Source organism: Desulfofundulus thermobenzoicus (genome assembly GCF_009428905.1).
Lineage (GTDB): Bacteria > Bacillota > Desulfotomaculia > Desulfotomaculales > Desulfovirgulaceae > Desulfofundulus_A > Desulfofundulus_A thermobenzoicus.
Genome location: NZ_WHYR01000013.1, coordinates 1 through 56155, shown reverse-complemented (window position 1 = coordinate 56155; position 56155 = coordinate 1). Strand labels below are relative to the sequence as shown.

General features: G+C 53.4%; 60 protein-coding genes, 3 pseudogenes and 1 riboswitch (1 of these 64 cut by a window edge). Of the genes and pseudogenes, 33 read left to right on the top strand and 30 right to left on the bottom strand.

Going from position 1 to position 56155, the window contains the following annotated elements:
• Nucleotides 1-462, top strand: partial view of an ABC transporter permease gene (locus tag GFC01_RS06590; RefSeq protein WP_341473794.1) — the 3' portion only. The gene continues 279 nt to the left of window position 1, outside the view; the window shows 462 of its 741 coding nt (coding positions 280-741); the start codon falls outside the window, past its left edge; it ends in the stop codon at nucleotides 460-462.
• Between the two features lie 754 nt (nucleotides 463-1216).
• Here GFC01_RS06590 and GFC01_RS06585 read toward each other — a convergent pair.
• The 3 genes from GFC01_RS06585 to GFC01_RS06575 are packed head-to-tail and all read right to left on the bottom strand — an operon-like array spanning nucleotide 1217 to nucleotide 3252.
• Nucleotides 1217-2050, bottom strand: a complete 834-nt coding sequence (locus GFC01_RS06585; protein ID WP_341473793.1) for an ABC transporter permease — start codon at nucleotides 2048-2050, stop codon at nucleotides 1217-1219.
• Nucleotides 2007-2807 (bottom strand): ATP-binding cassette domain-containing protein, encoded by an 801-nt coding sequence (locus GFC01_RS06580; RefSeq protein WP_341473792.1) that lies wholly within the window; start codon nucleotides 2805-2807, stop codon nucleotides 2007-2009. The genes GFC01_RS06585 and GFC01_RS06580 overlap by 44 nt, the downstream gene beginning before the upstream one ends.
• 13 nt (nucleotides 2808-2820) lie before the next feature.
• A complete protein-coding gene (locus GFC01_RS06575) occupies nucleotides 2821-3252 on the bottom strand; it encodes a MarR family winged helix-turn-helix transcriptional regulator (RefSeq protein WP_194174845.1) in 432 nt (143 codons plus the stop codon).
• Between the two features lie 114 nt (nucleotides 3253-3366).
• Between GFC01_RS06575 and GFC01_RS06570 the strand changes: the two genes are divergently transcribed.
• The 3 genes from GFC01_RS06570 (at nucleotide 3367) to GFC01_RS06560 (ending at nucleotide 5544) form a co-directional block, all read left to right on the top strand.
• Nucleotides 3367-3600: a hypothetical protein gene (locus GFC01_RS06570; RefSeq protein WP_152945841.1), complete on the top strand. Its 234-nt coding sequence runs from the start codon at nucleotides 3367-3369 to the stop codon at nucleotides 3598-3600.
• 84 nt (nucleotides 3601-3684) lie between these two features.
• Entirely contained in the window at nucleotides 3685-4263 is a 579-nt protein-coding gene (locus GFC01_RS06565) for an FmdE family protein (RefSeq protein ID WP_152945840.1), read from the top strand.
• 669 nt (nucleotides 4264-4932) lie between these two features.
• Nucleotides 4933-5544, top strand: a complete 612-nt coding sequence (locus GFC01_RS06560; protein ID WP_243137314.1) for an FmdE family protein — start codon at nucleotides 4933-4935, stop codon at nucleotides 5542-5544.
• Between the two features lie 136 nt (nucleotides 5545-5680).
• Here GFC01_RS06560 and GFC01_RS06555 read toward each other — a convergent pair whose 3' ends face one another.
• Nucleotides 5681-6232, bottom strand: coding sequence for a Uma2 family endonuclease (locus GFC01_RS06555; protein ID WP_152945838.1), 552 nt, complete (start codon nucleotides 6230-6232; stop codon nucleotides 5681-5683).
• A gap of 99 nt (nucleotides 6233-6331) precedes the next feature.
• Here GFC01_RS06555 and GFC01_RS06550 point away from each other — a divergent pair, with 99 nt between their 5' ends.
• From GFC01_RS06550 to GFC01_RS06535, 4 genes and pseudogenes are all read left to right on the top strand, one after another.
• Nucleotides 6332-7078: a DUF4198 domain-containing protein gene (locus GFC01_RS06550; RefSeq protein ID WP_152945837.1), complete on the top strand. Its 747-nt coding sequence runs from the start codon at nucleotides 6332-6334 to the stop codon at nucleotides 7076-7078.
• Nucleotides 7079-7178: 100 nt separating this feature from the next.
• A complete protein-coding gene (locus tag GFC01_RS06545) occupies nucleotides 7179-7520 on the top strand; it encodes a CGGC domain-containing protein (RefSeq protein ID WP_027356727.1) in 342 nt (113 codons plus the stop codon).
• Between the two features lie 131 nt (nucleotides 7521-7651).
• A riboswitch (cobalamin riboswitch) is annotated at nucleotides 7652-7932 on the top strand.
• 173 nt (nucleotides 7933-8105) lie between these two features.
• Nucleotides 8106-9782 (top strand): carbon-nitrogen hydrolase family protein, encoded by a 1677-nt coding sequence (locus GFC01_RS06540; protein WP_152945836.1) that lies wholly within the window; start codon nucleotides 8106-8108, stop codon nucleotides 9780-9782.
• A pseudogene (locus GFC01_RS06535) lies at nucleotides 9766-10184 on the top strand (cobaltochelatase subunit CobN). Before GFC01_RS06540 ends, GFC01_RS06535 begins: the two are co-directional and overlap by 17 nt.
• A 62-nt stretch (nucleotides 10185-10246) precedes the next feature.
• Here GFC01_RS06535 and GFC01_RS06525 read toward each other — a convergent pair.
• A complete protein-coding gene (locus GFC01_RS06525; protein ID WP_152945834.1) occupies nucleotides 10247-10798 on the bottom strand; it encodes a Uma2 family endonuclease in 552 nt (183 codons plus the stop codon).
• 109 nt (nucleotides 10799-10907) lie between these two features.
• Between GFC01_RS06525 and GFC01_RS06520 the strand changes: the two genes are divergently transcribed.
• Entirely contained in the window at nucleotides 10908-11036 is a 129-nt protein-coding gene (locus GFC01_RS06520; RefSeq protein ID WP_341473799.1) for a CGGC domain-containing protein, read from the top strand.
• Between the two features lie 70 nt (nucleotides 11037-11106).
• Here GFC01_RS06520 and GFC01_RS06515 read toward each other — a convergent pair whose 3' ends face one another.
• Together GFC01_RS06515 and GFC01_RS06510 are read right to left on the bottom strand one after the other, a co-directional pair.
• Nucleotides 11107-11616 (bottom strand): ribonuclease toxin HepT-like protein, encoded by a 510-nt coding sequence (locus GFC01_RS06515; RefSeq protein WP_152945833.1) that lies wholly within the window; start codon nucleotides 11614-11616, stop codon nucleotides 11107-11109.
• Entirely contained in the window at nucleotides 11597-11986 is a 390-nt protein-coding gene (locus GFC01_RS06510; RefSeq protein ID WP_152945832.1) for a nucleotidyltransferase family protein, read from the bottom strand. Before GFC01_RS06510 ends, GFC01_RS06515 begins: the two co-directional genes overlap by 20 nt.
• 221 nt (nucleotides 11987-12207) lie before the next feature.
• On the opposite strand from GFC01_RS06510, the gene GFC01_RS06505 reads away from it, so the two are divergent.
• The 11 genes and pseudogenes from GFC01_RS06505 to GFC01_RS06460 all read left to right on the top strand — a co-directional run bounded on the left by GFC01_RS06505 (nucleotide 12208) and on the right by GFC01_RS06460 (nucleotide 21318).
• Nucleotides 12208-12453, top strand: a complete 246-nt coding sequence (locus GFC01_RS06505; protein WP_152945831.1) for a FeoA family protein — start codon at nucleotides 12208-12210, stop codon at nucleotides 12451-12453.
• 32 nt (nucleotides 12454-12485) lie between these two features.
• On the top strand, nucleotides 12486-12716 hold the full coding sequence (locus GFC01_RS06500; protein WP_072870356.1) for a FeoA family protein: 231 nt from the start codon (nucleotides 12486-12488) through the stop codon (nucleotides 12714-12716).
• 15 nt (nucleotides 12717-12731) lie between these two features.
• Nucleotides 12732-13318, top strand: a pseudogene (locus GFC01_RS06495) (FeoB small GTPase domain-containing protein); the annotation flags it as partial.
• On the top strand, nucleotides 13296-13529 hold the full coding sequence (locus GFC01_RS19330; RefSeq protein WP_243137318.1) for a hypothetical protein: 234 nt from the start codon (nucleotides 13296-13298) through the stop codon (nucleotides 13527-13529). The pseudogene GFC01_RS06495 and the gene GFC01_RS19330, both read left to right, overlap by 23 nt.
• Nucleotides 13530-13672: 143 nt before the next feature.
• Nucleotides 13673-14089: pseudogene (tnpA, locus tag GFC01_RS06490) on the top strand (IS200/IS605 family transposase); the annotation flags it as partial.
• A gap of 43 nt (nucleotides 14090-14132) precedes the next feature.
• Nucleotides 14133-15383, top strand: coding sequence for an RNA-guided endonuclease InsQ/TnpB family protein (locus GFC01_RS06485; RefSeq protein WP_341473791.1), 1251 nt, complete (start codon nucleotides 14133-14135; stop codon nucleotides 15381-15383).
• A gap of 567 nt (nucleotides 15384-15950) precedes the next feature.
• Nucleotides 15951-16559: a class I SAM-dependent methyltransferase gene (locus GFC01_RS06480; protein WP_152945830.1), complete on the top strand. Its 609-nt coding sequence runs from the start codon at nucleotides 15951-15953 to the stop codon at nucleotides 16557-16559.
• A gap of 202 nt (nucleotides 16560-16761) precedes the next feature.
• Entirely contained in the window at nucleotides 16762-17607 is an 846-nt protein-coding gene (locus tag GFC01_RS06475; RefSeq protein ID WP_152945829.1) for a metal ABC transporter substrate-binding protein, read from the top strand.
• A gap of 1 nt (nucleotide 17608) precedes the next feature.
• Nucleotides 17609-18418, top strand: a complete 810-nt coding sequence (locus tag GFC01_RS06470; RefSeq protein ID WP_341473798.1) for a metal ABC transporter ATP-binding protein — start codon at nucleotides 17609-17611, stop codon at nucleotides 18416-18418.
• A gap of 71 nt (nucleotides 18419-18489) precedes the next feature.
• Entirely contained in the window at nucleotides 18490-19350 is an 861-nt protein-coding gene (locus GFC01_RS06465) for a metal ABC transporter permease (protein WP_207707584.1), read from the top strand.
• 513 nt (nucleotides 19351-19863) lie between these two features.
• Nucleotides 19864-21318 carry a GGDEF domain-containing protein gene (locus GFC01_RS06460; protein ID WP_243137312.1) on the top strand — a complete coding sequence of 485 codons (1455 nt, stop codon included), beginning with the start codon at nucleotides 19864-19866 and terminating at the stop codon, nucleotides 21316-21318.
• A 127-nt stretch (nucleotides 21319-21445) separates the two neighbouring features.
• Here GFC01_RS06460 and GFC01_RS06455 read toward each other — a convergent pair whose 3' ends face one another.
• On the bottom strand, nucleotides 21446-21643 hold the full coding sequence (locus GFC01_RS06455) for a hypothetical protein (protein ID WP_152945826.1): 198 nt from the start codon (nucleotides 21641-21643) through the stop codon (nucleotides 21446-21448).
• Between the two features lie 276 nt (nucleotides 21644-21919).
• On the opposite strand from GFC01_RS06455, the gene GFC01_RS06450 reads away from it, so the two are divergent.
• The 5 genes from GFC01_RS06450 (at nucleotide 21920) to GFC01_RS06430 (ending at nucleotide 26042) form a co-directional block, all read left to right on the top strand.
• On the top strand, nucleotides 21920-22336 hold the full coding sequence (locus GFC01_RS06450; RefSeq protein WP_152945825.1) for a hypothetical protein: 417 nt from the start codon (nucleotides 21920-21922) through the stop codon (nucleotides 22334-22336).
• 339 nt (nucleotides 22337-22675) lie between these two features.
• A complete protein-coding gene (locus GFC01_RS06445) occupies nucleotides 22676-23449 on the top strand; it encodes an ATP-binding protein (protein ID WP_152945824.1) in 774 nt (257 codons plus the stop codon).
• Nucleotides 23450-23598: 149 nt separating this feature from the next.
• Nucleotides 23599-23940, top strand: a complete 342-nt coding sequence (locus tag GFC01_RS06440) for a carboxymuconolactone decarboxylase family protein (protein ID WP_152945823.1) — start codon at nucleotides 23599-23601, stop codon at nucleotides 23938-23940.
• Between the two features lie 78 nt (nucleotides 23941-24018).
• Nucleotides 24019-24633: a flavin reductase family protein gene (locus GFC01_RS06435; protein WP_152945822.1), complete on the top strand. Its 615-nt coding sequence runs from the start codon at nucleotides 24019-24021 to the stop codon at nucleotides 24631-24633.
• A 92-nt stretch (nucleotides 24634-24725) separates the two neighbouring features.
• A complete protein-coding gene (locus tag GFC01_RS06430; RefSeq protein WP_152945821.1) occupies nucleotides 24726-26042 on the top strand; it encodes an FmdE family protein in 1317 nt (438 codons plus the stop codon).
• 282 nt (nucleotides 26043-26324) lie between these two features.
• Here GFC01_RS06430 and hepT read toward each other — a convergent pair whose 3' ends face one another.
• Both hepT and mntA read right to left on the bottom strand, forming a co-directional pair.
• Nucleotides 26325-26753, bottom strand: coding sequence for a type VII toxin-antitoxin system HepT family RNase toxin (gene hepT, locus GFC01_RS06425; protein ID WP_152945820.1), 429 nt, complete (start codon nucleotides 26751-26753; stop codon nucleotides 26325-26327).
• 2 nt (nucleotides 26754-26755) lie between these two features.
• Nucleotides 26756-27184, bottom strand: coding sequence for a type VII toxin-antitoxin system MntA family adenylyltransferase antitoxin (gene mntA / locus GFC01_RS06420; RefSeq protein WP_152945819.1), 429 nt, complete (start codon nucleotides 27182-27184; stop codon nucleotides 26756-26758).
• Between the two features lie 740 nt (nucleotides 27185-27924).
• On the opposite strand from mntA, the gene GFC01_RS06415 reads away from it, so the two are divergent.
• Nucleotides 27925-29049: an iron ABC transporter substrate-binding protein gene (locus tag GFC01_RS06415; protein WP_152945818.1), complete on the top strand. Its 1125-nt coding sequence runs from the start codon at nucleotides 27925-27927 to the stop codon at nucleotides 29047-29049.
• A gap of 142 nt (nucleotides 29050-29191) precedes the next feature.
• On the opposite strand, the gene GFC01_RS06410 is transcribed toward GFC01_RS06415, so the two are convergent.
• From GFC01_RS06410 to yedE, 3 genes are all read right to left on the bottom strand, one after another.
• On the bottom strand, nucleotides 29192-29839 hold the full coding sequence (locus GFC01_RS06410) for a DVU0298 family protein (protein ID WP_152945817.1): 648 nt from the start codon (nucleotides 29837-29839) through the stop codon (nucleotides 29192-29194).
• A 238-nt stretch (nucleotides 29840-30077) separates the two neighbouring features.
• Entirely contained in the window at nucleotides 30078-30290 is a 213-nt protein-coding gene (locus tag GFC01_RS06405; RefSeq protein WP_152945816.1) for a sulfurtransferase TusA family protein, read from the bottom strand.
• Entirely contained in the window at nucleotides 30274-31353 is a 1080-nt protein-coding gene (gene yedE / locus GFC01_RS06400) for a YedE family putative selenium transporter (protein ID WP_152945815.1), read from the bottom strand. Before yedE ends, GFC01_RS06405 begins: the two co-directional genes overlap by 17 nt.
• A gap of 404 nt (nucleotides 31354-31757) precedes the next feature.
• Between yedE and GFC01_RS06395 the strand changes: the two genes are divergently transcribed.
• Entirely contained in the window at nucleotides 31758-31916 is a 159-nt protein-coding gene (locus tag GFC01_RS06395) for a hypothetical protein (RefSeq protein WP_152945814.1), read from the top strand.
• Nucleotides 31917-32065: 149 nt separating this feature from the next.
• Here the strand turns inward: GFC01_RS06395 and GFC01_RS06390 are convergent, their stop codons facing one another.
• Nucleotides 32066-33121 (bottom strand): zinc ribbon domain-containing protein, encoded by a 1056-nt coding sequence (locus GFC01_RS06390; protein ID WP_152945813.1) that lies wholly within the window; start codon nucleotides 33119-33121, stop codon nucleotides 32066-32068.
• 209 nt (nucleotides 33122-33330) lie between these two features.
• On the bottom strand, nucleotides 33331-35277 hold the full coding sequence (locus GFC01_RS06385) for a DEAD/DEAH box helicase (protein ID WP_152945812.1): 1947 nt from the start codon (nucleotides 35275-35277) through the stop codon (nucleotides 33331-33333).
• Nucleotides 35278-35936: 659 nt separating this feature from the next.
• Here GFC01_RS06385 and tsaA point away from each other — a divergent pair.
• The 6 genes from tsaA (at nucleotide 35937) to GFC01_RS06355 (ending at nucleotide 40012) form a co-directional block, all read left to right on the top strand.
• Nucleotides 35937-36362 carry a tRNA (N6-threonylcarbamoyladenosine(37)-N6)-methyltransferase TrmO gene (gene tsaA, locus GFC01_RS06380; protein WP_152945811.1) on the top strand — a complete coding sequence of 142 codons (426 nt, stop codon included), beginning with the start codon at nucleotides 35937-35939 and terminating at the stop codon, nucleotides 36360-36362.
• 147 nt (nucleotides 36363-36509) lie between these two features.
• On the top strand, nucleotides 36510-37583 hold the full coding sequence (locus tag GFC01_RS06375; protein WP_152945810.1) for a FecCD family ABC transporter permease: 1074 nt from the start codon (nucleotides 36510-36512) through the stop codon (nucleotides 37581-37583).
• Nucleotides 37580-38332 carry an ABC transporter ATP-binding protein gene (locus GFC01_RS06370; RefSeq protein ID WP_152945809.1) on the top strand — a complete coding sequence of 251 codons (753 nt, stop codon included), beginning with the start codon at nucleotides 37580-37582 and terminating at the stop codon, nucleotides 38330-38332. Before GFC01_RS06375 ends, GFC01_RS06370 begins: the two co-directional genes overlap by 4 nt.
• Before the next feature lie 202 nt (nucleotides 38333-38534).
• Nucleotides 38535-38795 (top strand): DUF4160 domain-containing protein, encoded by a 261-nt coding sequence (locus tag GFC01_RS06365; protein ID WP_013821292.1) that lies wholly within the window; start codon nucleotides 38535-38537, stop codon nucleotides 38793-38795.
• A gap of 13 nt (nucleotides 38796-38808) precedes the next feature.
• A complete protein-coding gene (locus tag GFC01_RS06360; RefSeq protein ID WP_152945808.1) occupies nucleotides 38809-39108 on the top strand; it encodes a DUF2442 domain-containing protein in 300 nt (99 codons plus the stop codon).
• A gap of 304 nt (nucleotides 39109-39412) precedes the next feature.
• Nucleotides 39413-40012, top strand: a complete 600-nt coding sequence (locus tag GFC01_RS06355) for a DUF1638 domain-containing protein (protein ID WP_152945807.1) — start codon at nucleotides 39413-39415, stop codon at nucleotides 40010-40012.
• Between the two features lie 190 nt (nucleotides 40013-40202).
• Here the strand turns inward: GFC01_RS06355 and GFC01_RS06350 are convergent, their stop codons facing one another.
• The 15 genes from GFC01_RS06350 to GFC01_RS18740 form a co-directional block, all read right to left on the bottom strand.
• Nucleotides 40203-40535 (bottom strand): pyridoxamine 5'-phosphate oxidase family protein, encoded by a 333-nt coding sequence (locus GFC01_RS06350; protein WP_152945806.1) that lies wholly within the window; start codon nucleotides 40533-40535, stop codon nucleotides 40203-40205.
• Between the two features lie 113 nt (nucleotides 40536-40648).
• Nucleotides 40649-41317, bottom strand: coding sequence for a Crp/Fnr family transcriptional regulator (locus tag GFC01_RS06345; RefSeq protein WP_152945805.1), 669 nt, complete (start codon nucleotides 41315-41317; stop codon nucleotides 40649-40651).
• 325 nt (nucleotides 41318-41642) lie between these two features.
• A complete protein-coding gene (locus tag GFC01_RS06340; protein ID WP_152945804.1) occupies nucleotides 41643-42869 on the bottom strand; it encodes an ABC transporter permease in 1227 nt (408 codons plus the stop codon).
• Nucleotides 42870-42872: 3 nt separating this feature from the next.
• Nucleotides 42873-43616, bottom strand: coding sequence for an ABC transporter ATP-binding protein (locus GFC01_RS06335; RefSeq protein WP_152945803.1), 744 nt, complete (start codon nucleotides 43614-43616; stop codon nucleotides 42873-42875).
• Between the two features lie 2 nt (nucleotides 43617-43618).
• A complete protein-coding gene (locus tag GFC01_RS06330; protein WP_152945802.1) occupies nucleotides 43619-45130 on the bottom strand; it encodes an HlyD family secretion protein in 1512 nt (503 codons plus the stop codon).
• A 141-nt stretch (nucleotides 45131-45271) separates the two neighbouring features.
• Nucleotides 45272-47044: an ATP-binding protein gene (locus tag GFC01_RS06325; RefSeq protein ID WP_152945801.1), complete on the bottom strand. Its 1773-nt coding sequence runs from the start codon at nucleotides 47042-47044 to the stop codon at nucleotides 45272-45274.
• A complete protein-coding gene (locus tag GFC01_RS06320) occupies nucleotides 47045-47749 on the bottom strand; it encodes a response regulator transcription factor (protein ID WP_279233435.1) in 705 nt (234 codons plus the stop codon).
• A 264-nt stretch (nucleotides 47750-48013) separates the two neighbouring features.
• Nucleotides 48014-48412 carry a coenzyme B12-dependent isobutyryl CoA mutase small subunit gene (gene icmB / locus GFC01_RS06315; RefSeq protein ID WP_152945800.1) on the bottom strand — a complete coding sequence of 133 codons (399 nt, stop codon included), beginning with the start codon at nucleotides 48410-48412 and terminating at the stop codon, nucleotides 48014-48016.
• A gap of 168 nt (nucleotides 48413-48580) precedes the next feature.
• Nucleotides 48581-50242 (bottom strand): acyl-CoA mutase large subunit family protein, encoded by a 1662-nt coding sequence (locus GFC01_RS06310; protein WP_152945799.1) that lies wholly within the window; start codon nucleotides 50240-50242, stop codon nucleotides 48581-48583.
• Between the two features lie 43 nt (nucleotides 50243-50285).
• Nucleotides 50286-50825, bottom strand: a complete 540-nt coding sequence (gene cobO, locus GFC01_RS06305) for a cob(I)yrinic acid a,c-diamide adenosyltransferase (protein ID WP_152945798.1) — start codon at nucleotides 50823-50825, stop codon at nucleotides 50286-50288.
• Between the two features lie 159 nt (nucleotides 50826-50984).
• A complete protein-coding gene (locus GFC01_RS06300) occupies nucleotides 50985-52127 on the bottom strand; it encodes an acyl-CoA dehydrogenase (protein ID WP_341473789.1) in 1143 nt (380 codons plus the stop codon).
• 72 nt (nucleotides 52128-52199) lie between these two features.
• Nucleotides 52200-53378, bottom strand: coding sequence for an acetyl-CoA C-acetyltransferase (locus GFC01_RS06295; RefSeq protein ID WP_152945796.1), 1179 nt, complete (start codon nucleotides 53376-53378; stop codon nucleotides 52200-52202).
• 451 nt (nucleotides 53379-53829) lie between these two features.
• Complete coding sequence (locus tag GFC01_RS06290) at nucleotides 53830-54054, bottom strand: hypothetical protein (RefSeq protein ID WP_152945795.1); 225 nt, start codon at nucleotides 54052-54054, stop codon at nucleotides 53830-53832.
• A gap of 202 nt (nucleotides 54055-54256) precedes the next feature.
• Nucleotides 54257-55210, bottom strand: a complete 954-nt coding sequence (locus GFC01_RS06285) for an acyl-CoA dehydratase activase (RefSeq protein WP_152945794.1) — start codon at nucleotides 55208-55210, stop codon at nucleotides 54257-54259.
• Between the two features lie 55 nt (nucleotides 55211-55265).
• Nucleotides 55266-56155: CoA protein activase (locus GFC01_RS18740; protein WP_194174843.1), on the bottom strand; the 890-nt coding region annotated here is incomplete at its 5' end.

Here is a 56155-nt window from a genome sequence, read left to right as displayed (position 1 = left end):
ATTGCTCCCATCGGCGCCGGTGCTTTTGTGCTGGGCAAAGTGCTGGCGGGCACCGTGCGCGGGCTGATTGCTTCTTTGATCATTCTGGCACTGGCTTTTGTGTTTGGAGCCCACCCTGCTATAAATGGGTGGTTTTTCCTGGTGGTCATCCTCACCTGTTTTCTCTTTGCCGCCCTGGGAGTGGTGGCGGCCATGACCATCAACTCCCACGAGGATATGGCCAACTTTTCTACTTTTGTTATTTTGCCCATGTCCTTTCTCTGCGGTACCTTCTTTTCCCCCGACCGCCTGCCCGGGGCCGTAGCATATATAATAGAGGTGCTGCCCTTAACTCACTCCAGCCATGCCTTACGTGCCCTGGCCCGCGGGGACGGGCTTCTGCCCGTATCCCTGGCAGTGCTGGTGGGGTATGCGGCGGTGTTGTTTGTTGCTGGCGTAATGGTGGTGAAAAGGGTCAGGTAAAAAAGAGGGAGCTGTATAGACCCCCTCGTTTAATGCAGGTGGAGCGATTTAATTTCCTGCAGCAATTTTTCGCCGTCGCTTATATGTGCCTGCAGGTGACTGATGCGGCCCGGATCGGCATTTGTGCGTTGCAGATCTTTTAAAATTTTAATTGACTTTATACAGGGAGAAGCAGTATAATAATTGTACAGAGGATGGATGCTGTTTCACGTATCCCGGCGGATAGTGTTAAAAAACACTGGTTGCACCACGGCGAAAGTGTAAATGAATAAAAATAAAAGTGGTGGCAGAAGCCACCGTTTAATGATTGTTTTGACACAAAGCAGGAAAAAGCGTAAAGGCAACCATGAAGGTGCTGTTTCCCTCCAGAGGAAGGAGGCAGGCTTTCATGGTTTTCTTGTTTTCTCCGGTGCAAGGCCGGACGTAAGGTCAAGCTGCGTTCTTCCAACTTTCGGGGGTCTAAGCTAAACCTTGGCTTTAGCTTTTAACCCTATACCTGTTTGCCGGACGGGATCCCCGGTAAACGGGCCAACTCCTTCTCACAACGGGTATGCAGGGCCTGGTCAACCCTGCATGCTGTACCTCCTTTCGTCCTGGCATGTGGGGTCTGGTCACCCCCACATGCCCCGTTCTTTTTTAGCCCCGTTTTCACGTTACGCGAAGGGCTTGAAATCTGACGCCGGGTGGGATTTAATTTTATCGGGCACGTGCTGGGTGCAGGCTGGCTCAGGCTGAAAATATTAGACGGCTAAGATCAAGCGATTACCCTGGGATAAAGGTATGTGCCCACTGCTGTAGCCAGAATGCAGGCTACCAGCAAAACTCCTACGTCCGCCTGCCAGTTGGTCAATTGGCCGGCAACAAGGGCGCCACGCAGGAAGTCCACCATATAGCTTAGCGGGTTGACCGATGCCACCACGCGCAGCCAGTCGGGCATGATGGAGATGGGATACAGTGCGTTGGAAGCAAAAAACAAGGGCATGGTGATTAACTGGCCGATACCCATGAAACGTTCACGGGTTTTAACAATGGCGGCAATAATCATGGACAGGGTGGCAAAAAATACGGCTCCCAGTATGACCACACCGGCTGCTGCTAACAGGAGGGCCGGGTGCCAGTGCAGGGGTATGCCGGTTATGGCCGCAAGCAGGAAAATGATGATTACCTGGCTTAAGGCACGTACTCCGGCCGCCAGAGCCTTGCCCAGCACCAGCGCCAACCGGGGTATGGGCATGGCCAGAAACTTTTGCAGTATACCCATATCTCTTTCCCAGATAGTCGAAAGACCAAAGAAGATAGCTGTAAACATCACCGACTGCGAGAGGATGCCGGGGGTCATATAAGTCTGGTAAGTTACCCCGCCTGTGTCAAATGCGCGTACCTTGCTGAAAGCCTGGCCGAAAATCAGCAGCCAGAGCACAGGCTGCACGGCCCGGGTGAACAGCTCCGTCGGTTCGTGGCGCAGCTTGCGCAGTTCCATTTCAATAATGACCACCATGTCTGTTAGTGCCTGCAGCACTGTGCCGCCTGATTTTGCCGCCGGTTCAACCGAGGCGGCGGCTGATGTGGCGAACCTGTCTGATTCCACGAAAATCTCCCCCCGCATCCAAAAAATTACCGGTAAAATAAGTAAATACATCATCCATGGAAGCACCGGGGTTACCCACCAGTGCCTTTAATTCCTCCGGCGTGCCGGTAACCACCATTTCGCCACGATTAAGTATGCCAATTCGATTACAGACTGTATCGGCCTCTTCCATATAGTGAGTGGTGAGCAGGATGGCCATACGGGAAGCCCGGCGTAGCTTCGCGAGTATTTCCCAGACTCCCCTGCGGGCCACCGGGTCCAGCCCCACCGTGGGCTCATCCAGGAAAAGCACGCGCGGGTAATGGAGTACGGCCTGGCCGATTTCCAGCCGCCGCACCATACCGCCGGAATAGGTGCGCACCAGCCGGCCGGCGGCATCTTCCAGTTGCATGAAATGCAGCAGGTCGGCAATACGCCTTTCTCTTTCTCTTCCTTTTAAACCGAGCAGTTTGGCAAAAATCATCATGTTTTCATAGCCGGTGAGTGCCCCATCCACCGACAGGGCCTGGGGTACATAACCGATACATTGCCGTACCCGGGCCGCCTGCCGGCGCACATCGTAACCGCAGACCGTTGCCCGGCCGCTATCAGGCAGTAAGAGGGTGGTCAACATGCGTACGATGGTTGTCTTACCCGCTCCGTTTGGCCCCAGCAGGCCAAAAACCTCCCCGGCTGCAATGTTAAAAGAAACACCTTTTACCGCGGTGTGTTTGCCGAAGGATTTTTTCAGTTGTTCAACCTCGACAATTACCTCCACCGGACACCGCTCCTTATTTCATCTGCCCCAGCACTTTCTCCAGCAGGCTGTAAAGCTGGCGTTTTTCCTCCCCGTCGAGCGGTTCAAAAAGGGCTGATAAAACCCGGTGCCTTTCCTGCCGCCAGGCGTGAAATACTGCCTGCCCGTGCTCGGTGAGATACACAGTTACCACCCGCTCGTCTTCCGTTCCTCGTTTTCTGCATACCAGGCCATCCCGTTCGAGTCTCTTGACAGTGATGGTCACCGCGCTTGAGCCGGTACCCATGCGAACGGCAATGTCTTTAATCCGCTGTGGCCCAAACCGGTGCAGGATGTGCAAAACCCAGTACTGCTCAGGTGTAATCTTACCCTGTTTTACCGGGTGTGACGTCAAACGCCAGTAACGCCAGATTTGCCAGAGCGCATCGGCAATTTTTTCAGTGATCAACTGCTCGTTATTGTTCATCACATCACCTGTCTTTCCAAGTAAATATACCATCAAAAAATTTGATGGTCAATATATTTCACATTTAGAACTATTCATTTGGCTGCTCGGTCCGGCCGGTTTTAGAGTTCTCGAATGAAACAGATTATGAGCCTGCGCGGTATCGAACACAAGGAGTTGAGAAAATTTAAACAAGGAGGAGGAATTTGGGGAAGCAAAGCGAATCATTTTGATAGTGTCCATTTTAAGGCCATGAAGGACCTTAGTGCCTCGTCGAAGCGAGGGGTGGGTTTTCATGGCTTGTGTTTTATTACTTTGGGGTTGGATATCCCTGCATCCAGTGCTCTGGTTCATGGTGCTGCTATGTAACTGCGCGTGTTACTTGCATATGTCTAGTTGATGGACTGTGCGGCCCTTATCAATCCGTGTTTTAAAGAGAGGAGGGGCTTTCGGATGACCGATTGGGAAAAAGTAATAGCCTTTCACGGGCATCCATGTTGTTTGCTGGCCATCGGGTACCGGGCAACAAAAGTTGCTTTGGAAAAACTGGGTGCTGGTGTTCCCGGGCACGACCTGGTGGCCGTGGTGGAAAACCGTACCTGTGCCGCCGACGCGGTGCAGGTGGTCTCGGGTTGCACATTTGGCAAGAGGAACTTCGTCTACAGGGACAACGGCAAATACGTCTTTACCTTTGCCCGCATGGGAGAGCGGCAAGCTTTGCGGGTAAGCTTGAAGGCAGGGGTGCTGAGCAGGGAAGGTGATGAATTTGTAACCCTCATGGAAAAGGTGGCCAACGGCGTAGCTACAGAAGGGGAGCGGGAGGAGTTTTACCGCCACCAGGAACCCCTGATGAAGTACATCCTGGAAGGCCCGGCGGAAGAAATTTTTGAAATGCAATTTGTAGATTCAGAAATACGTCTTCCCGAGCTCTGCCTGGAGATGATAACCTGCAGCCGTTGCGGCGAAGAAATGATGAAAGATCATGCCTTTTTTCAAGATGGACGCCCGGTCTGTAAGGATTGCTCAGTATAGATTATTCACCTTTTTGTTGACACTTTCTAACGGTTAGTTTAAACTGGAGTTGAGTAAAGAAAGAAGAATTTGTCGCGTACAGAAGCCGTGTTCGTTTAACGACCCTTTTTAACCGGGACAGGTGCAACACGGATAGGTTTTAAGAATAAATTTAAGCGGGCGAAAATAAACGGCCACGAAGGCCCACAACTTCCTTTTCACGAAGGAAAGGGTCACCGTGGCTTTTTCTTTTTGCATCAGGTGCAAATTTTCAAGTGAAAGGAGTGAGTTGCCCTGGATATCAGGAAAATTTTATCAAAGATCCAGCAGGATCAGATTACCATCATCCAGGAAGAGGTATCGGTCCAGTTCGATAACCACCAGCAGACGCCCCTGGGGTTTCAATGGCGTAACAAACACTACGAGGTGCTGGAGCCTATCTTGGTAACCAGGTCCACAGGAGGTCACCTGCACTACCTTTTGCTCACCGATGGAGGCGTCTTTAACTTGACTCTGGTACGCGAAAAAGAGGATTATCCTTTTTGTAAAAGCATGTGGGTTTTGAGGTACCGGGTGAAGGACGATGTTCCTGCTAAAAAAGAAAGTCATGGTTTTAGCAACGTGATTCCTTTGTATCCAGTAAACCGCAGTAACAATTCTTCTCCTTTGCCGCAGGGGACAAGCAAGTTGATGGCGGTTCCCGTGCCCCTTTTAAACATCGTTTATTACCACGGGCATCTTTGCCCGGAACTGGCCGTGGGCTACCGGGTCGGACTGGTTGCTCAAAAAGAACTGGGCCTTACGCGCGAAACGGCAAAGGATTTCTTTGTTTTGGCAGAAAACATGACCTCTGCCATAGATGCCTTACAGTTCATGACGGGCTGTACCATAGGAAATCAGAACTTTTTTGCCTACGATCTGGGTAAACACGTTTATTACTTTGGTAGTTTCCCTGCTGGTTCTGAACCCCGGCAGGAGGCCCTGCGGGTGGCTTTAATTAACCCAATTGTTGACCTCAGCTGCCAGGGTGAAATTGAAAAGAGGATCGTTGCCGGCCGGGCCAGTGCAGCCGATTTAGAAGAATACCAGCAGGCCATTGACGATGCCGTGCGGGAGATATTGAGCATTCCCGATGAGAGCTTGTTCGTGAAGTCCAGGGTCTCGCTGCGGCCGCCGCAAACGGCCTGCCGCCGCGACTACATTAAATGTTCCTGCTGTGGCGAGGTGGTGGCAGTGCAGAAAACCGTGGTGGGAGAAGATGAGCTTTTATGTCAGGTCTGCGCGGCCAGAAAAATAGTTTGAAGTAAAAACAGTTTCTTTACAGAAATGCAGCAAGAACCTTTCTGCCAGCATATCCATTGCCGGAAATTTTTACTGAGTGGACTGTCCGGCTATCGGTGAGGTTGCTCACGCCAAAAATATTCCTTGATGGTTGTCCTTATGCAAATATTTCCTTCCCCTTGATGGTGAGACCGGGCAAAAGATGAGGTTGCCAGCTATCCTCTTCGCCGTAAACTCCGGTTTTTATGTAATCATTGTCCTTCCACAGGTATACCGTCACTTTCCGGGCGTCGGGGTCCACAATCCAGTATTCTTTGACGGCATGGCGGGCGTACAGCTTTTTCTTCAGGTCAAGGTCTCTTTCGGCAGTAGAAGGCGATAAAATCTCGATGATCAGGTCGGGTGCCCCTTGAATGTTGTTTTCCCCCACAATCGAAAGGTTCTCGCGGCTCACGAAGAGCACATCCGGCTGCACCACATCGTGGCGGCTGAAAAGCACATCAAATGGCGCCTCGTAAACTTCTCCCAGGCCGTGGGCTTTGGCAAATGACCATAAAATGGTAGCCAGGTTTAAACTTATCTTCTGATGCGCCCGCTTGGGGGAAGGAGTCATGAAAAGATCGCCTCCGATAATTTCATACCGCCTGTCTTCAGGCAAAAGCAGGTAATCTTCGTAGGTGAACTTGAGGTGCTCAGGAATGGAAGACATTAAATCACCTCCAGGGCGAGCGTTTTTAAAATTAAGGAATGTTAGCGAATTGGTCCTCTCATTAAAAGTATACCACTTAAACCAGGGGAGGAGTTCTTCATGTTGAAGGTAGTGCAGGGTCACGAAATTTGGGTTCTGCCCGAGGGAAGTCATGGTCACGAAGGACATGAAACCCGGTGCCGGATTTTTTACGGGCACGCCATGCGTCCCGATGGCTTGGCGGACCCGGCGCGGCTGGCGGCCTGGGTGCTAATCCCCGGTGAAGCAAAGCTTTCCTTAAAGGTAGAAGCGGGAGATGACCGGTTTCACCTGGTGGCGTTTACGCCCGACCGGGATGGGTTCTGGCCCGTGACGGTGGAGAACGACGTCGGGCCGGTGGCGGTTACCGCGGACGGTTTTTACCGCCGGGGGACGCGTAAAGACTACCCGGATGCCCGGGAAGTGGGCTACTACTACCAGTATGCCAAGACATACGTGCAGGTGGGGCATTTCTGTGCCACCTGCGGCCCGGTGGTGCAGCCACCGGAAATCATCAACCTGGCCCACGACCTCGAACTGATTCTTACCCCCGGTGCTTACCGGGTGGGGGACGAAGTAATTCTGGAAGTTCTTTACCGCGGCCGGCCTTTACCGGGGACAGAAGTGAAGGCGACCTGGAGCCTGCGGGAAGAAGATGACTGGGGGCTAAGCGCAAAAACTGATGATGCAGGACGGGTGAAGTTTATCTTGAGCAATCCCGGGCACTGGCTTTTTTACACCCGGGTTGCCGACGAAACCCTGGGCCGGGAAGACGAGTACGACAAAAAGGTGTACAGCGCCACGCTGAGCCTTTTTGGTGTACGGTGAACCCGTTTGGAAGGATTTATTGACAAGTGATGAAGCAATTAATTGACATATGATAAGTGGTATGTTATAACAAAACCAAAAAAAAGGAGTGATTTGGAAGGTGAATGTACTTATTGTAAGTTGTGGTTCCTACGTATCCCAGGGTTATGGCTGTCCCGGCGAGTGGAAATGTTTTAAAGCCGCCCGGGACCGGGAAGGAAACTTTAAGGATTATGATTCTGTGAATGTGGTAGGTTTCCTGACTTGTGAATGTCCAGGGAGATCTTTGATTCCAAACATCGGTTGTGTTAAGAAGAATGTAGATTTTGATGTTATCCACCTTTCCACCTGTATGGTTAACGCCTGGCCGGCCTGCCCCTACAGGGATGTGGACGAGCTTGCTAAAAAGATTACGGAAAAGTTTGGGGTAAAGGTAGTCAAGGGAACTCATGATTACGCATAGCTGACGATAGCGGTTCCTGGAAAAAGGTAACAGCTCAAAGAAATGGATTTTCATCGTAGAAACTTGATTTCGGTGGACCCGTTGTTAATGCACCGGGCTGGGTTTCCGGGTCTTTATATCCTTTTTAGAACTGAAATAATGCGTAACGGGGTGTCCTGCTTCCCTGATGGGGGCAGGCTGAAAAGGGAAGCCGGTGCAAATCCGGCGCGGTCCCGCCACTGTGAGGGGGAAGGGACCCACATAATGTCACTGTCCAGCACTCAGTAAGATTGTTTTCTGCTTTGAGAGAAATTGGTTACTGCTACGATAAGGTTACGGCGAAGGGATCCATAACATGGCTGAGTGCTGGATGGGAAGACGTGGAGTTCCGATGAACCCGAGCCAGGAGACCTGCCCCGTTCATTAAGCCATGCTGCCTACGCGGATAGGGAGGTGGTAGGTCTGGTTTTCCATGCCCCCGCTTTATGCGTAGCGGGGGTTTTTGATTGCCCGTTTTTAATTGCCAGAAGGAACCCAGGCATTATATCTGGCCGGACGGGCGGAAATTTCCGGGTGGGAAAAAAGTTTCTTGATGAGGTGTTAAATATGCCGGAAGAAGTCAGGGTGGCTTTAATTCATGCGGCCATCAAGTGGAAAGATAAGGAACATAACCTGCGGCGGTTGCTGGCCTTAAATGAAGAGGCTGCTGCCGGTGGTGCCCGGATCATTGTAAATCCCGAGCTGGCCACCACGGGTTATGCCTTTGAAAGCAGAAGGGACATTTCCCCCTTTGTGGAGACCGTTCCCGGCCCGACCACGGAATTGTTCGGTGCCCTGGCCCGTCGGTATGGGGTCTATATCTGCCTGGGGCTGCCGGAAGTGGATTTAAAATCGGGTATTTATTATAACACTGCTGTGCTCATAGGTCCCGACGGCCGGGTAATGGGTGAGCATCGCAAGCTGGCCCCAGCCTTCAAGGAAAATCTCTGGGCGGCCCGGGGTAACCTGCCGGTGCTGGTGGCAGAAACCTGCTTTGGAAGAGTTGGTGTGCTCATCTGTGCTGACACTTACTGGTACAAGGCGGCCCGCATTGCTGCATTGAAAGGCGCCCGGGTGCTGCTGATCCCGGCCAACTGGCCGCCCCATCACTACCCGCCGGAAGTTTTCTGGCGTGCCCGTGCTCTGGAAAACGGGGTTTATGTACTGGCCTGTAACCGTACGGGTCAGGATAAGACGATGAACTGTAATGCCTCACAATCGTTTATCATTGGCCCCGACGGTAGCGTTTTAAAGGAGGTACAGTCTGCGCATGACACCATCCTTTATGGCACGTTGCCTTTAAAAAACGGAAGATTTTTTACCCCCGGGGCCGATATCCTGCTGGGTGACAGGCGGCCGGAATTCTATGCCGGTATAACGCTGGATACCTTTTCCCAGTTTGAACCGGAGGTGCTGCTGGGGTTGTCCGCAGGTAAGGAGTTTGCCGTAGCCACAGTTCAGTTTGCTCCATGGGCTGGAGAACCGGTGAGGAATAGCAGGCGCATTTTATCATTCCTGGACCAGGCTGCAGACCTGGCTGCCCGCAGGGGGATGAAGCTCGACCTGGTTGTTTTTCCGGAACTTGCTGTAACAGGGGCCATATCTCAACCATCACAGGCAGAAGAACTGGCCGAACCGGTTCCCGGCCCTGTTACCGGGGCCGTTATCCGCAGGGCAGAAAAGCTGGACCTGTATGTGGTGATGGGGGTGTTGGAAAGGGAAGACGGTCAACTGTTTAACACTGCCGTGTTGATCGGTCCGGCGGGATTGCTGGGAAAATACAGAAAGATACACCTGAGTCCGTCCGATAGGGAATGGGCTCGCCCCGGGCAGGAAGATTTTTGCTTTTTTGACCTCCCCTTTGGCAGGGTGGGCCTTTTACTGGGGCATGACCTGTTTTTTCCGGAAAGCCTGGAGAGTCTGGCCAAACAGGGGGTGGATGTGCTCTGTGTTCCCGCCCTCTGGAATGATGAAAAAAGCCAGTTTATCTGGGAAGCCAGGATAGCCGAACAAATGCACCTGGTGGTGGCCAACCAGTGGGGGTCCAACGGTTCTTTTTGTGCCCTGGGCGGCAGCTTAATTTACAGTTATTCCCGGTACTCTGAAAGGCGCGTGCGGCTGGTGTCTCCTGTTAATGAGGACAGGATCAACATTATGCTTTTAAACCCGCAGGAAACCAGGCAGAAGAAGTTCCTGGAAGAAGTGGATTATGACCTCCTCCTGACACATTACAAACTTTTTTAGACAAATAGAAAACCAGGGTGGTGTAGCCCTGCCGGTATTCCTGTATGCGACCGGAAACGATGAGCTGGGTAGCCGGGGGATAGCCTGGGTGGTGGAAAATTACTTCAGTCGCCAGGGCCAGCCGCTGGTGGATGTGGTGGTAAACACTCTCATGTTTGCCCAAACCATGGCCACGCCAACCTTCAGCCGGGTTGAAGAAAAGGATCTCTACCTGCGCCTGGGCGTGCCATTAATCAAAGCCATCCTTTCCGTAGCGAATGGGAAAACAGCCAGCAGGGTCTCGGCCCGCTGGACGTGGTTATGAGCGTGGTCCTGCCGGAGTTTGGCGGCGATCTGATTACTGTGCCGGTGTGCCTTCACTCCCGCACTCAACACCCATCGCAACACTTGACTTCTAAGTGAGAACTTAATTTGGGTGTTGAGTGCTGGGGGGACGAAGCCCCCGGGCTTGTCCCGGGGGAGGTTCACGCAAATACCTCCTTGCCCTTGATGGTGAGACCGGGCAAAAGATGAGGTTGCCAGCTATCCTCTTCGCCGTAAACTCCGGTTTTTATGTAATCATTGTCCTTCCACAGGTATACCGTCACTTTCCGGGCGTCGGGGTCCACAATCCAGTATTCTTTGACGGCATGGCGGGCGTACAGCTTTTTCTTCAGGTCAAGGTCTCTTTCGGCAGTAGAAGGCGATAAAATCTCGATGATCAGGTCGGGTGCCCCTTGAATGTTGTATTCCCCCACAATCGAAAGGTTCTCGCGGCTCACGAAGAGCACATCCGGCTGCACTACATCGTGGCGGCTGAAAAGCACATCAAATGGCGCCTCGTAAACTTCTCCCAGGCCGTGGGCTTTGGCGAATAACCATAAAATGGTAGCCAGGTTTAAACTTATCTTCTGATGCGCCCGCTTGGGGGAAGGAGTCATGAAAAGATCGCCTCCGATAATTTCATACCGCCTGTCTTCAGGCAAAAGCAGGTAATCTTCGTAGGTAAACTTGAGGTGCTCAGGGATGGAAGACATTAAATCACCTCCAGGGCGAAGTGTTTTTAAAATTAAGGAATGTTAGCGAATTGGTCCTCTCAAAAAGTATACCACTTAAACCAGGGGAAGAGTTGTAGATTTTGATGTTATCCACCTTTCCACCTGTATGGTTAACGCCTGGCCGGCCTGCCCCTACAGGGATGTGGACGAGCTTGCTAAAAAGATTACGGAAAAGTTTGGGGTAAAGGTAGTCAAGGGAACTCATGATTACGCATAGCTGACGTTCCTGTTTTTCCATGCCCCCGCTTTTATATCCTGGCGGGGGTTTTTGGTTGTCCTCTTTAGTTTTATTTTTCCAAATCGTTAATTATTTTTTGCAAGAATTGAATAACTGCCATGATACTTTTTTTAAATGCCATCCAAACATCCTGTATATTAAGGGCCAGGTGGTCCATCTTTTTCCACCGCAGTTCTTTGGCATAGGCGTGACGGTAAAGGTGTCTGAACGCCTTGTAGTCAGTCAAAATCTCGTGCATTTCAGCCGAGATTATGGCCGGCCTTACACCGGGTGTTTTCCGCGAACTGATATAGAGCAATTCCGAATGCCAGTCCCCGGACCGGGGCATGTACCCGTCCACTGTTTTGATTATCCGCGCTAAAATGTCTTCTATTCCGGTGTAAAAGTGGTGCAGGTAGCCAGCCAGGGCCATTAGCTTTTCTTCGGGAATCTTGCCGGAAATACGGTTTATTTCCTGACCCAGGGAATGAATTTTGCCTGCGATATTCTCTATGGAGGGCATTTTATCTTCCAGATCACCTATTAAACCCAGGTAGGCATTAATCTTTTCCTCGCTCATAAATAATCACACCCTGGTGGTATATTTTTTTCTTCAGGGATAACGGGGCTTCTTCCAGCAGGATCACGTCCACCTGGAAAGGACGGGCGATATTTTCTGCAGCCGTTAACGCCTTTAAATGATCTTTTTCCTCCAGGCCTTCCAGGGCAATGTCTATATCCGAGAGGGTGGTAAAGTGTTCACCGGTCAGGGAACCGAACAGATAGATCCGGCGTAGCGGGAAAAGAAGCGGCAGTTCTTCTGCCAGCTGCTTAGCTTTTTCCCAGGCCTCTCTTTTACGGGCGGCCAGGGATTTTTCTTCCAGCCTGGCTCGCCTTTTGTGGCCTGCCAGATATTCTTCATACTGGGACGCCTCATTATACCCGCACATCCTGGACACCTGCCCTTTTACATTTCGTATCGTTTCTATCTTCAAGTTTACACCAGGCGGCGGTAGCTGGCAAGGATTTGCAGATGCAAGGATTGGCTCTGCTCTGAAAAGGGGTTGACAGGAGGGAGGAATTATCGTATGATTAACATTGAGAATGAAATTCATTGTCTTAATCTAATGAGAATGAGACTCATTCACAACATTTCAGGGGGTGGGGGCTCATGAATGAATCAAGCAGTATTAAATTGCTTGGTGAATTGGCCCAGGGAACAAGGGGCCGGGTCGTACGGATTAATGCTCAAGGTAGTTTGCGCCGGAGCATTCTGACTATGGGGCTGGTGCCCGGGGTGGAGATCACTGTTCAAGGCAGGGCGCCGCTGGGTGATCCAATGGAGATCGTTTTTCGAGGTTTCCGGTTGACTTTGCGAAAAGAAGAGGCAAACGGTGTGGCGGTGGAAGTCTTTTAAAGTCTATCCTTAAGACCAGGAGGTGATTACGGATGAAGCCACTGGGGTTTATGGCCCAGGGGGAAAGTGGGGTGGTCCGGGATGTTGCAGGAGGGGTTGCTTTGCGTGAGAAATTAACCGCTCTCGGTCTTGTACGGGGAAAAGTTATCCGTATGGTTCAAAACAACGGCATTGGCCCGGTAATTGTAGCCCTGGGGGAAGGACGCCTGGCTTTAGGCCGGGGCATGGTACAAAGGATTTTTGTTGATGAGATCACCGGTTAAGGAAGCTTGTTTATCATGGAAGTTGCGCCTAACTTACAACCCGGGGGAATTGTCATTGCCCTGGCAGGTAACCCAAACTCCGGGAAAACCAGTATTTTTAACAACCTGACCGGTGCCCGTCAGCATGTCGGTAACTGGCCGGGGGTAACGGTAGAGAAAAAAGAGGGACGGCTTATTTACGACGGAATTTCACATCAGGTAGTAGACCTGCCGGGCACATACAGCATGGGTGCTTTTTCGGAGGATGAAATAATTGCCCGGAATTATATTTTAAAAGAAAAACCGGATGTCATTATTAACGTGGTAGATGCCTCGAATATAGAACGCAATCTTTATTTAATTTAACTGTCCAGTTACTGGAGATGGGTGCCAATGTAGTGGTTGCCCTGAATATGATGGATGAGGCCCAAAATCGCCACATATCTATTGATGTTGCCAGGCTGTCCGAAATTCTGGGTATTCCGGTAATACCTACGGTGGCGACCAGAAAACAGGGAATGAAGGAACTGATAATCGGGGCCCTAAATGCTGCCAGGAACCCAGGGCAACAGCCGCTGAAAATTACATACCAGCGGGAAGTTGAAGAAGAAGTGGCCGCCCTGTGCGCTGTGCGATGCAGTGGATGCGATGACCTCGGAACGTCCTTACCGCCCGCCACTGAGCTGGCAGCAGTGCCGGCAGGAAATTGTAGCCGGTAAAGCCGGGCAGTTTGACGCCGTGCTGGTGGAAGCGGCAGAAAAGTTGTGGCCTGTATGGGAGAGAACATATTCTGCGGCGCGCGGTGTGGGGACGGGCTTTTCAGCCAGACCATAAAGAAGAATTTTTATAGAAACCGCCCCTGAAAACCCACCCCCTTGTGGGGTGGGATGAAAGGGGGCATCGCCCGTTAGGGCGACAAGTGTATTCCCAAACACCCGTTCTAGTACTATAATCATAGTGATGAAAAAACGAACCACTGCGTCTACAACATCAATTACCATATCGTGTTTTGCCCAAAATACCGGCATAAGGTAATTACCGGCAGGGTAGAAGACGTCGTAAAACTGACAATCCAAGAAATCTGCAACGCTTACGCATACACACTCATCCAGATGGAAACCATGCCGGGTCAACTGCACATTTTCCTATTGGCTCCGCCCACGGTGGCCCCTACCGATATTGTCCGGAAACTCAAAAGCATCACCGCCAACAAAATATTCTCTGCTTTCCCGGGCCTTAAGAAAAAATACTTCTGGGGCAGCGGAATGTGGAGCAGAGGCTACTATATCGGTACAGCCGGTAATGTAAGCGCCGAAACTATCCACAAATACATCGAAGCTCAAAAATCATTCCGGAAGACCTTCTATGTCAATAGGCTTATCAAAAAATTTTAGGTAGTACAAATGTTCGTGGTCTTTGAAAAGGAGGTGAAACCAGGTGAGCCGGTGCAAAAACAATGCGGTCAAGAAACTGAAAGTTCATTTCCCGGAGCAAGCCGTAGACATCCTGGTGGAAAAGTTTCCCCTGCACATTAACTCGGAGCAAGCTGTTTTAGCTCGCAACCTGCAAATGGAAGCGGCCAAAGTCTGGAACGCCACCTGCAACATCCACCGCACCATATACGGCAGGTATGGTTACTGGCTGAACGAAGGTGCAATTAAAGCGCTGCTCAAAGGCAAATACGGCCTTCACTCCCAATCGGTGCAGGCCGTGGTGGAAACCTACTTCGAGTGCTGCGAGCATACCAGGGAATTGCACCTGCAGGGGTACAGGGAATGGAAGTACCCTTACCGCCGGAAAAGGTTTTTCACTGTTACCTGGAAGGAAGCCGCCATTACCCATAAAGGGCGTATATTGAAACTTTCCAACGGTTGGGGCAGAGAACCGCTGATGGTAAAGCTCCCGAAAAGGCTTACCAACGCCGCAATCCTGCAAGCGCAACTGGTCTGGCACCATAATCAATACTGGCTGCACGTAACGGTGGAGAAACCGGCCCTGTTAAAAGTTCAGGGCGACGTTTGTGCGGCCATCGACCCGGGCGAAGTGCATGCCCTGACCATTACCGACGGCGATGATGCTTTAGTGATCAGCGGCAGGCTGCTCCGCTCGCTCAACCGCTTGAGAAACAAGGTGCTGCGGCAGTTGCAACGGGCCATCTCCAAAACGAAGGAAGGCTCCAGGAAGCGCAGGAAACTCCTGGCTAAAAAGTACCGTTTCCTCAACTGGGTCGAACGGCGGATAGAACATATCCTGCACGCCATATCCGCCAACGCCGTCCGCTGGTGCCTGGGAAGGAGCGTTAGAACGGTTTACATCGGCAACCCGGAAGGTGTGCGCAAAAAAGACTGCGGCAAAAAACACAACCAGCGCATGGGCCAATGGGCCTTCGGCAAGTTACGCGATTTGCTGGCATACAAGCTCAAGCGTCACGGCATAGAGCTGATTCCGGTGGATGAGCGTGGCACCTCCGGCACCTGCCCGGTATGCGGGGAGTACACCAGACAAACCGGGCGCGTATACCGGTGCGGCAATGCTTCCTGCGGGTTTACCGGGATTCACCGGGACGTGGTGGGAGCCAGCGGCATCCTTGACAAAGCTTTGCACGGGAGTTTCTCCAGGGGCCGCAGGCTGCCCGGAAAAGTGGAATACCTGCGGCCGCAAGTGCTGGCGCCACAGAAAGCAGCCTGACGTATCTACGATGAGTAGTAGATGCCTATGGACCGGGCCTGGTTGTGGTGACGCGACCATGTAGCTCACGAGGAAAGCGTAAGACCTGCGCTTTAGCAGGCAGCATTCCGATGACATGAGAAACCTTCGGGACGAAGCCCCCGGGCTTGTCCCAGGGGAGGTTCACTGACATTTTCTCTTAATTGCCTTACAATGGTTGGTTTAAACAATAGTTGACATTTTCTCTTAATTGCCTTACAATGGATTAAACAATAGTTTAGCAATAGTTTAGCAATAGTTAAACAAACTACTGTTAGTTTATAACCATAAAAACTGAGGAATATCGATTTTGCTGAAACTTTAGCCCCGTAACGAAGACGGGATCAGAGCGGACAAGCTGGACCACAACCGAAAAGGTAATGATACAAAAGGCCACGGAGGCCTCCGGTTTCCTTCCCAGAAAGGGTAAGGAGGGTGCCCGTGGCTTTTGTTTTTTGGGGCTGGTACCCGGGATAAAAAGTGGATCCCCTTCATCAGCAGGTTATTAAAGCCAATTATCGCGGCCGTTAATATGGGAGGTGGAAGTTGATGGCTGATGCACACCGGGATTATTTTAACCAAAAGGCACCCATTTGGGACAATTTATTGACTGGTGAGACATTGGAGCGGTTGAAAAAAATCATCGATGAGCTTGCCATCAGACCCGGGAGCTTTATTCTGGACGCAGGTACCGGTACGGGGGTTCTTTTACCTTTTCTTGTTGAAGCGGCCGGTCCGGAAGGCAAAGTGGTGGCGCTGGACATTGCTGAAGAGATGCTGGCCAGAGCCAGGGCGAAAAATCCGGGGAATGTGGAATTTGTACTGGCGGACATAAGCTGTACGCCATTTCAGGAAGATACTTTCGATGAGATCATCTGCAACTCCTGTTTTCCTCATGTTACCGATAAACCCCGTGCGCTGGCCGAAATGGCCCGCATTTTAAAGCCTGGCGGGAGGCTGGTCATCTGCCATTCCATGAGCAGGGAGTCAGTAAACGATTTGCACCGGTCATTAGGGGGGGTGGTCGCCAACGATCTGATTCCCGACGATGATAAAATGCAGGAATTGTGCAGGCAGTGCGGGTTAGTGGAGATTGAAATTATCAACACAAGGGAGAAATATGTTTTGAAAGCACGTAAACCCGTTTTAAAAAGTTAACCGGGAATAAATATGGAATGCTGTCAGCGCGGAAGCCAGGGAGTGAGCGTGGACCCAGCACTCACTGGATATACCAGGTCTTCGTAAAACCAGAGGTACCAATTGAACCTGAAATATCAGGAGCAGAGCCATATTGTGGTGAGTGCTGGGCGGCACCCGGGCTGGTTCACTGAACATTTACAATGGAGGAGGGTCCATCGCGTTGAAAAGGGTTTATTCGCGCATTACGGCAATTATTCTGGTAATTTTTTTGTTAGCTATCTCTGGATGTGCGGCGAAAGAAAGTCCGAAGCTAAAAGTTGCTACGGGTACGTCATTGATTGCTGATATTGTCAAAAATGTCGGCGGTGATAAAGTAGAGGTCGTGAATATTGTCCCTCCCGCTGCCTGCCCGGGGCATTTTGACCTGAAGCCGGGCGATGTGCAGAAGCTGGCGGAGGCCAGGCTGTTTTTGCGCCACGACTGGCAGGGGAGTATGTTTACCAAAGAACTGATAGAATCGGTGCATAATAAGGACCTGCAGGTGGTTGAAGTTGCCGTGGCCGGCAACTGGATGGCACCCCCGGTGCAAAAGGAGGCGGTTACAAAAATTGCCGGAATATTGATGGAAAAAGATCCATCTAACAGGGCTTATTATGAGCAAAATGCCGACCGCCTGGTTTCACAGATTGAGGCAAAAGGCCAAGAAACCCTGTCCAGGCTTCAGGCTGCCGGCGCAGGCGGCGTGAAGGTACTCTGTTCCGAGATGCAGCAGGGGTTTTTAAAATGGGCCGGTTTTGACGTGATGGCTACTTATGGGCGGCCGGAGGAGCTTAACCCGCAAAAAATGCAGGAGCTTATCAACAAAGGAAAACAGGCTGGTGTAAAGCTGGTGGTGGATAACCTGCAGAGCGGCCCGGATGCAGGTAAAGGTATAGCGAAAGAATTGGGGGCGGCACAGGTGACCATCTCCAATTTCCCGGGAGGGTTACCGCAAACGGATACCTGGAGCGCCGCCCTGGACAAAAATGTGGAGTTGCTTTTGGATGCGCTTAAGGAGGTAAAGTGAGATTACTTGCGTACGGTGGAACAGTATTCCGGAAAATGGGCTGTTCAACGGAGTTGCTCTAATAAAGATAGAAGATGCCGTCGTTTCCTACCGTGAAGATGTAGCTTTACGGGGCGTTTCGCTGTCAGTTGGAAAGGGCGAGCTGGTCGGCATCATCGGGCCGAACGGGGCCGGTAAAACTACCCTCCTCACCCTGGTGAACGGGCTGGGTAAACTCCTCCAGGGGCGGGTGGAAGTGCTGGGCTACTCGATTCAAAAGGGCTGCCCGGCCTTTTTGCGCCGGCGGATTGGCTACGTGCCGCAAATTCAGAACATTGATCCCCGGATGCCGGTGAGTGTGCGGGAAGTGGTCATGATGGGGCGCTACGGCCGCCTGGGCCTGCTGCGCCGGCCCGGACCGGCCGACAGGCGGGTGGTGGACAGCATGTTGCAGCTGGTAGGAATGAGCCACCTTGCCACTCGCCCCATCGGCCATCTTTCAGGAGGCGAGCAGCAGCGGGTGGCCATTGCCCGTGCCCTGGCCCAGGAGCCGGAGATCCTTCTTCTGGACGAGCCGACCGCGGCCCTGGACCGCCGGGCGCGGGTGGAGATCATGACCCTGGTCAGTGAAATCCACCGCTCCCGCCACCTGACCACCCTGATGGTGACCCACGAGCTGAAAACGGCGGCAGCAGTTTGCGACCGGCTGATTTTAATGAAGGAGGGTCGCATCTGGGCCCAGGGCACGCCCGCGGAAGTGCTGCGGGAAGAGTTTCTGGACCTCCTGTTCGGCGGCGAAAATATGATGGAAAATGCGGTCGCTCTTCAGTGACGCATTGGACTCCAGGATAATCATTGCCAAAAAGAGGTATCTGGGTGGTTGTAACCAGGGGGCTTTATTTTTTGGATCTTTCTATTCTGAGTTACCAGTTCATGCAAAATGCCATTCTGGCCGGTCTGCTTGGGGGCGTGGCCTGTTCTCTGATTGGGGTTTTCGTTGTCACGATGAACCTTTCTTTTATCGGGGTGGCCATCTCCCACGCCGCTTTTGCCGGGGCGCTCTGCGGGACCTGGCTGGGTTTTAATCCCCTGGCCGGGGCTTTTCTATTCAGTCTGGTGGCAGCAGCGGTAATCGGGCCGCTGGCCGACCGGGGAGAGTTTAACCCCGATACGCCCATTGGTATTATTTTTTCCGTTACGATGGGGATGGCTTTCCTGTTTATGGGCCTTTTGCCCGGCCCGAAAACCCAGGCCCTGGAGCTTTTGTGGGGAAGTATCCTTACAGTGAACGACCGCGACCTGCTTTTGCTGGCTGTTGTAGCGGCGGTCGTGGTGAGCTTGGTGGTGCTCTTTTTTAAAGAAATACAGGCTGTGATTTTTCACCGGGAAGTTGCCCTGGCCGTAGGCATTCCGGCCAGCCTGATTTTTTACGGCCTGCTTTTTTTAACCGGTGTGGTAATTACTGTTTCTTTACGCAGCATCGGCGGCCTGCTTATTTTTAACCTGATTTTGAACCCTGCGGCTGCTGCCTATCAGCTGACTTATAACCTGCGGTTGATGTTTATTTTATCTTCGTTGTTTGGTGTTCTTTCCACCTGGACGGGCCTTTTTCTTTCCGCCATGTTTGATTTACCCAGCGGGGCCACCATTGTCATTGTCTCTGGGGTTATCTTTGTCATCGCGGCTTCCTTTTCTCCCAAGCGCAAAGTAAAAAAGTGGGAGGATGAAGTATCGACAGGTCCTGGAAAAGCTCTTTTCAAATAGCCCGCAAAAGAGTACCGGACAGCAAAGGAATTTTGTAGATAACGTCGAATTAAAAAATAAAAAACTTATGGAACTTTTGACGGCAGAAAGCCGGAGCTTTCCTGATTGAGCCCGGGTTTAAAGCTGCGGATTATTAATTAGGCCACGAAGGCTGGTTCTCTAGCTTTTTGGAGAGGAGCCTTTGTGGCCTTAATTTTTGGGGGAGGGAATATTTGTGAATGTTCTCCCGGCCGGTGACCACCCTTTGTTGTCAACGGTTTATCCTTTTTTAGAACGCTTTTTTCCCGAACTTGCTGTTTTCCCGGAATTACTGATGCACAGTGTGCGCACGGCAAAATATGCCTTTCGATTGAGTTGCTTCCTCGGGCTCGGCAGGCCCCGGCTCCTTCGTTCTCCCCTGAGTTCGGGGGAAGCTCTTAAAGTGATGGCAGAAATAGGGGGTAAAAGACTGGATCCCCACCTGTTTCAAAAAGCGCGGGCTTTCCTGGCCCGTTTTAAGGAGGAAGCGGTTTGATGTCAGGGAGTGGGAGAAGGCGCAGTATAATTCAGGTATTTACCGTCTGGTTCTTTGCCCTCGCCCTGGTTCCCACCTTGCTGGCTGTTTATGCTACGGCCAAGTACATCACCTTACAAACCGTTGCCTGGGCAAATAGATACCTGACCCAGATGGCTTTATATGAAAGCCAGATTATTTCCCTTTCCCTGAAACACACTCTGGAAGAAGATGGATTTTTCTTCTCTTTCCAGGGAGAGAGGATTGCAGCCAGTAAAGGCGGGCTGGTAAAAAGAATAGACCCGGCCCAACTCGGGCCTTTGTTTCCGGTGGAACCGGAGCCGGCCCAAATTTTTGCCCCCAGATTTCTTTTTGGATTTGGTTACCAGCCCAAACTGCGGCTCAGGGAAATGCCGGTCATTTACCTGGAAGATAGTAATGGTGCAGTTCTTTATCTGACCGGGATAAGAGAAAAATCCTCCTCCGGGGACAGGTTGTTACTTAAGGCCTTCGGATTAAAAGAAAACCTGGAGGTCAGCGCGCCGGTGCCGGGAACCAATCTCAGGGTAAGGGTTTGGGCTTCAGTGGGAGGGCTTGTGGAGGAACCTTTGCGGCAATTGTGTGTTCCTCTCGGCGGTACACTTATCCTGGTGATATTACTGTCAACCCTCCTTTATCCCCTGGCTGCGGCACAAATAGTATATCCCTTGAAAAATCTGGCTGAACGCTTGTCCCGTTTCGATCCGGCAAAAAAAGAGGATATCTTTGCAGGCAGCAAATTTCAGACCGGTGAGTTGGCCGGGATTGCTTCTTCCTTTAACAATATGGCCTTACGTGTACGGGACACTCTGTCCGAACTGGAGCAGAAAGTAAAAGAACTGGAGGAAAAAAACGAACTCCTCCACCAGGCCCGGCGGCGGCTGGAATGGCTGGCCAGCTATGATCCCCTTACAGGCGTTCTAAACCGCAGGTCTTTTATGGAGCGATGTTTGTATTTAATCAGGGAAGCGGGGGGCGAATTTCCCCACGTGGCCGTCTTGATGATGGACGTGGATAATTTTAAAACCATAAATGATTGTTACGGGCATCCGGTGGGCGATATGGTCCTGAAAAAAGTAGGGGAATTTTTGAGACATCAGGTCAGGAAGGATGATCTGGTGGGGCGGTACGGGGGTGATGAATTCGTCCTGTTCTTTCTCGTTAACCAACCGGGAGAATTTGATGTCCTTGCCCGGCGCATTTTTTCCTCTCTTTGCTCTGCGCTGGCTTCCGTGTCGGAACCGGATCTGAATGTCTCCATCAGCATGGGTGGAGCAATTGCCGGACGTGTTTTAATTGATGACGACCGCGACCTGGAACGGCTCATCAGCTTCGCTGACCAGCTTCTTTTAGAGGGCAAGCGCCGGGGTAAGAAGGCGGTCCTGATCCGGTGTGCGGAAAATTTGTCTTTTGTAAGAGAGAGTAATTCCTTATGAACTGCTGGTAGATTTTATTTAAAAAACCAGTTTAATTCGATAAAATTCCCAGCAGTAGGGAATTCCGGGGTTGACGGTATTCATTTAAAAGGGGGGCCGTTTTTTATGCCGGCCCCCCTTTTAAAAATTAATGCTCATGCTCGTGAACATGGTGTTCGTGGTTGTGCATCTCTTCTTCTCCCGGCAGATGCTCGTGTTCGTGGGTATGCGTTACCGCCGGATGGGTGTGTTCGTGAGCGTGAGTTGTCTCCCCGTGCGCATGTGCATGCGTGTGGGTTACCGCCGGGTGAGTGTGTTCGTGGGCATGCTTGATTACCTCGGTCATCAATCATCCCTCCTCCAGGAAGATTTTTCTGCCGTCCGTCGGCAGATATTCCTCATCAAAATTTTAACCTACAGATAGATGGTAAATCAAGTTGTTTCGCAAAATTTTTCTAAGGTTTACCTTTTAATTCCAGGGTGCGTGTCCAAAAAGGATTGGACTCAAGATAATTACTTGTAAAATGCAACGCGGCATAGCTCCCAACCCTGCCTGCTGGTATGCGGGAGTTTCTTACCGGGGATACACCGCTTAAAGTTCAAAACCGGAGGTGTTTAAACAGTGGGAAGGCAAAAAACAAAGCCTCAAACGAGCGGCAAGTGTTTTTTATGTGGGGGCATCTACGGTAAATCAGGGATGACCAAACACCTGTCCGTGTGCAAAAAGAAATATTTATTATCTTTTCCGGAAACGGTGGTGCCGGAAGAATATTTTCATATTGTTGTTGAAGGCCGCTATAATCTCGAATACTGGCTGCATCTCCTGGTGCAAAGCGAGGTAACTCTCAATCAACTGGACCAGTTTCTGAGGGATATCTGGCTGGAGACCTTCTCAGGGGCAGACGGCCATGGGCGGAGGGAAAACCGGTGCTCCGGCAGGGGCCTGCGTTTGTCCTCAATGCGGTGCCCAGGTACCTCACCAGCCGGGGGTTCCCTGTGCCAGCTTAACCTGCCCGAGCTGCGAGTCATCAATGATTAGAGGATAATTCAGTCCGCGGGACTACGGAAAGTCAAGAAAAGAATTGTAAGTTACTCCCCCTGGCTGTTCTCCGCTGTACTGCACTTCTGACCTGGAAATCAAGAATTGCTTTTTTCGGACAAAAGTACGTGTGCGAAAAATTAAGCTGTAAAAAATTTTTATGTTGCAGGATTTTCTTTTCGTATGTAAAATATTATTGACATGAAATAAAATATTATTGACATGAAACAAGAAATAGGGCGATAAAATTGGGGTCAGGAAGGCCCTTTGCCGGCCTGAAGGCTGGGCAGGGGGTCTTTTTGCATTTTCCGGAAAATACAGGATAGGAGGGGTTTTTCGATGCCCAAAATCATGATCTGCGGCCGGGGCGGCAGCGGCAAGAGCACACTGGTTACCTTGCTGGCAAGAGCGCTTGCTGAACGGGGGAAGGTGCTGGTGGTGGATACCGACGAATCGAACCTGGGCCTGCATAAAATGCTGGGCCTTTCCACCCCGGCGATGACTTTAATGGGTTGCCTGGGCGGTAAACCGGCGGTGCGCGAGAAGTTGCTGGCCTCCCTTCAACAAAAGGGCGACGAAAACACGGGTTTCTTCGCGGATGGTTTAAACCTGGCCAGTTTGCCCCCGGAATGTACTGGTGGGGAGTGGCCGTTGCGCTTTCTGCGTATTGGTAAAATTGAGCGCAGCATGGAAGGTTGCGCCTGTCCCATGGGGGCGGTGGCCCGTTCGTTTTTAAAGCAGTTGCGGGTTGATCAGGACGAGTGGGTGCTGGTGGATACCGAAGCCGGGGTGGAGCATTTCGGCCGGGGAGTTGTAGAGGGTGTCGACCTGGTGGTGATGGTGGTTGATCCCTCGCACGAAGCGATCCTGCTGGCCGACCGGGCTAAAGCACTGACGGCGGAGGCAGGAAAGGATTTTGTGGCCGTTTTAAATAAGGTCGATACCGCGACGGAATCTTTTCTTCGCCGGGAGCTGACCGCGAAAGGTATTCCGGTGCGGGGTGCGTTTGGTTTTTCACCGGAAATCATGGAAGCCAACCTGACAGGCAATCCGCTGCCGGCAGGAAACTGCCGGGAACAGGTAAATGAGTTGCTGGCTTCACTCTCATTTTAAGATTCTTTAAAACATTGTCCCGGTTTAGATGAGCCTCGACCCCGTGTAGTTTGTGGAGCCGGTGGCGGTAGCATTCGGACCAAGTGTGGGCGCCGGAGCAAGCGGGCCTGCATTTCCTGCGCCTGAGAGTATTTAGGGAGGTGGTTAGAATGGAAGCACAAAAGAATGGTGAAGGCTTAAGCACCTATCTGGAAAAGCTGGCTCAAGAGTTGCCGGAGGTAATGAAGAATTTTCACCAGCTGCACGAGGCGGTTGTTTCCGACGCAGCGCTTTCGGCAAAGCAAAAGGAATTGATCGCGGTGGGCATTGCCGTGGCCATTAGGTGTTCTTACTGCATTGCCAATCATGTAGCCAAAGCCCTGCAGATGGGCGCCAGCAGAAAGGAGATTTTAGAGGCCATTTCCGTAGCCATAATGATGGGTGGCGGACCTGCCGTTGCTTATGCTACAGAAGCTATGAAGGTGTTGGATACCTTGACGGCGGAGGGATAAGGAATGGGGAACTTTTAACCAGATGATGACTACTGATCCTTGAAGTTTTAAACATACATGATCAGGAGGCGGGAAGGGATGATTCTGGCGCCGCGCAAGAGGGAACAGGTGATGCCGCTGCCGGTGGTGCTGATTTCTACAGTGGGAAAGGACGGGGTGCGGAATATTGCTCCCTGGTCATGCATTACCCCCATTTTAAGACCCTTTGACGATCTTGTCCTGGCTTCCTGGATTAAGCGGGATACATTAAATAATATCCGGGAAACAGGGGAATTTGTGGTTAATGTGCCGCCTGTCAATCTGGTTGAAGCTGTAATGATTTGTTCCAAAAATTACCCGCCGGAAGTGGACGAGTTTAAAGAGTCCGGTTTAAAACCTCGCCCTTCTCAAAAAGTTAAAGCGCCCGGGATTGAAGGTTGCCTGGCGTGGGTGGAGTGCACGCTGGTGGAAGAGATTAGCAGGAAAAACTATTCTCTGGTCATTGGTAAGGTAGTGCACCTGGAGGCAGATGACCGCTTCTTCAATGAAGCCGGGGAGATGGACTACGAGCGGGCCAAGCCGTTATCCGTAATGCTCGGCGACCACGGGATGTGGTTTACCCGGCCGGTTTTTGCAGGCAGGTATGCAGATTACGCAGAAATGTTCCTGAGTAAAAAGGATGAAGCACCTGCTTTTACTGGCGAGAACGGGTAGGAGTTGTACCCCCGTCGGGATATGAGGCGGTGCTTTCGGGGAGGAGACACCCCGGAGACGTGAACTTTAAATTTTGAGGAGGGTGATTTTCAATGCGGAAGGTAATTTCAGCGGCGCTTTGTTTTGTAACGCTGCTGGCAGTGCTCGGAGGGGCCGTTTTCTTCTTCCCGGGTGGGCTTTCGGCCATGGAGCCTGTAAAAATCCTTGTAAACGGCCGGGAAGTCACTTTCGATGTTTCACCTTTTTTACAGGAAGGGCGCGTGCTGGTGCCGGTGAGCCGGCTTGCCGAAGCTCTGGGGTGCGGTGTGAAATGGGACGAGAAAACGAACGCGGTGGAGATCACCTGTCCGGCTTTCCCCCAAGGGGCGGTTGGCGAATACAGGTTCTGGCGGTTGCTGGCTGAGCAGGCCGCAAGGGAGGCCTTTAAATACCTGGAGAGAAGGGGGGACTTGCTGGTGCTGACCAATGCCGGCTACGTGACGGTGGGCGGCAGTTCAACCGCCCCCTGCCTTGACGGCCTCATCGCTGCTACCGGTTGCAGCCCTGGACGGGGCAACCTGCTGGAGGTGCATACTGCTGATAGCAAACCGCTCTGGTTTTTCTTTTTTGAAAAGAAAAGCGGACAGGGCGTGTTTGTGGAGGTGGATGGCGCAAAAGCCGCAGGCTTCGTAGCTTCCGGGAGTGATCCGAACGCAGTTGATAGCAACCCGGCACAATTTTTTAAAAAAGTAGTGGCTGAAAATGTGTCGGCGGAAAAACTTCTGGCCAATCCCGGCGATTGGAACCAAAAAGTCCAGATGAAAGTGTTTTCCGGTTTGGAATTTAACATTGTCACCATTGCCAATCTGGCGGCAAAAGGAGCGCCTCCCGGCCTGGTAAAAGCGGCGCTTTTTCACGACCACCTCTGTCCGGGAGTGACCAGCGGTTACCTTTTGGCTAATTATTTGAAAAAAGAGTTTCCCCTGCGTTCGCCCGATGAAAGCTACTACGTCCTGGCCGTTCCGCCCTGGTGCAAAGACGATGCCCTGCAGGTAGTCCTGAATACTACCCCCGGAAAATCCGGCATGGCCGTAATACCGGTGAACGCTTCCGCCAGGGAAAACCTGAAGCCGGAAGCCAAAAACCTGGCCGGGATCTATTTCCGTTACGATAGCAAAGCTAAAAAAGGTGATGGGGTTGTCCTGGCGTTTGACTTTGCAAAAGCCCAGAGCCTGAGCGGTATTGACATGAATAAAGGTTTCACCTGGGAAACCCGCCTCAAATCCGATCTCTGGTACCTCGATTACCTGGACAGGCCGGAGTTGTTTATAAATGTGATCAAGAAATTTGAGTTGAAACCGGGTGAAGTCCCTGACGATTATGCCCAGCCGGGGGTCAACCCGCTGGCCAGGTTGAACCTGCTGAAATAACGGTGCTTTGGGTTCTTGCAAATTTTGCGAAGTGGGCGGTCCTGCTTCCGGCAAGTGACCGGGTCGCCCGCTTCGTGCCATGTCGCTCCAGGGGCTGGCGGCGGTTTCAGGCGGGAAAAGATTTTCAAACACCCGCGCGGGTGAGCCTTACCTGCCTGAACGAAAATTTGGAACCCGTGCCGCAACTGGCTGAAAAGCTAGTTTCCGATGACACAAGCCTGCGCTATTGCCTGGTTTACGCCCACCGGCGCTACTGGTATCAGCCGGGAAAGCGGGGATAATTTAAACCCCGTGTTTGGCTGTGTACTTTAAGATGTGGGAACAGAACTCTTCAAAATCATCGAGTCTCTTTTGAATGATATTATACATCTCTTCCGGGGTTACTTCCGCATAACCGTGCACCAGGCGGTTGCGATATCCGGCCATGCCTTTGATTTTTTCCGCAAATTGCGGGGGGATAATTTGTTCCCTGCCCAGGGTCAAGATGATTGACCGGTAATCAACCGGGTGCCCCAATCCCTGCTTGGCCATGATGTGCCTGCCAGTGTCAAACAGGCTTTCCAGTGCCCGGCGCAGGTGATGTTCCGTAATGGCATAGTTATCGGGATCAGCCAAAAATTGCTCCCGGGTTAGAGCGGCCATTTTTTTCAGCCTGGCTATTGAGCGGTTGATAAGGTCAATGCGGTTGTGAATCAGGTCCTTGTTAATCAAGCCTAAACCCTCCCGTCATTATCCGCCATTAGCTCTTCTGCCATTTCCTGGTAATACATGTCCAGGACGGGTTTAAAGTCCAGATAATCCCTTACAGTCATGTCCTCAAAATCAGTACGGAAATCTTCATTTGAACAATAAATGATTTTGCCGTTTTTAATAACGGTAAATTTCAGGTAAATAGGAGCCTTTTGTAAAAATAGTAGATCCACTTCCAGGGGCGCTAAAATTTCAGATACGGTATCCTGGATCTCTATTTCCAGATCCAGGTTATGTTTTTCGGGGGAATAGCTGTCAAAAACTACTGCCAGGTCCATATCGCTATCCTGGTAATAATTTTCCCCGGCGCGCGAACCAAAAAGGTAGCAGCACGAAACACCGTAAGATTCAAACACCGGCAATAATTTTTCGCGTAACAATTGTATATCCAAAATCTCCACCCCACAGGTAATAAATTTCGAAAAATGATAGACAAGGGACCTGTGCTATCAAGTTAAAGGGTGCTAACTCAAGTTAAAGTATAACATGCGGGTCAGGCTAAATCCAACCGGGTCTGGTCATGCGGAATGGTTTGCTAATACAGGATCGGGATAATGGGGGAAATGGGTGGTGGAACACGAACAATTAGTGCAAATTACAGCGTGCCTGGCAGGAAATTGACCTGGAAAAAAGGATGGACCGGCCGGTTTAACCTGGTTTCTGCTTCCCAGACTCCCGGTGGGAATAGTCCCCATGCTGGACAAAGTGATGGCCGCTCCAGTCTTTTGCCGGGCCGCGCCGGGCTCCCGCCCATGTTGATTTGTGGCGTATTTTTCTGGCGAGGATCGGGAGCGGTTTTTTGAAGGAACGGAGCTATATCAAATCGGCGGAGACATTATTTAAGTTATAAAAAATTTTTTGTTGCAGGATTTCCTTTTCGTATGTAAAATATCATTAGCTATGAAACAAAAGTAAGGCGATAAAATTGGGGTCAGGAAGGCCCTTTGCCGGCCTGAAGGCTGGGCAGGGGGTCTTTTTGCATTTTCCAAATGAGTTGCTGGCTTCACTCTCATTTTAAGATTCTTTAAAACATTGTCCCGGCTTGGTTACAAAATGGTGACTGCCGATCCTTGAAATCATTTAACTGTGCTAACTCAATTTAACTTACATGAAATAAGGGGAGGAGAAGGGAATGCGGACAAAAGTGCTGAAGGCAGGGATCCTGTTCATTGCCCTGCTGGTTACCCTGGTTGTCCTGGGTGGGTGCGGTGCCAAAACGGCCGGGCAGGATACGGCTGCGCCGCAGAAAGCCGTTGTCACCGACCTGGCCGGCCGGCAGGTGGAAGTTTCCGTTCCGGCAAATAAGGTGGTGGCCGTTGGCCCCGGCGCGTTGCGTCTGGTTTGCTATGTCAACGGCGCGGATAAGGTGGTGGGCGTGGAAAACGTCGAAAAACAGTGGCCCCCCACCAGCAGGCCTTATATTCTGGCCAATCCCGAATTAAAGGATTTGCCTACCATTGGCCAGGGAGGGCCCGATTCCACCCCGGACGCGGAAAAGCTGGTCAGCGTGAAGCCGGACGTAATTTTTATCGCCTACCTGGTGGACAGAGCTCAGGCCGATGAACTGCAGGCCAGAACGAATATTCCGGTGGTGGTGCTGAGCTACGGCAGGCTGGCCACCTTTGACGAGGACGTTTACAAGTCCCTAGAGCTGATTGGCAAAATTACCGGTCGTGAGGGGAGGGCCCGGGAAGTGGTTGATTACCTGAAAAAATGCCAGCAGGACTTGCATGAGAGGACGAAGGACATCCCTGAAGACAAAAAGCCCAGGGTCTACGTGGGCGCCCTGGGCATGAAGGGAGTGCACGGCATCGAGAGCACCCAGGCCAAATATCCGCCCTTTGTAGCTATCAATGCCCGGAATGTGGTTGACGAAACGGGTAAGACGGGAAGTGTCATGATCGACAAGGAAAAGCTCCTGAGCTGGGACCCCGATATAATTTTCATCGATAAAGGTGGCCTTTCCCTGGTGCGGGAAGACTACAGGAAAAACCCGCAGTTTTACCAGTCCCTGCAGGCGTTCAAAACAGGCCGGGTTTACGGCCAGATTCCTTATAATTACTACACCACGAACATCGGCACCGCCATTGCCGATGCCTACTACGCCGGAAAAGTGATTTACCCCGAACAATTTAAAGATATCGACCCGGCCCAAAAGGCCGATGAGATTTACCGGTTCCTTTTGGGCAAGCCTGTATATGAGCAGATGGCGAAAGACTACGGTGGCTTTAAAAAGCTGGATCTTGCCGGTCAGTAATAGCCGGGGAGTTCCTTGTTCGGAGCCAAATGGCCTGTCCACCTTCATAAAATTTGTTTTATGAACGATTAAGGGGGCTGCTTCAGGTAGTGGATGGCCCGGGGTGCGTTCAGGAATCAGTATGGAAAGCCGGGGAGAGCCTTCATGCCGTGGTGGCCTGAACCAGTTGACCAGCCAGTTCGGCCACGGTAGTTTCGTGCAGCTGGCCGTTTTCATAGACGGGTACCGTGCTCCTGTCTTCCAGCAGATGGGCGTAACGCTTTATGTCCAGTTTTTCGCCCATGGTGCCCAGGAGACGCAGTGTATACCCCCGCACCACCGGGTCGGGATCATCTAGGTGGGCGGCCAGGGTGGGCACATACCTGGCCACCAGGTCCGGGCGGGCCTGGGCGATGCGTCCGGCCGCCCAGATTACCCCCCGCCGCAGCATATCCTCATCGGCGTAAAAAATAATGATGGAGGCGTAATCCCCGAACAAATCGGGCCGGCGATATACAATCTCGCCGATGCATTCCGGGGCGGTCCAGCCGATGCCCCCGGATTCCTCGTTAATTGTCCAGAGCAGGTTGCGCAGGATTACCCGCACGGCCTCGGGGTTTTGTTCGGCCAAGCGTTGGGCCACCACCCCCATGGCCTCAATGGCCCGCCAGCACAAAAGGGTGCCCGGCTCATGTAGTAGCCTGCGCAATGCCCGGATGTTTCCTTTATTTTCAAGAACCATATTAGCGATTTCGTCATATTTCTGCTCTTTCAGCAGGGCTGCAATTTTTTCCTTGGCTTTAAAGGACATATGAATCTTCCTTTCGGTATTAAACCCCTGCAGGCATTAATTGCTATCTACAGTTTACACCAGGTGAAGATAGCTGGCAAGGATTTGCAACGGGCCACCCTGGGTGCAAAGCAAATAAGCCCTTAAAAAACCGTTGGAACGGTTTTTTAAGGCGCTTTCTTTAATGATGAAATTATTTGACGACCTACCCGGGCCTTTGGGCCGGCCCCTTTTCGTATTTTCATATGGGTAGTGGCCATTATTTAGTTAACAGAAGAATAATATCGCTTCCTTCATTGGTTACACTCACCGACCAGCCCCGGCTTTCCGCCAGCCGGGTAACGTTTTCCCTGGCCGCCTGGTTGCTGACTAGCACTTTCAAAGTGCCCCCGGACATCTGATCCAGTTCCCGTTTGGTCAGCAATACCGGTTCGGGGCATAAAAGCCCCCGGGCGTCAACTTCCCTGGGCATTTGATTTCACTCCCTGCGTTAAAGCTAGTCGGGCAGTATTGAAAAAGGCCAGGGCGAAAACCGCCACCAGACCGATGACCACAGCCACCTGCCCTGCCACAGGCACTCCCTGGGGCCCAGCGGCCAGGCCGAAGTTGTGGGCCACGGCTGCTCCGGCCATAAAGCCCAGTACGGTAACGGCACAGTCGGTATTTCCTTCACCGGCCGCCACCAGCTGGCGCAGCGGGCAACCGCCCAGTAACACCGCCGCCCACCCGGCCAGGGCCATGCCCAGAAAGTTCCACAGGCCGTCGGTGTGGGCGATGGGCTGCCCGGCAAAGCCCAACTTGAAATGGCCCAGGAGCAGGTTGCCGGCCAGGGCCATGACCAGTACAGCTAAAAACCCATACAACAGGTGGGGGTCCCGGAAGAGGACAAAATCCCGGATTCCCCCCACCATGCAGAGTCTGGACCGCTGGGAGAGGATACCGACCACCAGTCCGGCCGCCAGGGAGATGAGTACCGGCGCATGCATGGATCCGGGGCCCTGCTGGCTGAAAAGAATAAAGGGTGTTTTAACAAATAAAGGCAGTAAGAGAATGATTATGCCCAGGGGAAAAATGTAGCCACTAACCTTGCTTTGCGGCACAGCCCTTCCCAGGGAAAAGCCCCGGTTCAGAAACCATACTCCAACAGCCACACCCGCCACCAGCCCCACCAGTCCCACCAGGGCGTTTAAATCCCCGCCGGCCAGGCGTAAAACCGTACGTACCGGGCAGCCCAGGAAGATCAGCATACCGATCATGGCCAGGAAAGCCAGGGTAAAACGGGTGAGGGTGCTGGAACCACCCATGGCCCGGAATTCCCGGGTGGCCAGGGCGGAGAAAAAGGCACCCAGTACCAGGCCTAAAATTTCCGGACGCAGGTACTGTACGGTGGCCGCCCGGTGCAGGCCCAGGGCACCGGTAATATCCCGCAGAAAACAGGCGATACATACGCCCATATTGGGGGGATTGCCCAGCTGAACCAGGATGGGGGCCACCAGTCCCAGCACCCCTCCGGCCAGTATGACTTTGCCTTTCAATGCTTTCACCTTCCTTTGTCAATGAATACGAAAAATAAATACCTCTCTTTTTGCTGCGCTCTTTTTCCGATGGTCTTCTCCTGGGACCCGGTGCATCCCCCCTTAGAAAAATAGTTATCGGATTAAGTAAGCCCGCACTCACTATCCCAAAAGAGGCTCTACTCCCTGACAATATTTTCCGCTGAGCCCGGTTGTTCGTCTAGTTACATGTTCAGTACCAATGAGTGCTGGCAGTTAGAGGGAACAATTATTCCCATGGGCAACTCCCTTAAATTAACCATGTCTTGTAATTATTTCGCGGATCGCCCATGTACTCCTTTAATGATTTATATCGAAAAATTTTATATGACTGTGGTTTTCCATTGTTCTTTTAAATTGAACTGGGAAACCAGGAGGGCAGGCCTTTGGCCGGCTTCCGCAGTGTTTACGTGGATCGAAAAAGTATACGCATAATCCGGCGGGTGGTCGGTGCCGGTGAAATTGATGTGGCCGTAATTGCCGGGATTGCTGAAAGAGAAGGGATGCTGCCTACCGGTTGGCAGCCAGGCGGTGGGCGGACGTAGAGCAATTCATCGATGATTTGCTGCGTTCATTTGCCTTCGTGGATATACTGGAGGAAAAGAGGGATTTGTCCGGCGGCTGAATTGGGTTTTTTGAAACCCTGTCCAACCCTGTGGGGGTCGCTAGCCGGGGGTTTTTGTTCACGCCGATCTTACGTCCCATGGTTGGTGCAGATCAGTCGGTTCTCTCCGTCCGGAATCAGGCGGGTGGCCGGTTGGCCGCACAGGGGGCAGACCGGTGGTTCCAGACGGTGGGCCGGCAGGTTATACAGCACAGTGGTGTTCAAATACCGGTCTTTATGCTGTAGTTCCAGCTTGACATGCAATCGCGGTACGTGATAGTCCACCAGGTGATCCAGATGGATGTCCACTTCCACGGCATAACGTTCCAGGGTATCCTTTTCCCGGCGCTGCCGGTCGGCTTCAATGGCGGCCAGCTGTTTGGCCAGGCGTTCCTTTTTAGTTTCGTCGCCGGCGGCCGCCATCTTTTTTGTTGTTTCCTGGGACAACTGGGCATAATAGTCCGCCACCCTGGCCAGTTCCCGTTCCATGCGCCAGGCAGCCCGGCGTTGCAGGGAAGCAGCCAGTTCCCTGGCCTGTCTTTCCGCTTCCCGGCAGGCATTCTGGTAGAGTTTTTCCGGGGAAAGGAGCCGGGCGGCGGGCAGCTGGTATGATGGCTCGCCGGCGGCCACTATCTTGCCCCACCACACGTCAAAGTCGGATACGATATGCCCGGAATAACCATCCACCACCACGTTTAAAAGTTCTTCCCTCTTTTCATAGGAACGTAACACGGTGCGGAAATAAAAACCCCGGAAGACATGCTCCTCCATCCACTGGTGAACTATCTGCGGGGGACGGCAGCGGAGGAAATGCAGTTGTTGTTGGATCTCGTATTCCAGGTGCCGTTTTTCCCCGGTACCCGGGTCAGGGCAGTAAAGCACGGTGTAACGGCCGTAACCCGCACCCAATCTGGCCAGTTCCTCCAGAAAGGGGCTGCCGTAGGTAACAAAGATGGCCTGCGGGTTTTCCCGGGCCACCTCGCTGTCAAAGGCCAGCTGAAGATAGTCCCTGGTTAAGCGGTTGCTTAATTCTTCGGGCAAAAGGGCTTCCACCAGCTCGTAGCCGGTCTCTTCCAGGATGGCTCCGCTTCGCTCCAGACAGGCGGTGACAAATGAACGTAGTGGTAATAGTTCACTGGAAGTCATAGGAACAGACACGCCTTTCCGTAAAATTTGCTGTTGCAGTTCAGTCTGGTTTATTCATCTCATCATCCAGTCTATCATGTTAATTGCGGCATTTTGCCTGCTGCCGGTTTGGACTGCAGGACGTATGTAAACGCGGGGTGCTGGTTGCGTATGCCAATGGCCAGTCATTTGGTTATTGCCACCACCTGCCGGGATGGCATTGGGCTGCTTTAGTCCTTTTCCGGCAGCAGTTCTCCCAGCAGCCGGTCGTCCAGTTCCTTGACGGCCAGGTAATGTTCTTTGGCCGTGACCAGTTGCTGGCCCAGATCGTCCAGCTGCTGGCGTAGATTTTCTTCGTCGGTGGCGCTGGACCAGATGTCCATGATGATATCTTCAAAATCCCTTTTCTCCTTGAGGTTCCCCAGGATCATGTCCAGTTCCCCCACCACCAGTTGAAACATGTTGATTTTGGCGTCCAGCAATTCCAGTATATGTGCTTCCACCGTACCGGCCGCCGACAGGTTGTAAATGTATACGTCCCTGGTCTGGCCCAGCCGGTGCAGGCGGCCCACCCGTTGTTCGATGCGCATGGGGTTCCAGGGCAGGTCGTAATTGACGATCACATTGCAAAACTGCAGGTTGCGTCCTTCGCTGCCGGTTTCCGTGGAGACCAGGATGCGTGCGTCGCCGGCAAAAGCACGTACCTGCTCTTCCTTTTCCGCCCGCCGCATCCCCCCGTGCAAAATGGCCGTCTTAAAGCCTTCCTTCTGTAAAAGATCGCTCAGCAGGTGCAGCGTGTTCCGGTAGCAGGTGAAAACTACCACTTTATCCGGTATCCTTTCCAGCAGTTGTAACAGCGCTTCGGCCTTGGCCCGGCGAGGTACCTGCCGGGCCTGTCCCGCCAGGGCTTCCATCAGACGCCGCAGGGGGACAGGGTTGCTGGCATCGGCAGCCATCTTTTCCAGGGTGGGCAACACCGCTTCCATACTGCTGCCCACTTCCCGCTGCAGGGTTTTCAGCACGAACTGGTTAACCCCGCCGGACATCCTGCTTTCACCGGCCCGGTAATGGCCGCGTACAAAGCTGGTGAGCCGCCGGTAAAAGGCCGCTTCTTCCGGGGAAAGGGTCACCTCCACCACTTCTGCCCGGCGCCTGGCTTTGATGGCCCCGGTTTCACTGCGCCTGTTCCGGATCATCACCTCGCGCATGAGCCTTTTCAGTTCCCCGGTGTTTTTGGGCTTTAAGGGATCGCCCCGGGTAATGTACTTGCGCTTGAAGGAAGAGGCTGTTTCCAGCTGACCGGGCTGCAAAAGGGTAATCAGGTTGAACAACTCCTCCAGGTTGTTTTCTACGGGGGTAGCCGTAAGCAGCAACATGTACTTCTTTTTTATCTGGCTGACCAGCTGGTAGGCCCGGGTTTTCTGGTTCTTTAAATGATGTGCTTCGTCCACTATAACCATGTCGTATGTAGACTCCACCACCATATCCCGGTGGGGTTCCCTCTTGGCCGTGTCCAGGGAAGCGATAATGTACGGTAAGGTTTTCCAGGGATTGGGGGTGGATTTGAAAAGGTGGTCGTCGTAGGTGACAAAATTTAGATTGAATTTGGTCTGCATTTCCACCCGCCACTGTTCCACCAGGGAAGGAGGTGCCAGTACCAGCACGCGCCTGACCAATCCCCGCAGCAGGTATTCCATCATGATCATTCCGGCCTCAATGGTTTTGCCCAGACCCACCTCATCGCATAAGAGGGCGCGGCCACGCAAGTTTTTCAGCACATGGCGCACGGTGTCCAGCTGGTAATCCAGCAACTGGATGTCACGGACCACGCCGGTGGAGAGCAGGGTCTCAAAGCCCGGCGAAAGGAGCAGCCCCAGGGCCTGCCGGTGCAGGTAAAGATCCGGGATGGGGGAAGCGGTGCCCTTTTCGGCAAGTTTCAGCACCTGAACGTCTTCATCCGGATAAAAAGTAACCCTTACCGGCGGCAGCTTGTCTTTTTGCCGGGGGCTTTCCTCTACCGGCTGCCGGTCGGGGGTTGAGCTAACCGGTGCCGCCGGTTCTTCCGGCGTATTTTCGCTGCTTTGCTCTGGCTGGGTGCTGATGTTTGCTGCCTGTTTATTTGCCGGGAGTGCCCGGTCAATGCATATCTTAGATATGTTGCCCCTGCTCTGGTTCAATGAAACGCACCTCTTGGCGAAAGGTTAACCGAAAAGGCCTGAATAGCTTGACTTTTTATCTGCCGGGATCAATTTTTTTTGACATTATTATACCACATGGCCAGGGGTTGTCTACCGGAAGTTGGAAAGTAATCATGCCGCGTACGGGCCAGTGAGGAAGCTAAGGATTCTGAACCGACCGGCTATTCTTAATTCTCCAATTGCAATTGACAATTATCCCGGGGTGCTTTAAAATGTGGTAAAGAAAAAGGGTTAAATAATCACTGGGAAAAGCCGGCCTGTTTAATAATGATAACCCTGCAGCGAAGGCGGGACCAAAGAAGAGCTGGCTTTCAGATCGGTTAAAGCTGGTAAAACAGAGGATCAGGAAATATACTTGCGCCGCCGGCGAACATGCCTGGCGAGAGTGTTATACAAGGAAACAAATGGCCACGAAGGCCCGGATATCCTTCTAAGTAAGGAAGGGGTTTGCGTGGCCTTGTTTTATTTCAAACACAAATAGAATGCCTGGGGTTTCATGAAAATGGGGGTCTGCAAAATAGTGATCCAAAAATAGAAAACGGCTGAATCCGATTTCCGGTAGCCCATGAAACACCCGGCGCTAATGGCTGCATAAAAATGGGAATCGGCCATAACACAGATGACAGGAAGGTGATCCAATGGAACTGGTGCCCATCGGAGTGGTCCACAGTCCATATCATTCGATTCAGGAGGCCCCCCGTCAGGGGCGCTTATCCGACCGGACGGCCGAACTGGAGGTTTTCCCCCGGTTTGCGGATGGTTTGAAGGATGTGGACCGGGCCACCCACCTGATTGTACTGTACTGGTGCCATCAGGCGCAGCGGGAAACGCTGCAGACGAAAACACCCTTCGGCCCCGAACTGCGGGGGGTGTTTGCCTGCCGCTCCCCGTCCCGTCCCAATCCCATTGCCCTTTGTGTGGTGGAGTTGCTGGGAGTGCAGGAAAACCGCCTGCTGGTGCGTGGATTGGACGCTCTGGACGGCAGCCCTCTGTTGGATATAAAGCCCTATGCTGCCGATGTGGACAGCGTTCCCGGGGCCAGCATTGGCTGGTTGAGAAAGTAAACCTGATGGCGAAAGACTACGGTGGCTTTAAAAAACTGGAACTTGGTGTCAGTAATAGCCGGGGAGTTCCTATGTTCGGAGCCAGCCTGACAATTCCGGCCCGGTGATTAATGAATGATAAGTCTCGTTTTTGTGGGTGATAAAAATATGCGGCAGGTAGCGATGGAAAATATCCCGGAAAGTTACCTTAAATATACCCAAAGAAAAGTTTTCATCATTTGCCTGCTTGTCCTTTTAACCATCCTGCTGGGTGTCTACGCCATCAACGCCGGGGCGGCGGAACTTTCACCGGTCCAGGTGCTGCTGACGCTGCTGGGTAAAGCGGAGGGACGTTTAAATATCATTATCTGGAATATCCGGTTGCCCCGGGTGCTGGCGGCGGTCACTGCCGGGGTCGGCCTTTCCGTGGCGGGTTGCGTGATGCAAAACCTCTTGCGCAACCCCCTGGCATCCCCCTTCACCCTGGGTGTTTCGCAGGGTGCGGCCTTTGGCGCCGCCGTGGCCATCATTGCCCTGGGGGCGGGGAGCACCCACAGCACCAGCGCCGATGCGGTCATCATCAACAACCCCTACCTGGTCACCATTGCCGCCTTTGTGGGGGCGATGGCGACGACCATGGTAGTTCTCTTCCTGGCCCAGGCCAGGGGGGTCACTCCCGAAGCGATGGTCCTGGCGGGGGTGGCCCTGGGCTCCCTTTTTTCAGCCGCCACCATTATCCTGCAGTTTTTTGCCAGTGACGTGCAGGTAGCTTCCATTGTTTTCTGGACGTTCGGTGACATCGGCCGGGCTTCCTGGCTGGATCTGGAAATCATGGCCGCGGTGACCGGCGCCGCGCTGCTTTACTTTATGGCCAACCGGTGGAATTATAACGCTCTGGACGGCGGGGAGGAGACGGCCAGAGGGCTGGGTGTTGATGTGGAGAGAATCAGGTTAACCGGCATGTTCGTAGCTTCCCTGGTCACGGCGGTAACTGTTTCGTTTCTGGGCATCATCGGCTTTATCGGCCTGGTCGGCCCGCACATGATGAGAAGGGTGCTGGGCGGCGACCACCGTTTTTTAATCCCGGCTTCTGCCGTCATGGGAGGGCTTTTGCTGCTTGCTTCCGATACCCTGGCCAGGACCATAATTTCCCCGGTTGTTTTGCCGGTGGGGGCGATTACCTCCTTTATGGGTGCCCCCCTGTTCCTTTACCTTCTCTCCAGGGGGTATGGCAAAAGATGATCTTGTCGGTAGACGGGGTGGAATTCAGCTACCACAGCCGGCCTGTGTTAAGGGATATCAAATTTGCAGTCAACCGGGGAGAGCTCTTTTCCATCCTGGGTAACAACGGTGCCGGAAAGTCCACCCTGCTCAAGTGTCTGAACAGGATTTTAAAACCGCAAACGGGAACAATTCTCATTGAAAAAGAAGATCTGTTTGCGCTTAACCCACGGGAAGTTGCCCGCCGCCTTGGGTACGTGGCGCAAAGATACGAGAGCACCCGTTTTACGGTTTTCGACGCCGTGCTTTTGGGACGGAAACCTCACATCAAGTGGGGTACAACGGTAAGGGACCTGGAAATCGTCCGGAATGTGTTGGGCATTCTTGGCCTGGAGGAATTTTCCCTGCGCTACCTGGATGAATTGAGCGGGGGAGAACTGCAAAAGGTGGTCATTGCCAGGGCCCTGGCCCAGGAACCACGGGTTCTTTTGCTGGACGAACCCACCAGCAACCTGGATTTGAAAAATCAACTCGAGGTTTTGAAAACGGTGAAACGGGCGGTCGGGGAGCAAAACATTGCGGCGGTGGTGGTAATGCACGACCTTAACCTTGCTTTGCGGTTTGCAGATAAATTCCTGCTCCAGAAAAACAGGACCGTCTTTGCCTGCGGGGGAATGGAAATCATGACGCCGGAAAACATCACCGGCGTCTACGGTGTGCCGGTGGCGGTGGAAAGGCTGGCGAACATACCGGTAGTGGTACCGGTATAAACTGTCATGCTCCCGCGCTATCGCCTGCTGTCCACCGGTGCTACCTGGTATCCACAGGGAAGAAGCTCGCTCCCAGGTCAGAGCGGTCAGGGGAAGATATTCCCGTCTCCACTTTTTTACAGGGGCTGAAAAAATCCCGTTATTGTTTTCGGTTGCCGGAGCAAAGTATATCGAGTATAATTTATCCCGGAGGTGGCTTCCCTTGGTTCAAATAAGCTGGTTTTACGGAATTAAAATATCCATGTATTATGATGAACACTTGCCGCCCCATTTTCACGTTGAATATGGAGATTATCATGCGGTGGTAGATATTCAAAAAGCGGTGATAATCAAAGGGGAACTTCCTAAGAAACAGGCGAGTCTGGTTATAGCTTGGACGTTGCTGCACCAGGATGAATTGATGGATAACTGGCATAACGCATATCATAAAAAAGAACTCTTTAAAATTGATCCTCTCCGGTAAAGAGGTGAAGAGAATGATTCCGCCAGCGCTTATCCAGGTGTACGCCGATAAAACGGATGACTATACAATTATATGCCAGTTTGTTGACGGTAAGGTAACCAGATATCATATGAGAGATAAGTTGACCGGGGTTTTTGAACCTTTGAAGAATAAAGATTTATTTAAAAACGCCCTGACCATATTAGATAACACGGCGGCATGGGATCTGACCGGGAAAAGAGATGCATCGGAATGTCTGACCATTGATCCCTGGCGGTTGTATAATGCTGAAGATATTACCTGTGCTACGTTGTCAAGGTTGTCAAGGGGTTGACATATTGCAGATGGCTTGCTTTCTGCAGCGTAATGCTGTATATACACAGCTGTTCCCCCTTATTCTGTTGATGTGGCAATTTCCTTTATAAGGGGAGCGCTGTGGATGCTCAACCACCTGGGGCAAGCCCGGGTGGTTGATTTATATCCCAGCTATTCCCAATATGTCAACCCATATCCAATGTAGCACATATCTGGATAGCGCGGCACTGAATTTGCGCGGTATTTATACCTGTTGTAAAATATTTAGCACAGATAAATAATTAATTGTGATAAAATTTGGGAAAAACACTGGGGGGATAATCATGGACCGGTGCTTGATTTGCTGTGCCATCCTGCGTCCGGAGCTGGAGCATTTATTTGCCGAACTTGCAGCGGACAGCGGGGAAGATGACCTGCCAAGGTTTTACCTGGAACCCGCATTGCATGTGGATTTGGATAAACTGAAACAAGCCCTGGCCAGCGCTCTGTCCGCGACGGCGGGGGAAGGTAAAAGGCCCCTGATCGTTTATGGCCGGCTCTGTCACCCGGAAATAGAATCCCTGGTGGGCGAATATGGGGCTAAGATCTCTCCGGCCGTTAACTGTATCGAACTGTTGCTGGGGGAAGACATGGCAGCCATCGAAAAAGAAGCCAAAACTTTTTACCTGACGCCCGGGTGGCTGGAAAACTGGAAACAAATATTCGTTGAGGGACTGGGTTGGGACAGCATTGACGCCCGGCAAAATTTCGGTATGTATGACCGTATTCTGTTGTTGGATACGGGGATAACGCCGCTGGATGAGGAAAAAATCCTCGAGTTTTTTGATTACACACAAGTTCCGGTGGAAATCCGTCAGGTGGATCTGGAGAATCTGCGCTGCAACATACGATTGTTATTAGAAGAGGTGGACAAACCGTGTTGACGGGGGAATTACAAATTTTTGCCGGGAGTCTGGGCCTGTCTGCCATCGGGGCGTCGCCTCATTGAAGCGAAGCCGATTTACTTGGTTATGAGCTTTTCCTGCTTACTACGACGCTGTCTTTGGTGTAAATGCCAAAAGGCCCCCCGCTGGAAAGGGGGCCTTTCTGCATCGGGATGTGCTGTGTTGAAAGCTAGAGCAGGGCTTCGGCTTTTTCTACTTTGAACAATACCTCGTCGTCTCTGGCAGTGGCTTTACCGGTTAAACGATAACCGACTTTGCCGGATACCGCCGCCACCTGCATCAGGCCTGTTTCAGACAGGTTCTGGCGGGTTTTGACCATCTTGTATACGCCGAAGACCAGCGTATCGTCTTCCCGGACGTCCTTTGCCTGACCGACTACAATCAGGTGGGGTTGTCCATCTTTGGAAATGGTGTTCAATGCCAGGAAAGGCGATTCGGCAATGACCTTTTTGATTTCCGGGGTCAAAACCGCACCACAACCAGCTTCGCAACCACAGCCCATTTTTTATCACCTCCCCGTAAAGTAAGCTTGTTTCCAGTTTAACGCCCGGCGGGGGAGGGGGCTGTAAAAGATTTTACATTTGGCACCTTTTGTGACAGTTTCTTTGAAGCCGGTTAAAAGCAACGGTCCCTCAAGACGTAGTATTTTTCTTCCCGGCAAAGATAGTTGCTGGTGATCAATTCTTTCAGCGCCTGAGCCACCATTACCCGGGAAGCTCCCACCATGGAGGCTATTTCCTGCTGGGTAAGATGGAACCTGATCCGTGTGCCTTCCGGGCATACTTCTCCATGTTCCCGGGCCAGCCGCACCAGTAAGCTTAATACCTTCTCCCGGGTGGTCAGGGTATTCAGTTCGGTCATCTGTTCCCAGGTGGCATAAAGCCTGCTCCCCAGGCTGGCGATAACCTGCCAGGCCAGATCCGGCGTCTTTTTAATTATTTCCTCCAACAGCCGGCGGTTGATGTGGCAGATCTTGGCGTCTTCAAGGGCTATGGCGGTTGCCGGATGGCATTGTTCCTGGAAAAGGGCGGCTTCACCGATGATTTCACCCTGGCTGGCGATTTGTAAGATCACTTCCTGGCCTTCCTCGGTTAACCGGACCATTTTAAAGCTGCCTTCCTTGACCAGGTAAACCGCATCCACTTTATCCCCCTGATGGAATAATATTTCTCCCCGCCGCATGTAGCGCTTGGTAGCGGCCTGGCAGATGGGGTGAAATGATGACGGGGTTACACTGGCAAAAAGGGGGATATCTTTCAAACATATACAGTGCTTTAATGCCATTATTTACTCCCCCCAGTAATAATAAGTACCGGGCTGACTATTAAACTATATCACACTTTTTTCTAGCGACAATGTAAAAAATTTAACAGACAAAAGATTACGCCTATCCTGTGCAGTATGGGAAGTCACCGGAAAACCGGGAGGGTGGGCCTTTTGCCGTTTTTCGCATTGTTTACGTGGACTGGTCGATACGCTTATAGCCCCGCATATCCCCCAGTCGGCCATAATTATTGAGATACCCCAAAACCCGCCGAATAATTGATGCCCTGGGCCAGCTTACCGTCAACTGGGTAAAGAAACGAGTTGGGCTTCGACAGACCAATGGTCACTCAAAGCGCAGGGCTTCAATGGGGTCGGCGTTGGCGGCTTTCCGGGCCGGGTAATAGCCGAAGAAGATTCCCACCAGGGCGGCAAAGCCCATCGCCAGCAGGATCGCCATGGGGTTGAGGATCGTTGGCCATTTGGCCAGCATGGCCACAACCCTGCTGCCTAGAACACCCCCGGCGACACCAATCAAGCCACCCACCAGGCTCAAGATCATGGCTTCCACGAGAAACTGGGTGAGGATGGCGCCCCGGGTGGCTCCCACGGCCATGCGAATGCCGATCTCCCTGGTGCGCTCGGTTACTGATACCAGCATGATATTCATGATGCCGATGCCGCCGACCAGGAGGGAAACGGCGGCTATACCGGCCAGCAAGAGGGTCATACTACCGGTGGTCGCGGCCACGGTATCCAGGATAGCGGTCATATCCTGGATACGAAAATCGTCATCCTGGTTGGCCCCCAGGTGATGGCGCTGCCGCAGGAGGGAGGTAATCTCCTCCTGGACTGCAGTCAGGCTGGTGGTGTCCTGGGCCTGGACATTAATCATCCGCACGCTGTTTGGTACGACGCCATGACCTAAAAAGCGCCGCTGGGCGGTCGTGATTGGAATATAGATTATGTCGTCCTGGTCCATACCGCCGAAGCCGCCTCCCTGGGACGGCAGGACGCCAATGACCGTGAACTGCAAATTATTTAAAATAATGGAAGCGCCTATGGGGTTAAAACCGGAGGGGAAAAGATTGGCCACCACCGTTGGTCCAAGTACGGCCACCAGGGCGGCACGGTCAACGTCGTCATTAGAAAAGAAAGCCCCGGCAGTCATCTGCCAACCTTTGATAGCTTGCATCCCTGCCGTGGTGCCGTTAACGGTGGTGGTCCAGGTCCTGCTGCCGAAAGAAGCGGTAACCTGACGACTGGCTTCGGGAGCCACGTTCTGCACCAGGGGAAGCTCGCCGATAGCCCTGGCGTCATCCAGGGTCAGGGTATTGGCCTCACCGCCGGCACCCCGGACGGCCCCGAAAGAAGCCGCCGGTCTCACCTGGAGAAGGTTGGAGCCCATACTGGCTATCCTGCTTGTTACCTGGGCCGAGGCCCCCTGGCCGATGCTGATCATGATGATCACGGCAGCCACGCCAATGATAATACCCAGCATGGTTAAAATAGAACGCATTTTGTTGGTCAGCAGGCTTCGCCAGGCAACTGTAAGGGCGGCATAGAGGTTCAAGGGTTAATTCTCCTCCTTTGGTAATGCTGCCAGTTCCCGGTCGGCCAGGCGCGGCTTTTGCACGGGCCGATCTTCAATAATCTGGCCGTCACGGATCCGTACCAGCCGCTGGCAGTAAGCGGCAATGTCGGGTTCGTGAGTAACGATGACAATGGTTAGGCCTTTCTCCCGATGGAGCTGCTGGAGGAGGGACATGATCTCGATACTGGTGCGGGTATCCAGGGCTCCTGTCGGTTCATCGGCCAGGATGATGGAAGGCTCGTTGACCAGGGCCCGGGCGATGGCCACCCGCTGCTGCTGTCCGCCGGAAAGCTGGTTGGGCAGGTGTTCCTCCCGCCCCTTAAGACCGACCCTGGCCAGCATGGCCATGGCCTTCTGGATCATTACCGGTCGCGGGACCCCGGCGTAAATTAAGGGCAAGCACACATTTTCCCACGCCGGAGCATTGCTGAGGAGATTAAAGCTCTGGAAGATGAAACCGATCTCCCGGTTGCGCACCCGGGCCAGCTGATCTGGCGTCATACCAGTGACATCCTGGTTGGCGAAGAGGTACTGGCCGCTGGTGGGGCGATCCAGGCAGCCGAGGATGTGCATCAACGTGGACTTGCCTGAACCGGAGGCCCCCATGATCGCCACCATTTCCCCCTCGATTATTGTCAAATTGATGCCCCGCAGGGCCCATACCTGGCTTGATCCCGGGGAGTAAACCCGCGTGACTCCTTTAAGCTGGATAACGGGGTGGGCCATCTTTATCTCCCCCTGAAAAACATGACTGGTTGTTGGGGTCCGCCGGTGCGGTTGCCGCCGCTGTTCGCCCGGCCCGTACTCCCCGTATTACCGGTACTGCTCGTATTCCCGGCGCTACCAGTGCCGACTACGACCTGTTCCCCTGCCGTCAAACCACTGACTACTTCGATATTGCGCTCGTCGCTGGCGCCGGTTACCACCTGGCGCTTTACCGGCTGCCCCCCTTCCAGCACCAGTATTACGGCCTGGTTTTCCCCGGACCGGGGAGTTCCGTTAGAAGGGATACCTGTCGCTGGCCCGACAGTTCCCTGGGCACTTCTACCACCCGGGTTGCCTCCACTGAAGGTCCTTCCTGACGAAGTTGCCCGGCCGCCGGCGGACTGGGCGGCCCGGGAGAGGTAGCCCTGGGCATAGGCGATGGCCGCCCGCGGGATGGTGATAACGTTATCTTTGCGGTTAATAATTATGGTCACACTGGCCGTTTCGCCGGCCTTTAGAGACGCGCCCCCGTCGCCTACGTTTACCAGCACGTCATAAAGCTGGATGTTGGAAACGGTTTGGGCCTGGGGTGCAATGGCAGCCACCTTGCCATTGAATGTGCGGTCGGACATGGCGTTGACCGTAAACTCCACGTCCTGCCCCACCTTGACCTTGTTGATGTCGGCTTCATTGACCTGCACCCGTAGCTGGAGCTCGGGGGAGATTAAAAAGATAAAACTATTAGAAGGATCGGTGGCGCTGGTATTACTGCCCACGCGCTGGCCCGCCTGCCCGTTGACGTTGGTGACAATACCATCCCACGGCGCCCGGATCTCCGTGGCTGCCAGGTTATTCCGGGCCAGTTCCAGTTGGGCCCGGGCCGCTTCTACCTGGGCCTGGGCGGCGGCTATATCCTCCGGCCGGCTGCCGTTTTTCAAGGCTTCCAGGGCTGCCCGGGCTTTTTTCAGGTTGCCTGCCGCCGTCGCTGCAGCCTTGCGGGCATTGTTCAGGTCGATTTCCGACAGGGCGCCGGCATCGTAAAGGGCCTGGTTGCGTTTTAAAGTATCCTGGGCATTGTCGTATTCCGCCTGGGCCTGCTCCACGCTCGCCTCGGCCTGGGTCACGTCGGTGGCCAGGGGCCCGGCTTGCAGGCTTTGCAGCCTGGCCAGGGCATTGTCCAGGTTCGCCTGGGCCTGCTTCACCTGAAGCTCCAGATCGGTTGCGTCCTGGAGGGCCAGGAGCTGGCCGGCTTTTACGCTCTGGCCTTCTTTGACATATATCGCCTTAATCGTTCCCGGATTTTTAAAACTGAGGCCGATGCTATGTAATGCTTCAATTTTCCCGGAGGCGCTCACAGCCTCCACAATGCTCCCTTTACTGGCAGCAACCGTCAGGTAATCTGGAGACTTCCGATGCCCGCGGGCCCACCAGTACCACCCGGCGGCGATAATCAAAAGTAGAAAAACCACCGCCGCCCATATTATTTTCTTGTTGCTGAAGAAGCCTCCTTTAGCCGCTCCCGTCACTGTCGCCATAACAAACCCTCTTTCTATAATTTTGAGCGGATCTCCTCTCCGGCTTTTGTTAAAAAATGGAGAATTCGAGCACGCCCTTATTTCCTCGTTTTTCAGGATATTGACTTTTCCCGTCCGGCACCAGGCCACTAACCATCCGGTTTACGACGGCGCCAGTGGCAGGGTAAAGCTGAAGGTGGAACCCGTTCCCTGCCGGCTGATTACGGCCACCTTCCCCCCGTGGTTTTCCACGATTTGTTTTACTATGGCCAGGCCCAGACCGGTCCCGCCCAGGGCGCGGGAGCGGGATTTTTCCACCCGATAAAAACGCTCCCAGATGAAAGGAAGCTCTTCCCCGGGAATGCCCGGGCCCTGGTCGCTGACGCTGATACTTACTTCGTTTTCATTGTAAGTGGCCTGCATTTTAATTACCCCGCCCGGCGGTGAAAAGCGGATGGCGTTTTCCAGGAGGTTGCTCAATACTTGTTCGATGCGCCCGGCATTTCCCGGTACCACGGGAACACCGGGGGTAATTTCCTGCTCCACCCGGATCTGTTTTTCGGCCAGTTGCGGTTTTAACTTGAATAAAACTCCGGCGAATAAATCGGGCACCTCGATGGGATTGAGCTCCCAATTGACTTTTCCAGCCTCCAGCCGGGCCAGATCCAGAAGTTCGTTAATTAACTGGTTTAAACGTAAACTTTCCCGGTGAATCATTTTTAAACACTCCTCCTGGGCCACCCTGTCCTCTTCCACTCCATCAAGGAGGGCCTCGCAGAATCCCTGGATGGAGGTGAGGGGAGTACGCAGTTCGTGGGAGACGTCGGCAATCAGGTCGCGGCGGAGTTGTTCTGTTTTTTTAAATTCGGTAATATCCTGGAGCACACCCACCGCACCGTAAATCCCCTTTTTCTCTTCCCAAAGGGGTGCAACCCTGGCCAGCAGAACGAGTTTCCCGCCGGTCATGGTCAATTCGCCCCATCGTTGTTCACCGGCAGCCATGGCATCCCGGAAAAGGGCGCCCAGGGACGGGCAATCTTTTATCTCCTCCAGGGACCGGTGAAGAACCTCATCCTGCTTCAGCTCCAGAACACGCTCGGCCCCGGGGTTGAGCAAAATCACCCGGCCCTGCCGGTCGGTGGCGATAACTCCTTCAGCCAGGTTCGCCAGGATACTTTCGTTCTTCGTTTTTTCTTTGAGCAGGGTGTTTACCGTTTGCTCCAGCTTAATGGCCAGATGGTTAAAATTTTCGGCCAGCTGGCCGATTTCGTCCCGGGAGGTTATGGGCACCTGCTGGTGGAAGTTGCCCCGGGCCATCTCCAGGGTAAGGGCGCTCATATGCCGGATGGGCCGGGATATGGAGCGGGAGAGGAGATACCCCGGAATGAGCGCCAGAAAAATAGCCACCCCGGCTGCATACAGGATTAACCGGCGCACGGCTGTGATGGTTTCCCGGGTGTCGGCCACGGGGGTAAAAAGCAAAATGGCGCCGCCAACCTGTTCCCCTACCGAAAAAGGTACTGCCGCCGCCAGAATGGTCTCGTTCAGCCGGGGGTTGTGCCTTCGCCAGGTAATCACTTTCCCCTGCAGTAGACCCTGGCTTTCTGCCGGCTCCAGGCGCAGACCGGGGTAGGGGGAAGAGCCCTCATTGCTGGCCAGGTTCAATCCTTCCCGGTCAATGACGATAATACGGGTTTTACTACGGGAACGTAAAGTTCTTAATATTAAATCAACTGCCTCCTGGTTTTGCGGCTCTTTTGGCGAAGCGCTTAGCAGGCCGGCAATTTCCTGGCCCTGGCTGACCAGTTCTTTTTCCTTGCTGGTGTAATAAAAGCTGTTGAAAAGGGCGGAGAGAACCAGGCTGATTACCACCAGGGTAAGGAATATTATACCGGTGTAGGAAAGGAAAAGCCTCCCAAATAAACTTTTGCCCATTCATTCCGCCACCTCGAAACGGTAGCCCTTCCCCCAGACGGTGACGATAAAGTTTTTAGCACCGTTATTTTTAAGTTTTTCGCGCAGACGCTTTATATGGGTATCCACCGTTCGGGGATCGCCGGGATAGGCATAACCCCACACATATTCCAGCAATTGTTCGCGCGAGTAAACACGCCTGGGGTGGGAGGCTAAAAACCACAACAGCTCAAATTCTTTCGGGGTAAGTTGGATTTCCCGGCCATCCACTTCCACCCGGCTGGCGGAATGGTCGATCAGCAGGCCCGGGAAGCTCAGGAGTGCATTCTGCTCGCCGGCCTGCTTCGTCCGGCGCAGCACGGCCTTGACCCTGGCCACCATTTCCCGGGGGGAAAAGGGCTTGGTAATATAATCGTCGGCGCCCATTTCCAGTCCCAGAACCCGGTCGAATTCCTCACCCCTGGCGGTGAGCATAATAATGGGAACGGATGTGGTTTTTCTGATTTCCTTGCAGACGGTCCAGCCGTCCAGTTTGGGAAGCATGAGATCCAGCAGGATCAGGTCGGGGGTGAAAGAGCGTGCCATGACCAGGGCCTTTTCACCATCTTCGGCCGTTTCCACCTGAAAACCTTCTTTTTTTAGATACATGCTCACCAGATCCCGCACCGGTTCTTCGTCTTCCACCACCAGAATGGTTTCCACCTTTGTCGCGCACCTTTCCGGCAAAATTTGTCTTTTCCCTGCTCGTGAGTTTTAATAAATTATACCAGTTATTTGTTACAACTTTGTGAACAAGTTTGGACAAGTTTACGAAAAAGGCCAGCTAATCGCTGGCCTTTTTAAAACGTATTTTTCCCCGGTGGCACCAGAACCAGTTTCGGAACATGTCCCTTATATATATATACATACCATCCCGGGAAGCCCGGGATAGAATATAACTGCAACATTTTTTCCGGTTTCTTGTATATGCCCGGTGGGGGGAAGGCGGTGTTACACCTTCACATTGGCCTTAATCCATTCGGCAATTGTTTCCAGGGGCGTGCCGGGGGTAAACAGTTCCTTCACCCAGCCGCCTTCCTTCAATGCCCGGATGTCGTCCTCCGGGATGGTGCCCCCGCCGATGACCAGGATATCGTCGGCGCCGTTTTCTTTAAGCAGTTGGGCCACCCGGGGGAAGAGGGTCATGTGGGCGCCGGAAAGGAGGCTCAAACCAACCACGTCCACGTCCTCCTGAATGGCCGCTTCCACGATTTGCTCCGGGGTCTGGTGCAGCCCGGTGTAGATTACTTCCATGCCCGCGTCCCGCAGCCCCCGGGCAATAACCCGGGCGCCCCGGTCGTGGCCGTCCAGGCCCGGCTTGGCCACCAGCACTCTGATTTTTCTGGCCATGTATCTTCCCTTCCTTTTGAAAAAATCCATAACGGTTTCTTCTTTATTTTGGCGATGGGGTTCATTATGTGTATAAAGAGGTGCGCGTAAAACCTGGCAGGAAATAAGTTAACGAACCGGGTACATTAACTTATAGACAGTGGTTCTAAACATTAATCACCGGGAATGTTAAAACGTAGGCTTCTCCCTGTACTCGCCGAAGACCTCCCGCATAACCTGAATCATTTCCCCTTCGGTGGCGTAGGCCCGCACGCATTCCAGGATGTACGGAATGACGTTTTCCGTGCCCTGGCAGGCCTTGCGCAGTGCCTCCAGGGTCTCCTGCACCCGGATGTTGTCCCGTTCCCGGCGCAGCTTCTGTACCCGGGCCACCTGCTCCTTTTCTACTTCCGGGTCGATCTTTAATATTTCTATTTCCAGCTGTTCGTCGGGGTTCACAAATTCATTTACCCCCACCAGAATACGCTGCTTGCTGTCCAGTGCCCGCTGGTAGTAGTAGGCCGCATCGGCAATCTCCTGCTGGAAAAAGTTTTGATCGATACAGGCCAGCACCCCGCCCCGTTTTTCAATTTCCGCAAAGTATTTTTCCGCCTCTTCTTCCATTTTGTTGGTCAGGGCTTCCACATAGTAGGAGCCGGCCAGAGGATCGATGACATTGGCCACCCCCGTTTCATAGGCCAGGATCTGCTGGGTGCGCAGGGCAATCTGCACCGCCTTTTCCGTGGGCAGGGCCAGCACCTCGTCCATGGAGTTGGTGTGCAGCGACTGGGTACCCCCCAGCACGGCGGCCAGGGCTTCATAGGCCGTGCGGACAATGTTGTTTTCCGGCTGCTGGGCGGTCAGGCTGCAGCCGGCCGTCTGGGTGTGGAAGCGCAGCAGCCAGGAACGGGGGTTTTTGGCCCCGTACTTTTCCTTCATGTGCCGGGCCCAGATGCGCCGGGCGGCCCGGTACTTGGCAATTTCTTCGAAGAAATCGATGTGGGCGTTGAAGAAGAAGGAGAGCCGGGGGGCGAATTCATCCACGTCCAGCCCAGCCTTGATCCCCGCTTCCACGTAGGCGAAACCGTCGGCCAGGGTGAAGGCCAGTTCCTGCACGGCAGTGGAGCCGGCCTCCCGGATGTGGTAGCCGCTGATGCTCACCGTATTCCATTTGGGTACGTGCCGGCTGGCATAGGCAAAAATGTCGGTGATCAGGCGCATGGAGGGCTCCGGCGGGAAGATCCAGGACTTCTGGGCGATGTATTCCTTCAAAATATCGTTTTGAATGGTGCCGGTCAGTTGTTCCTGGCGCACCCCCTGTTTTTCCCCCGTGACCAGGTACATGCACCAGATGATGGAAGCCGGGGCGTTGATGGTCATGGACGTGCTCACCTTATCCAGGGGAATGCCGTCAAACAGGGTCTCCATGTCCTGCAGGGAGTCGATGGCCACCCCCACCCGGCCCACTTCCCCCAGGGAGCGGGGATGATCGCTGTCGTAACCCATGATGGTGGGCATGTCAAAGGCCACGGAGAGGCCCGTCTGCCCCTTTTCCAGCAGGTATTTATAGCGCCGGTTGGATTCCCTGGCGGTGGCAAAACCGGCAAACTGGCGCATGGTCCACAGCCGTCCCCGGTACATGTTGCCCTGCACGCCCCGGGTATAGGGGTAGTGTCCGGGATAGCCCAGATCCCGCATATAATCAAAACCTTCCATGTCCATGGGGGTGTACAGGTCCTTGACTTCCATGCCGGATACGGTTTCAAACCGGCAGTCCCGGTCCTTCATGCGGGAACGGGTTTTCTGCCACCGGTCAAATCCTTCCCGGATTTCTTTGAGTTGATCACTCATCGGTTCACTCTCCCTTCCAGGATTGTTTAATGATTTCCCGCCGTCAATACTCGATGCCTTCCCGGGCTTCCACCCCGTGGTAATAGGGGTGATCGATCAGGTTCATTTCCGTGACTATATCAGCGGCCCGGATAATGGCCGGATGGGCGTAGCGGCCGGTGAGCACCAGTTCCACGTGGGCGGGTTTGGTGTGAATCAAGTCCAGTACATCCTCCAGGGGGATCAGTTTAAAATCCACGGCCACATTGATCTCGTCCAGGATAACCAGGTCGTAGTTTCCTTCCCGGATGACCCTGCGGGCGAGTTCCAATCCTTCCCTGGCCAGGCGCATATCCTCGGGGGATGGATTATCCTTATCCACAAATGTTTCCAGGCCCGATTGCACGATAACCAGATCGGGCAGGTATTTTTCTGCCGCCTGTACTTCACCGTATTCCTTGCTGCCCTTCATAAACTGGAGCATAAACACCCGGCATCCATGGCCGATGGCCCTTAAGGCCAAACCCAGGGCGGCGGTGGTCTTACCTTTGCCGTTACCGGTGTATACATGAACGTACCCCTTTTGCAGCCGCCGGTGAGCCATTGCAAAACCTCCTTTGGAGTATGTTGCGAAGGGACCCGGGTAACAGTCGCCCCTCCAGTGCTCCGAAGTCGAAAAAACAGCTGCATTATCATCTTCCGGGACAACCATCTTACGCGGCATCCCCGTACCATCCCCTGTTGCGACAGATTAGCAATTCTCTTACTGTTTGAGCAGTTGTTTGGCAATCACCAGCCGCTGGATCTGGTTGGTGCCTTCATATATCTGGGTAATTTTGGCGTCCCGCATGTATCGTTCCACCGGGTACTCCTTGCAATAGCCGTAACCACCCAGTATTTGCACGGCGTCGGTGGTTACCTGCATGGCCGTGTCGGTGGCGTACAGCTTGGCCATGGATGCCTCTTTGGTATAGGGCAGGCCCATGTCCTTTAACCGGGCGGCCCGGTAGACCAGCAGGCGGGCAGCGTCGATCCTGGTGGCCATGTCGGCCAGCATGAACTGGATGGCCTGAAATTCGGCAATGGGACGGCCGAATTGCACCCTTTGTTTGGCGTAGGAAAGGGCCACGTCAAAGGCGGCCTGGGCGATGCCCAGGGCCTGGGCGCCGATGCCGATGCGCCCGCCGTCCAGCAGGGCCATGGCCACCTTGAAACCTTCTCCTTCCACCCCCAGCAGGTTTTCTTTGGGCACCCGGGCATTTTCAAAGATCAGTTCAGTGGTGGGGTCACCGTGCAGGCCCATCTTTTCCTCTATTTTCCCTATGGAAAAGCCCGGAGTGTCCCGGTCCACCAAAAGGCAGGTGATGCCTTTGTACCCTTTGCCCGGGGCGGTGCGCACAAAGGTGACGTAAACGTCGGCGTGGCCGCCGCTGGTAATGAACATTTTGCTGCCGTTGACGATGTAATAATCCCCCGCCAGACGGGCGCTGGTGGACAGGTTGGCCGGGTCGGAGCCGGCGTTGGCTTCCGTCAGGGCAAAGGCACCCAGCCATTGTCCGCCGGCCAGTTTGGGCAGGTAACGCCTTTTCTGCTCCTCGGTCCCAAAATAAAGGATGGAAAAACAACCCAAGGAGGTGTGTACGGCCAGAATCACCCCCGTGGAGGCGCAGGCCCGGGAGACTTCTTCAATGGTAATGATGTAGGATAAAAAGTCGCAGCCGGCGCCGCCCCATTCCTCGGGTACGGGTACCCCCATCAGGCCCAGTTCGGCCAGCTTTTCAATGTTTTCCCGGGGAAAGCGGTGGGTGCGGTCGATCTCCGCCGCCCGGGGGGCGATTTCATTCTGGGCCAGTTTACGCACCATATCCCGCAGCATGATTTGTTCTTCCGTCAGCTGGTAGGGCACATCATTCATCTCCTTTAGACAGTTCAGCGTTTCAACAACCCGTTACGGGCTTAATGCCGTACCATTATATTTTCATTCAACCCGCACCATAATGGCGTCCCCCTGGGCGGCGCCGCTGCAGATGGCCGCCACGCCAGTGCCGCCGCCCCGGCGCCTGAGCTCGTAGACCAGGGTCATCAGGATGCGGGCGCCGGAAGCGCCGATGGGGTGGCCAAAGGCCACGGCACCGCCGTTGACGTTGACCTTTTCCGGATCCCAACCCACAATTTTCTGGCTGACCAGCACCACGGCGGCAAAGGCCTCGTTTACCTCCAGCAGGTCTATCTGGTCGATGGTCATGTTCATTTTGGCCAGCAGTTTGTTAATGGACAGGCCGGGTACAGTGGCAATATATTTGGCATCCTGGGATACCGAGGCATGGCCCAGGATGGTGGCCAGGGGTTTTATGCCCATTTCCCGGGCTTTGTCCAAAGACATGAGCACCAGCGCCCCGGCACCGTCGTTTACCCCGGGGGCGTTACCGGCTGTGACGGTGTTTTCCGGGTCGAAAACCGGGGGCAGCCGGCGCAATGCCTCCAGGCTGGTATCCCGCCGGGGGCCTTCATCCCGGTCCACCACTACCGGCTCGCCCTTTTTCTGGGGGATGGATACGGGTACCACCTCGTCCTGCAGCCGGCCCCCGTCCAGGGCGGCTATGGCCCGCCGGTGGCTGCGCAATGCCCATTCATCCTGCTCTTCCCGGGATACGCCGTATTCCCTGGCCACTTCACCGCCGTGGATACCCATGTGCCGGTTGTAGAAAGCGCACCACAGGCCGTCGTGTACCATCAGGTCAATCAGTCTGGTATCACCCATGCGCAGCCCCCACCGTACCCGGGCGAAGAAGGGGGCGTTGCTCATGCTTTCCATGCCCCCGGCCACAATAATGCTCGCATCCCCGGCCCGGATGATCTGATCCCCCAGGGTTACTGCCCGCAGGCCCGAGGCACAGACCTTGTTGATGGTTTCCGAGGGTACTTCCCAGGGCAAACCGGCCAGGCGGGTGGCCTGCCGGGAGGGGATCTGCCCGGCGCCGCCCTGCAAAACCATGCCCATAATCACATTATCCACCTGTTGGCCCTCAATGCCCGCCCGGGACAGGGCCTCTCTGATCACCACACCGCCCAGCTGGGGGGCGGTAAGGGGGGCCAAACACCCGCCCAGTTTGCCGAAAGGGGTTCTGGCGGCGCTGACAATCACCGTCTGGCGCAAAACTATCTTCCTCCCCTTAAAAAGGTCGTTGTTCGTTGAATTTAAATATTCTGGCAATAATTCACACCATACTATCATGCAAAATTAATACCAAAAGCGAGGCAAGAAAGGGCCCGGCGGGCTATTGTCGCAAAGTTGCGCCAAGACAGACTTTTTGCAGAATGACAATTTGTAACCCGGCGTAACAGCAGGGATTTGTGGGAAATGGGGTGGGAGAGGCAGTGTGTTTATCTCTAGAAGATATAAACAGTCTACGATGATAGACAGTAGTTTAAGGATACATAATGGATGTCGGTTAAAAATGTTTGTAATCTTTTTGCCATTTCATCCATCCCTGCCTTACCTCCATGCCCCCACTTCATGAATCCGGCTGCCGGCCGGGGATGCTCCTACCGCTTATGTCCGGTATTAACAGAACCACACCCTCTCAGGCATGGTGAATTTACGGCTGTTACGGTTGCCCGCCGGTCCCGGGGGCGGGGGGCAGTTTGCGGCCCCAGGCCAGCCACAGGGCCAGGCCCAGGCCGAAAAAAACGGTGGAGAACAAACCCCAGGCAATTACTTCGGATAAGGGTCTGTCCCGGCGGCGGGCATCAAAAGCCACCCAAAGACCGTTGCCCACCATCAGGGTCAGCAGTATCCCGTTGATAATTTGAGCTGCTTGTGGACTGAACAATGTCAAGGGCAAAACCTCCCGGCCGGTTTAAAATACATCCCATGACACTTTGTAGCTGTTCAACAAAACCACTACTATCAGCAGGGTGCTTCCTTTATACGGAGTGGGTAGATGTGCTGTCGGATGATCACTGCGCAGTGAGTGGGGATAAGTTTGACAATTATTCTGCCTTGACGTTAATTGGTGATATGAAGTGGTCCTGCTAAACCACGTCCCAGCGGGGGCAGCGGCCGCCCCAGCGGCCGATTACCCGGTCGCCCTCATAGATTTCGGCTATTTCGCAGGCATTGGGGCAACCATCGCATTCAAAACTGCGGGTGTGGTAGGAGAGGCCGGCAATGGCGAACCCTTTAAAACCGGTTCGGCCGGTCTGGGATACCTCCTCGGCGGCCAATTTCGCCGCGCCGATGGCCCCCATTATCTTATGATGTTCCGGCACCAGCACCGGCATTCCCAGCGCCCGTTCGAAGGCGGCTTTAATGCCCACATTGGCCGCCACTCCACCCTGAAAAACCACCGGCGGCAGAATCTCCTTGCCCTTGCCCACGTTGTTCAAATAGTTGCGCACCAGTGCTTCGCACAGGCCATTGATGATATCCGGCAGGGGGTGGCCCATCTGCTGTTTGTGGATCATATCCGATTCGGCAAAAACGGTGCACCGGCCGGCAATGCGCACCGGATGGGTCGATTGCAGGGCCAGTTCCCCGAAGCGGGTGATGGGAATGTTCAGCCTGGCCGCCTGCTGATCCAGAAAGGAACCGGTACCGGCGGCGCATACGGTATTCATGGCGAAGTCCGTCACCACCCCGTGGCGCAGGATAATTATTTTCGAGTCCTGACCGCCGATTTCCAGAATGGTTTGTACATCCGGCACCAGCATGGAAGCGGCCACGGCGTGGGCGGTGATTTCATTTTTGATTACGTCCGCCCCCGCCATTACTCCGGCCAGATAGCGACCGCTGCCGGTGGTGCCCACGCCGGCTATTTCCACGTCTTTGGGCAGGGAGGCGGCTGCTTCCCTCAATCCCGCCTGGATGGCTTCAATGGGGCGGCCCATGGTGCGCAAGTAAAGGCCGGTAAGGACTGCTCCGGCCTCGCTTAAAATGACGATATTGGTACTGACGGATCCCACATCTATTCCCAGGTAAGCTTTCATCGTTAGTTCCCTTCCTGTTGCAGATGCTGATCAATTGCTGAGCGGCACCAAACCGTCAACAGGGAAGTGCAGCTCCGTCCGGACGGAATTTCCCCGCCCGCCGTAACATCCTTTGCCGTCTCATAAGGTCCACAAAAGCTTCCAGCCGGGTGGTCATGCCGGCTTTACCCGTTTGTTCGTCCAGGAAAAAGGTGAGCACCGGTATGCCGTGTTCCCGGCTGACCTGCGGCAATATGGTGCGGGCTACAATTTCCGGTATGCAGGTGAAGGGGGCCAGTTGAATAACCCCATCAAAACCCCGCTTGGCGTAGAGCACCGTATTGCCGATGGAATCCCTGCCGTGACCGCCTAAAAGTTCCGGCAGGTAGGGCAGGGCGGCCTCCCGGATGGTCAGGCCTTCGGTGGTTTCGGCCCAGGTATTGTCCCTGGTCCAGCCGGTTAAAAACATGGACCTTTCCACTTCCACGCCCAGATTGCCCAGGGTTTCCTCAATTTCCAGGTTGCTGGCCGGCTCCAGCAGAACATATATTTCGCCCACAATGCCCACCCTCAGGACATCCCGGGTGGGGTCCTGCGGCACTTTCTGTAATGCTTTTAAAGCGGCCCTTTCCGCCTCTTCAATTTCCCGCAGGGTGTAAGCCCGGTCAATCCACTCCAGTACCCGGCCATAGGTGCGGGTGGTGGTTCCCCGGGTGATCTCCCGGGGGCGCACCACATGGGTCAGCTTTTCCAGGTTATCCAGCGCCTGCAGCTTGCGCCAGGCCCGCCGGATACACTCGTATATGGACCGGTAGGACAGGCGGTTGGGGTTTAAACGCTGGATATTATATAAAAAATCCAGGGGGTAGAGTCGGGGCGGTTCAAATACAATTATATCCACCCCATAGCCCAGTGAGTGTAAAATTTTTTTGTGTAGCTGGGCGTAATGCCCCGCCCGGCAGGGAC

Bases quoted from the DNA above. Each gene is read 5' to 3' on its own strand.
- GFC01_RS06440 (WP_152945823.1), top strand. From the start codon at position 23,599: ATGGAAGCACAAAAGAATGGTGAAGGCTTAAGCACCTATCTGGAAAAG.
- GFC01_RS06355 (WP_152945807.1), top strand. From the start codon at position 39,413: ATGGACCGGTGCTTGATTTGCTGTGCCATCCTGCGTCCGGAGCTGGAG.
- GFC01_RS06360 (WP_152945808.1), top strand. From the start codon at position 38,809: ATGATTCCGCCAGCGCTTATCCAGGTGTACGCCGATAAAACGGATGAC.
- GFC01_RS06560 (WP_243137314.1), top strand. From the start codon at position 4,933: ATGGCGGTTCCCGTGCCCCTTTTAAACATCGTTTATTACCACGGGCAT.
- GFC01_RS06555 (WP_152945838.1), bottom strand. From the start codon at position 6,232: ATGTCTTCCATTCCTGAGCACCTCAAGTTCACCTACGAAGATTACCTG.
- GFC01_RS06390 (WP_152945813.1), bottom strand. From the start codon at position 33,121: ATGACTTCCAGTGAACTATTACCACTACGTTCATTTGTCACCGCCTGT.
- GFC01_RS06515 (WP_152945833.1), bottom strand. From the start codon at position 11,616: ATGAGCGAGGAAAAGATTAATGCCTACCTGGGTTTAATAGGTGATCTG.
- GFC01_RS06525 (WP_152945834.1), bottom strand. From the start codon at position 10,798: ATGTCTTCCATCCCTGAGCACCTCAAGTTTACCTACGAAGATTACCTG.
- tsaA (WP_152945811.1), top strand. From the start codon at position 35,937: ATGGAACTGGTGCCCATCGGAGTGGTCCACAGTCCATATCATTCGATT.
- GFC01_RS06325 (WP_152945801.1), bottom strand. From the start codon at position 47,044: ATGGGCAAAAGTTTATTTGGGAGGCTTTTCCTTTCCTACACCGGTATA.
- GFC01_RS06570 (WP_152945841.1), top strand. From the start codon at position 3,367: ATGAAACAGATTATGAGCCTGCGCGGTATCGAACACAAGGAGTTGAGA.
- GFC01_RS06410 (WP_152945817.1), bottom strand. From the start codon at position 29,839: ATGTCCTTTAAAGCCAAGGAAAAAATTGCAGCCCTGCTGAAAGAGCAG.
- GFC01_RS06370 (WP_152945809.1), top strand. From the start codon at position 37,580: ATGATCTTGTCGGTAGACGGGGTGGAATTCAGCTACCACAGCCGGCCT.
- GFC01_RS06345 (WP_152945805.1), bottom strand. From the start codon at position 41,317: ATGGCATTAAAGCACTGTATATGTTTGAAAGATATCCCCCTTTTTGCC.
- GFC01_RS06565 (WP_152945840.1), top strand. From the start codon at position 3,685: ATGACCGATTGGGAAAAAGTAATAGCCTTTCACGGGCATCCATGTTGT.
- GFC01_RS06550 (WP_152945837.1), top strand. From the start codon at position 6,332: ATGTTGAAGGTAGTGCAGGGTCACGAAATTTGGGTTCTGCCCGAGGGA.
- GFC01_RS06480 (WP_152945830.1), top strand. From the start codon at position 15,951: ATGGCTGATGCACACCGGGATTATTTTAACCAAAAGGCACCCATTTGG.
- GFC01_RS06350 (WP_152945806.1), bottom strand. From the start codon at position 40,535: ATGGGCTGTGGTTGCGAAGCTGGTTGTGGTGCGGTTTTGACCCCGGAA.
- GFC01_RS06435 (WP_152945822.1), top strand. From the start codon at position 24,019: ATGATTCTGGCGCCGCGCAAGAGGGAACAGGTGATGCCGCTGCCGGTG.
- GFC01_RS06455 (WP_152945826.1), bottom strand. From the start codon at position 21,643: ATGACCGAGGTAATCAAGCATGCCCACGAACACACTCACCCGGCGGTA.
- GFC01_RS06505 (WP_152945831.1), top strand. From the start codon at position 12,208: ATGAATGAATCAAGCAGTATTAAATTGCTTGGTGAATTGGCCCAGGGA.
- GFC01_RS06445 (WP_152945824.1), top strand. From the start codon at position 22,676: ATGCCCAAAATCATGATCTGCGGCCGGGGCGGCAGCGGCAAGAGCACA.
- GFC01_RS06405 (WP_152945816.1), bottom strand. From the start codon at position 30,290: ATGCCCAGGGAAGTTGACGCCCGGGGGCTTTTATGCCCCGAACCGGTA.
- icmB (WP_152945800.1), bottom strand. From the start codon at position 48,412: ATGGCCAGAAAAATCAGAGTGCTGGTGGCCAAGCCGGGCCTGGACGGC.
- GFC01_RS06540 (WP_152945836.1), top strand. From the start codon at position 8,106: ATGCCGGAAGAAGTCAGGGTGGCTTTAATTCATGCGGCCATCAAGTGG.
- GFC01_RS06310 (WP_152945799.1), bottom strand. From the start codon at position 50,242: ATGAGTGATCAACTCAAAGAAATCCGGGAAGGATTTGACCGGTGGCAG.
- GFC01_RS06500 (WP_072870356.1), top strand. From the start codon at position 12,486: ATGAAGCCACTGGGGTTTATGGCCCAGGGGGAAAGTGGGGTGGTCCGG.
- GFC01_RS06575 (WP_194174845.1), bottom strand. From the start codon at position 3,252: ATGAACAATAACGAGCAGTTGATCACTGAAAAAATTGCCGATGCGCTC.
- GFC01_RS06415 (WP_152945818.1), top strand. From the start codon at position 27,925: ATGCGGACAAAAGTGCTGAAGGCAGGGATCCTGTTCATTGCCCTGCTG.
- GFC01_RS06510 (WP_152945832.1), bottom strand. From the start codon at position 11,986: ATGTGCGGGTATAATGAGGCGTCCCAGTATGAAGAATATCTGGCAGGC.
- GFC01_RS06335 (WP_152945803.1), bottom strand. From the start codon at position 43,616: ATGGCCCACCCCGTTATCCAGCTTAAAGGAGTCACGCGGGTTTACTCC.
- GFC01_RS06460 (WP_243137312.1), top strand. From the start codon at position 19,864: ATGTCAGGGAGTGGGAGAAGGCGCAGTATAATTCAGGTATTTACCGTC.
- GFC01_RS06430 (WP_152945821.1), top strand. From the start codon at position 24,726: ATGCGGAAGGTAATTTCAGCGGCGCTTTGTTTTGTAACGCTGCTGGCA.
- GFC01_RS06375 (WP_152945810.1), top strand. From the start codon at position 36,510: ATGCGGCAGGTAGCGATGGAAAATATCCCGGAAAGTTACCTTAAATAT.
- GFC01_RS06285 (WP_152945794.1), bottom strand. From the start codon at position 55,210: ATGAAAGCTTACCTGGGAATAGATGTGGGATCCGTCAGTACCAATATC.
- cobO (WP_152945798.1), bottom strand. From the start codon at position 50,825: ATGGCTCACCGGCGGCTGCAAAAGGGGTACGTTCATGTATACACCGGT.
- GFC01_RS06330 (WP_152945802.1), bottom strand. From the start codon at position 45,130: ATGGCGACAGTGACGGGAGCGGCTAAAGGAGGCTTCTTCAGCAACAAG.